The following is a 57,671-nucleotide window of genomic DNA, read 5'->3' as shown; positions in this document are numbered from 1 at the left end:
GGCCACAGGTCAAAAGAGACCTCGCTGAAGCCTTTACCCGGCGCGTAGAGATGAGTCAGGTTATTAACCGAAAGCAGCGGTTGCGTCATTGGCTGAGTGCCTCGCTCTGTTGGCGGCAGTAGTCGGTGTCGGAGCAGACAAACATGCGTTTGCCGGTATCATCGAGTACCACTTCATCAAGATAACTGTGCGTTGAACCGCAGATGGCGCAGGGCTCATCCCAGGTCTGTACGGTGAACGGATGATCGTCGAAATCGAGACTTTCCACGCGGGTATACGGCGGTACGGCATAGATGCGTTTTTCGCGTCCCGCGCCAAATAACTGAAGGGCGGGCATCATGTCCATCTTCGGGTTGTCGAATTTCGGGATCGGCGACGGGTCCATCACATAGCGTCCGTTGACTTTCACCGGGTAGGCGTAAGTGGTGGCGATATGGCCAAAGCGGGCGATATCTTCATACAGCTTCACCTGCATGATCCCGTACTCCTCCAGCGCATGCATAGTGCGGGTTTCCGTTTCGCGAGGTTCGATAAAACGCAGCGGTTCAGGGATCGGCACCTGGAAGATCAGGATCTGATCTTCCGTCAGCGGCGTTTCCGGGATCCGGTGACGGGTCTGGATTAACGTGGCGTCTTCCGTGCGCTCGGTGGTATTGACTCCGGTGACGCGTTTGAAGAAGTTGCGGATCGATACCGCGTTGGTGGTGTCATCTGCGCCCTGATCGATAACCTTCAGCACGTCCGGTTCACCAATCACGCTGGCGGTAATCTGGATCCCACCGGTTCCCCAGCCGTAAGGCATCGGCATTTCGCGGCCACCGAATGGCACCTGATAGCCGGGGATCGCCACCGCTTTGAGGATCGCGCGACGGATCATGCGTTTGGTTTGCTCATCCAGATAAGCAAAGTTGTAGCCGAAGAGGTTAGTGGTCACGGGCGGCCTCCTGTTGCAGGCGTTTGAGCAGTTCCAGCTCGGCCTGGAAATCGACGTAGTGGGGGAGCTTGAGGTGCGAAACAAAACCCGCCGCCTCGACGTTATCCGCGTGCGCCAGCACGAACTCTTCGTCCTGCGCCGGTCCTGTGACCGTTTCATCGTAGTCGGGTGCCTGTAGGGCTCTGTCCACCAGCGCCATTGCCATCGCTTTGCGTTCGCTCATCCCGAACACCAGTCCGTAGCCGCGGGTAAAGTGAGGCGCATCGTTGTCCGGGGCGACAAAGCCGTTGACCATTTCACATTCGGTCATCAGCAGTTCGCCGACGTTGACCGCAAATCCCAGCTCTTCCGGTACCGTTTCCAGCGCAACGTAGCCACTACGGATTTCGGCTGCGAAGGGGTGATTGCGCCCGTAGCCGCGTTGGGTGGAGTAGGCCAGCGCCAGCAGATAGCCCTCATCGCCGCGCATCAGCTGTTGCAAGCGTGACGCACGGGAGCAGGGGTAAACCGGCGGCGTGCGGGTGATGTCATCCGGCGTGGCGCCGTTATCTTCTTCGGGCTTCGCCAGCCCTTGATTCGCCAGCAGCGAAAAGACGTGCGGGGCGGCGTCCTGCGTACTTTCTGCAGTCCGCAGCGGCGGCGTTTCGCCATTCGCCAGCAGCGTAAAATCGAGCAGACGATGGGTGTAGTCGTAGGTTGGTCCTAACAGCTGTCCGCCCGGAATATCCTTGTAGACTGCCGAGATACGGCGTTCCAGGCGCATTTCCCCACTGTTCAGCGGTTCGCTTACCGCCAGCTTTGCCAGCGTGGTGCGGTAAGCGCGCAGCAGAAAGATGGCTTCGACGTTATCGCCGCTGGCCTGCTTGAGCGCCAGCGCCGCCAGTTCGCGATCGGCAATACCGCCTTCGGTCATGACGCGATCAACAGCCAGATTCATCTGCTGTTCGATCTGCGCCACGCTCAGTTCGGCAACGGTATCGTCGCCCCGGCGTCGCTGCTCCTGTAACGCATGGGCGTTGGCTATCGCCTTCTCGCCCCCTTTGACGGCTACGTACATCAGCACACCTCCACATGGGTGGTTCTCGGGATAGCCAGCAGCCGTTCGCCGCAGGTAAGGATGAGGTCAACGCCCAGCGGGAACGGATGCGGGCGTTCGGTGAGTTCGTGGATCAGGCAGTCTGGTAACTGCGGTGCGATCATTCGCTCTTCGGCGATACCAGCCCCGGTCAGGCGTAACATCCGCCCACCGCTCAGGCTGGAAACCTGCACGATGAGCGTGGCGCTGTTTTCTGGCGCGACCGCAGAACCGGCAGAAAGCGCATTAAGCTGTTCGCTGCTGATGCGCTCGTCGGCTACGGCATAGGCCGCCAGTTGGGGGTGTTCGACCATCGGCGCGTTGGTGTGAAAACGCAGGTTCTGGCTGGCGATGTCGTTATTCATCGCAGGCGACAGCCACACCGGCGTATCGCCGTCGACTAACGTCAGCAGGACGCTGGTGGTCGCCAGATTCAACGGCTGCCAGCCGTGTTTCAATTGATGTAAGGCAACAATCACCCCCGGTTCGCTCATCGCTTTCAGCAGACGGCGAAAGCTTTGTTGGGCGTCCTGGACGGGCAAGGTAAAGGCGGTCTGTAGGGTCATTCGTTATCTCCGCGCACCAGCGTAAAGAAGTCGACCCGGCTGGCGTTGACCTCGGCGCGACGGGCGGTGATTTCCGCATCGCGTTCTGCTTCCAGCGGGCGAATTAAGGTTTCCATCAGGTTCTGGAAATGTGTCTGTTCCTGCAGTAAAGCGTCGATAACGGCGCACTGCTCGGCGTGGCGTTTGTTGCGTCCCAGCAGGTAGCTGTAACCCAGCGTGCCGCTTTTCAGGCGAACCACCGCGCGGGTCAGCGTGGTGTCTCCGGCAAAGAAACGGTTGCCGGTGCCGCCCATGCGCGCCTGAATTTGCATCAGTCCGCATTCCGGGGGGCGAATCAGTTCATATTCCGGTGCCAGCGTTAACGCCTGGAGTCGCGCATTCAGGGCATCGGCCTTGCTGTAAGCCAGCGCGCGCATCCAGCGCTGGCGGGTGGCGGTATCGAAATGCATTCAGTGCTCCATAGTGAATTCGATCATGTCGGCGCGGGTCAGGCTGACGGAATACTCCATCGCACGTTCCTCGCCTTCACGGTGGTTCAGGGTGCGCACGCAGAGCAGCGGCGCCATGTTGGGGATTTCCAGCACCTTGCTCTCTTTCGCCTGCGCACGCCGGGCGCTGATGCGCGTCTGGGTGCGCTTGAGCGTCAGGCCGGACTGTTCGCGCAAATAGTCGTGCAGCGAGCCGTGGTTAAAACCTTGCAGCAGCGGCCAGAGGGCCTGGTCGGAAAAGTAATGGTCAATCAGACACAGGGCGATGCCGTTCACCCGCCGCAGGGTGCGCAAGTGGATGACGTTATCGCCTTCCTGCACGCTGAGCGCATCGGCAACGTGACGGGAGGCCGGGCGCAGTACCGCCAGCCGTTTTTCGCTGGTGGGATGACTTCCCTGATCCAACAGGTTCTGACTGAAGCGTGCCTGGGCGTTAAGCGGATAATCGAACGGGCGCATCAGCACCAGTACGCCGACGCCCTGACGACGCTGGACCCAGCCGCGTTCCACCAACTGGTCGATGGCGCGGCGCAGGGTGTGGCGATTAACCTCATAACGCGCGGCAAGCTGATGCTCGGCGGGCAGATAGTCGCCGCAGCGGTAATGTTGACGTAGCTCCTGCTCAAGTCTCGCGGCAATCTCCTGATAACGCGTTGGATAACTGGTCGGATGTGTAGACAAGTGCATAGCAATCAATGCCTCGCTAATCAGATAAAGTGCTTACGTAAACGCTGGGAGAGAAAATCCAGCAGGCTGACGGTCACAATGATTAACACCATCAGGGCGCAGGTTTGCTGGAACTGGAAACCGCGAATTGCCTCCCACAACGTGACGCCAATGCCGCCTGCGCCCACCATCCCGACGACGGTTGCTGAGCGGACGTTGGATTCAAAGCGGTACAGCGAATAGGAGATCAGCAGCGGCATCACCTGGGGCAGTACACCGTAAAGAATTTCTTCAATTTTGTTAGCGCCAGTGGCGCGAATGCCTTCAACCGGACCGGGTTCAATGGCTTCCACCGCTTCGGACAGCAGCTTGGAGAGCACGCCGGTGGTATGGATAAACAGCGCCATGACGCCCGCAAACGGACCGAGGCCGACAGCGACCACAAATAGCATCGCAAACACCATTTCGTTAATGGCGCGGCAGGCATCCATCAGACGGCGCATCGGCTGGTAGATCCACCAGGGCACGAGGTTGTCGGCGCACATCAGGCCGAAAGGAATGGAGAGGATCACGGCCAGCGCGGTTCCCCAGACGGCGATTTGCAGGGTCACCGCCATTTCGCCGAGGTAGTCCTGCCACTGGCTAAAGTCCGGCGGAAAGAAGTCGGCGGCAAACGTCGCCATGTTGCCAGAATCCTGAATCAGCGTGAGCGGGGCCATTTCGGCGCCTTTCCACGACACGACCAGCACGGCGAGCAGAATGGCCCAACTGACGAGCGAGAACCAACTGCGCTTTGGCGGGGCAACGGTGATGGTTTGCATGTTTAGCTCCGTGCGTACGTTATTGGCGGAAGGCGGCTCCGCCTTATCCGGCCTACGTTTGTAGGCCCGGTAAGCGAAGCGCCAGCGGGCGTCAGGTTTACTGCACCGCTTTGGTGACGCTGGTCATGGCGCTCAGCGCCGCAGTCAGACGGTCAAGATCGTCCAGTTGCGCTTTAATCGCAGAAGATTTGCTGGTCTTCTCTTCAGCGTTCAGTCCTTTGTTGTCCTTCACGCCCTGCATCTCTTTAAACAGGGCGAGCTGGCGAATCGGCACCAGTTGCAGGTCGCTGGAGGCGCGGAACGGCGCCCAACCCAGGCGTTCCAGTACGGTTTTTTCTTCCGGCGTTTTGCCGTAGTTCATGAAGAAGTCGTACACCTTGTCCTTGGTGGCTTCAGAGAGGTTCTTACGCCAGACAATCGGATCGCCTGGGATCAGCGGCGACTTCCAGATAACCTTCAGCGCTTTCAGCTTGTCCGGCGCGGACGTTTTCAGCTTATCGAGGTTCTCGGTGTTGTTGGTGGCGACATCCACCTGCTTGTTGGCGACCGCAAGGGCGTTAGTTTCATGACCGGCGTTGACGGTGCGTTTGAAGTCGCTGGCGGCGATATTGTTTTTCGCGAAGACGTAATAGCCAGGGACGAGATAGCCGGAGGTAGAGTTAGGATCGCCATTACCAAAGGTGAGATCTTTGCGTTTGGCGATCAGATCGTCGAGGTTGTTGATCGGGCTGTCCTTGTTGACGATCAGCACGCTCCAGTAACCCGGCGATCCATCGGCGGCGACGGTCTGGGCAAAGACCTGGCCGTTGGCGCGATCCACGGCTTCCATTGCTGACAGGTTACCGTACCAGGCGATGTCGACTTTATTAAAGCGCATACCCTGGATGATCCCGGCGTAGTCCGGCGCGAAGAAAGCGTTCACTTTCACGCCCAGTTTCTTCTCCATATCCTTCAGGAACGGATCCCATTGAGGTTTCAGGTTTTGCTGTGATTCGGTCGAAATAATGCCAAAGTTCAGCGCTTTTTCCTGCTCTTCGGCAAAGGCGGGACTGAGCAGAGTACTGACGCTGAACATGCTGGTAAACGCCAGCGCGGCAACGGCCTTGTAATTCATGTTTTATCCTCACGTTGTTCCAGGCTATTTCACTTGCCAGCCTGAGTTCGGGCAGTGCTCAACATCCTCACGTACTATGTGTACGCTCCGTTTTTCCGCGCTGGCCGCCTCCAGTCTGTCTGCGCCAATAACGCCTGGTCTTTTTGAATTAAGCAGCCTGCGCGTTCTGTTCGACGCGGTTCATGCTGCGGTAGAGATGGTCAAATCTTTCGTTATCAAAGAGCTGGCTGCTGCCGTCGTAGAAAACGTGTCCCTGACGCAACGCGACAATCCGTTCGCAGTAGCGCAGGGCGTAATCCACCTGATGCAGCGTGACGACGACGGTAATACCGTCGGTCTGGTTGATGTCGCGCAGGGTGTCCATCACGATGCGCGCGGATTCCGGGTCCAGTGAGGCAATCGGCTCGTCGGCGAGGATCACTTTGGCCTGCTGCATCAGCGCCCGGGCAATGGCCACGCGCTGCTGCTGACCACCGGAGAGCGTAGAGACGCGCTGGTACGCAAAGTGCGCCATCCCGACGCGGGTCAGTGCCTGGAGCGCGCGCTGTTTCTGCGCTGCGCTAAACCAGCTAAAACAGGTGCGCCAGAACGGCGTGCTGCCGAGCGCGCCAATCAGCACGTTCTCCAGCACCGTCAGGCGATTCACCAGATTGAATTGTTGGAAGATGTAACCGGTATGCGCGCGGCTTTTGCGGATATCGCGCGCCAGTCGACCTTCGTGTTGAACGGTGCGGCCGAGGAGTTCGACGCGGCTACCTGCTGATTTATCGCCGGTAATCAAACCGCTCAGATGACGTAAAAGGGTGGATTTGCCGGAACCCGACGGCCCCAGCAGAGCGACCATTTCACCGGCACAGATGTTCAGATCAACCGCATGCAGCGCCTGATGCTGATTGAACGTTTTGGAGAGTTTTTCGACGCGAATGATCGTTTCCATGATGCGGCCTCTCTAAAAAAAGTGGCCCTATCGTGGCGGATCAATATGACGTTTGGGTTAAGGGGACGTTACCTGCCGATGAAGAGTTAAGGTGAGTTTGATGACAGAACGGGAGGCATGCCTCCCGTGAGGTTACTCGGTTGGCTGGGGTTGTTTGACGACGTTGATCATCCACGGTACGCCGTAGCGATCGCTGACTTTGCCAAAGCCATGCGCCCAGAAGGTTTCCTGCCAGTCCATTTCGATTTGACCCTCTGCGGCGAGATTGTCAAACCATTGCTTCCCTTCGTTGACATTTTGCGTGTCGAGGACCAGCGTGAAACCTGAATAGTGAGCGTTTCCTGTGGGAATGCTATCGCTCATCATGATGTCGCTATTGGCAATGCGCACGTTGGCATGAGCGATAGCGGTATCGGGGAATGTCATTCCGGACGGGCAACCGTCTTCGCTGTCCTGCGCCGGTTTGGGCATTTCACCGAAGCTGATTTTATAAAGGAGTTCTGCACCCAGCGTCTTTTGATAGTACGCGATGGCGTCGGCACAGTTTCCGGCAAAAGAGATGTAGGGACTTAACGACATAATCTTTACCTCAGGTAAGAGAAGCCAGTTAAGTGTAGTTATCGCAGGCCCGGTAAGCGAAGCGCCACCGGGCAATTTACATCAGTTCTTTTTCACGAATTCTGATTTCAGCTTCATCGGACCAAAGCCATCAATTTTGCAATCGATGTTGTGGTCGCCTTCCACCAGACGAATGTTTTTTACTTTCGTGCCGATTTTCAGCATTGAAGAGCTGCCTTTGACTTTCAGATCTTTCACGACGGTGACGCTGTCGCCGTCAGCCAGCAGATTGCCGTTGGCATCTTTAACGATCAGTTCGTCGCTGTCATGCGCTGGTTCTGCATCGTTCCATTCATGGGCGCATTCCGGGCAGATGTACATGCCGTTATCTTCGTAAGTGTATTCGGAGTTGCATTGTGGGCAGTGGGGTAATGACATGTCGATTTCCTCAAAAGTCAGCAAGGGCAAAAGCGCCCAAAAAATGGCAGATTGCCGAAAAAGGACGCAATTATACACAAAATCCTTAACGTTGTCGGGACTACTCTGTTTTTAAGGTAAATACCGTACTGTGACCTAACCTGTCTGCCAGACAGAAAAAAAGCGCTATTATTTTTAAGGGAAATTGCTACCGTTTGTTATTTGAGATAAGGTGACGAGAAATATTCTAACTAATTGGCTGAGCGAGTTTTACTTAGGGTTCGTTTACCTCACCTTGCCCCTTAATTCTGGTAGGTGAAATTAACCAAAATTGGCCTGGGTTTTTATAAATCTGAACTACGATTTTTTACTTTCTTATGCCACTGAGTGTTATTCAAAAAATAGCAATTAAAATAATAAATTCATTGATATCAATAGATTAGTTAATAAATTCTTTTTTCCATACGTAATTATTAAAGCCGAGAATTCACTAATAAACGAAACGGCTAAATAAAAGCAATAAAAATTTGCGTTAAGGAAACATTTTTTATGTACACACAGACAATATATGAATTGAGCCAGGAAGCGGAACGCTTGCTGATGCTCTCTTTAGAGCATCTTAAGACCGTAAAAAAAATGCCAACGGCCACTCTGGAGAGCACTTCATCATTAAAAAGTGAGGACGATCTCAACGTTCAGCCCATGCATTTCAGTACCCGGGGTGTCGAGGCACAGCAGGCCACGCTGAACAATGAGTTGCGAAAAATCTCGCGACTGGAAATGGTGCTGGCGATCGTCGGCACCATGAAAGCGGGAAAATCGACGACGATCAATGCCATTGTCGGCACGGAGGTGCTGCCCAATCGCAACCGTCCAATGACCGCGCTGCCGACACTCATTCGCCATACGCCTGGTCAGAAAGAACCGGTGCTGCATTTTTCCCACGTTGCGCCCATCGATGCGCTGATGAAGACCCTGCAAGAGAGCATGCGCGCCTGCGATCGGCAGAATCTGACGCAGGTGCTGGAAATTGATAAAGACATGAACGGCCTCATGCAGCGCATCGAAAGAGGGGAAGCGTTTGAGCGCCATTATCTTGGTGCACAGCCGATCTTTCACTGCCTGAAAAGCCTTAACGATTTGGTGCGCCTGTCGAAAGCGCTGGAGGTCGATTTTCCCTTTTCTGCCTATGCGGCGATTGAACATATTCCGGTGATTGAGGTGGAATTTGTGCACCTGGCGGGGCTGGAGAACTATCCGGGTCAACTGACGTTACTGGACACACCCGGGCCAAATGAAGCCGGGCAGCCGCATCTGCAAAAAATGCTCAATGAGCAACTGGCTCGCGCCTCCGCCGTTCTGGCGGTGATGGACTATACGCAGTTGAAATCGATTTCCGATGAAGAGGTGCGTCAGGCCATTGCCGCAGTGGGAAAATCGGTGCCGTTGTATGCGTTGGTGAATAAATTCGACCAGAAAGATCGCAACAGCGATGATGAAGAACAGGTGAGGGCGTTGATTTCCGGTACCCTGATGAAGGGTTGTATTAACCCGGCGCAGATTTATCCGGTCTCCTCGATGTGGGGATATCTGGCCAATCGGGCACGCCATGAGCTGGCAAACCACGGTCATCTGCCGGATCACGAAGAGCAGCGCTGGGTACAGGACTTTGCTGAAGCCGCGCTCGGTCGGCGCTGGCGAAGCGCCGATCTGGATGATATCGAACACCTGCGTCATGCGGCGGATTTGCTGTGGGAAGATTCGTTGTTTGAACAGCCGATCCAGACCTTAATTCATGCCGCCTATGCCAATGCGTCGCTGTATGCGCTGCGTTCCGCCTCGCATAAATTGCTGAATTACGCCCACAGCGCCCGCGAATATCTGGATTTCCGCTATCACTGTCTGACGGTGGCCTTTGACACGCTGCAGCAAAATATCATGCGTCTGGAAGCGGACATGCAGCAACTGAAAGTGAGCCAGGACAGCGTCAGCGACGAGATCCGCCATGAGGTCGGGCTGGCGCTGACGTCGGCCAACGACTTTCTCAACCAGCAGCAGGCCACGATCTTGCGCAACATCGGGACCTTTTTCAGCCGTGAACAGATCCTGAAATTGTCGTGTGGCGATAGCTGGTCGCCGCTGCCGCAGGCGGAGCTTGACGGAGAGGTGTTGGTGCTGCATGACGAAGCGCAGGCGCAGGTGATCCTCAGTAAACTACGTTCCACCTGTGAGGGCGTCCTGCTGGCGGCGCAGGAAAACATCAGCCGCGACCTGGCGATGCGTTTTGAACAACTGGAAGCCACGCTCAGCCGGTCACTGAATGAGGCGATGCGCCCTATCGAAATGCGGGTGAAAGAGGAGTTGAGTCATGCGGGATTTCGCCCCCGAATCAGCTTTCCGGCCTTTCACGCCTCCATGTTTAACTTCACGACGCGCCAGTTATTCAGCGAGGCGATTGCCCAGCAGGACCGCGTCGAAAGTGACGAACCTCGCGTGAGCGGGGTGCGTGAAACCTTCTCTCGTTGGCTGAATCAGCCGAACTGGGGCTGGAATGATTATGTCGAAGCGAAGACACGCTATCTGATTGATATTAATGCGCTGCATCAGAGTCTGGCGGAGTACGTCAGCCACTTCTGCCAACAAATTCGTAAAGCTTTAGCCGCGCAGGTCGATGTTTCAGTTACGGCAGGTATGGCAACGTTTTTTGCCGATTTCTCATTGTGCCTGGCGGGATTACAGGAGAGCCTGCGCGAGAGTTTGCTGGTTCGTCAGCAGAATGAATCAGCTGTTCAGAGTCTGAGTCAGCAGTTGCAGCACAGTATTGCCACCACCGCCTGGATTTATGAAGACTCTCGCCTGCTCCGTGACGACATTCAAACCCTTTTTGTGGCCGAACACACATGACAAACGCGTTACTGGAAGGCCCCGGACGGACGCTGGAGTGTATCCACCCGAAGTTTATGGTCGATCTGGTTCAGGGAGAAGAACCGAAACGGGCTGACGGCACATTGCAACAGCAGCAGTTTCGCGAGCGCCTGACGCAGGAGATTCTGTCCCAGACGCAGTTGCGGGCGTGGGCGATGGCCGGGATGTTCAGCGAGCATCTGATGATGCGCCTGAAGCTGGTGGAAAAGCTGGCGGGTATGCTCGATCCGGGGCATCTGGCGCTGACGCGGATCGCTGCGCGACTGCAGGTCCTTCAACAGACGGATCTCTCTCGTGGGTCGTCCGTCCCAGGACTGGTTCAGCAACTTACCACTCTCAGCGAGTGGTTTAGCCAGCGCAGTGCCTGGAAGGAGAAGGCGCTGAGCCAGCGTGGTCTCACGGTTCAGGCCGGGGAACACAGTGAACAGGTATTTACCCGATGGCTGGCGGGGGCGTATGAAGGATGGTCGCTGCCGGGGCGGTGTTTTATTGCGCTCGAAGAGTTGCGTTGGGGACCGTTTGGCGATGCCTGTCGTCTGGCGAATCCTGACGTGGCGGCGATGCTGAAAGATAATCTCCGGGCGATGGCGACAAACTATCTGGCCCACAGTATCAATGCCGCACCGACGACGCGTCACTATTATCATCAGTGGTTGAGTACCACCGCGACCGCCGGTTCAGTTGAGTACAGCGACATGCTGAGCTGGTTGGGAGACTGGTGTGAGGCGGATAAACATCCGGTGTGCTGGTCTGTGACGCAGCGCTGGCAGCCGGTTGCGTTGGGTATGCCGCGACTCTGTTCGGCAAAGCGACTGGTGGATGCGATGGTTGAAGAGGTATTTCCACCCTCTCCCCTCAGGTTTTGAGAGGAGAGGGCTGATGATTAGTGGTGTGCGGATTCCGCTGTCGTTTCTTCCACACCAGCAGGAGCCGGTAGCCTGGCGAAGCGTTTGGCGTAGAGCGCGGTAATAATCGGCACCAGAATCGCCGTGACCACTACGCTGGCAGCGACCAGCGCCGTCGCGGAGGCGGCAACCGGTTCAAACGCCGGGTTGATTTGCGCGATGATCACCGGGTTGGCAACGGCGGCACCTGCCGCAGAGGACGCCGCGACACCTGCAGTACCATTACCACCACCGATCACACGGTCCGCAATAATCAGTGGAATACCGGTGATGACAATGACCGCCACACCCAGCAGGATGCCCAACAGACCGGTATCAACAATCACACCCAGGTTAATGGTGTTACCCAGCGCAAAACCGAAGAACGGAATCAGTACCGGCGTTGCTTTGCTGAAGAACGCACGCAGATCGTGGTCAAGGTTGCCCAGCGTGAAGCCAATCAGGAACGGCAGTACTGCGCCGATAAAGTGATGCGGTTCAAAGGAGCCCAGACCCGCAGCGCCCAGAATCACCATTGTCATCAGCGGACCGGATTCCAGCGACATCAGAACGAATGCGCCGGACTCTTCTTTCGTACCGTACTGGTTCATCAGGCTGGCATACAGACCGCCGTTGGTCATATCCATCGCGGAAACAATCGCCAGTACGGAAAGACCGGCAAAGAAACCGGTCTGAATACCGGTATCCGGAATAAACGAGGCGGCAATCATTGCCACTACCCACGCCACGGCAATTTTGGTAATGACCAGCGTGCCGGATTTACGCAGAACCGTACCGGTTGCGCGTAAATCAATTGATGCACCAATACAGAAAAACCACACAGCAAGAATTGGTACCGTGCCGGTAATCATGCCTTTTGTAAAGGAACCAAAATAAGCACCGGTATTCGGTGCCAGGGTATTTACAACCGCACCCAGCAGCAATGGAATCAACATCATCCCACCAGGGATGCGTTCAATGGTGGCTTTAATTCTCATAAATGTCCTCACTTCTTGCCCGTGGAACATACGGGTAAGGTGGTAAAAAATATTAAAATTCAGAAGGTTGTATCTGGAAAGTATGCAGGGAAACCTACATTCTCTTTATGTTCTACGTAGCGATTGCACCGTGTATCGGCGTTTTTCGCTTCCCGGTGGTATTGCAACGACTATTATCTTGCATTCATTGGAATGTTGATTCAATCAAAACGAAACGCTGTTTTAGTTATCTTTGTCACATAATCAATGTAAACATTCCCGCGCGATCTGAATATTTAAAATTACCGTAAAGAAGTTGTGAAAAATGAGAGGGAATTGCCTGGCAGAATAATAATAACTGCAGTGACTTTTTATGAAGCAAGCACAACAAAATAGAGATCGAAAACGTAAAAAAGAACAACTCTGTGCTTTAAAAAAAGAGACTCAGGATCACCTTATTTACCTCCGTTGACGAAACCTAAACATATATGTGAAGTTGATCACAATTTTAAACACTGGTAGGGTAGATAGCTCATTAACCGCCCAAATCAGGCGTCAACAGGTTCGGTTGTACAGACCTTAACCAGTCCGTGTAAGTAAACCTGCTACGCTTGTTACAGGAGTTGCGTCTGAGCAACCCCGCGCTCGACGGTGACGTTGCGCCCAGTGCGCCAGTGCAGTCGATATGCCGCGAGACAGGGCTTAGTCTACGAGGACAGCTATGCTGAAAAGGAAAAAAGTAAAACCGATTACGCTTCGTGATGTCACGATTATCGATGACGGTAAATTGCGAAAGGCGATTACCGCTGCTTCGTTGGGTAATGCGATGGAGTGGTTTGATTTTGGGGTTTATGGTTTTGTTGCTTACGCATTAGGTAAAGTGTTCTTCCCGGGGGCTGACCCCAGCGTGCAGATGATTGCCGCCCTTGCTACTTTCTCTGTTCCCTTTCTGATTCGTCCGCTCGGTGGTTTGTTCTTCGGTATGCTCGGCGATAAATATGGTCGCCAGAAGATTCTTGCCATCACCATCGTGATTATGTCGATCAGTACCTTCTGTATCGGTCTGATACCGTCCTACGCCTCGATAGGCATTTGGGCACCCATCCTGCTGCTGCTGTGTAAGATGGCGCAGGGCTTCTCCGTCGGCGGTGAGTACACCGGCGCGTCTATTTTTGTGGCCGAATATTCCCCGGACCGTAAACGCGGCTTTATGGGAAGCTGGCTGGACTTCGGCTCCATTGCCGGGTTCGTGCTGGGGGCGGGTGTGGTCGTCCTGATCTCGACGGTGGTCGGAGAAGAGAACTTCCTGGAATGGGGCTGGCGTATTCCGTTCTTTATCGCCCTGCCGTTAGGGATTATCGGACTCTATCTGCGTCATGCGCTGGAAGAGACCCCGGCGTTCCAGCAGCACGTCGATAAGCTGGAACAGGGCGACCGGGAAGGCTTGCAGGACGGACCAAAAGTGTCCTTTAAAGAGATCGCCACTAAGCACTGGCGCAGCCTGTTGGCCTGTATTGGCCTGGTGATTGCTACCAACGTCACCTACTACATGCTGTTGACCTATATGCCGAGCTATCTGTCGCATAACCTGCATTACTCTGAAGATCACGGCGTGCTGATTATCATCGCCATTATGATCGGGATGCTGTTTGTCCAGCCGGTGATGGGACTACTGAGTGACCGTTTTGGTCGTCGTCCATTCGTGATCATGGGTAGCATCGCGCTGTTTGCCCTGGCAATCCCGGCCTTTATTCTGATTAACAGTAATATTATCGGCCTGATTTTTGCCGGTCTGCTGATGCTGGCGGTGATCCTCAACTGCTTCACCGGGGTCATGGCGTCTTCATTGCCAGCCATGTTCCCGACACATATTCGTTACAGTGCGCTGGCGGCGGCATTTAATATTTCGGTACTGATTGCCGGTCTGACGCCAACGCTGGCGGCCTGGCTGGTGGAAAGCTCGCAGAATCTGATGATGCCTGCTTACTACCTGATGGTGATTGCGGTGATTGGTTTCATTACCGGTATCACCATGAAAGAGACCGCGAATCAGCCGCTGAAAGGGGCAACGCCCGCCGCCTCGGATATTCAGGAAGCGAAAGAAATTCTCGGTGAACACTACGATAATATCGAGCAGAAAATTGAGGATATCGATCAGGAGATTGCGGACCTGCAGGCGAAGCGTACGCGCCTGGTGCAGCAGCATCCGCGAATTGACGAGTAAATTAAGGTTTGCTTAATCTCTGACTGGCACACTCTCTTCCATACCCTGGAGGAGAGTGTGATGAAACAGCGTATTTATGAAAGTGTCACGACCGTATTCAGCGTACTGATTGTCAGTAGCTTCCTGTACATTTGGGTCTCAACCTACTAAACCTTCTTCAACAGCACCGAGGCGCGGGTTCCGGTGGTTCCACTGCGATTTTGCAGGAAAAACTGCCCGTGGTGCAGCTGCGTAATGCGGCTGACGATGCTTAACCCCAGGCCGATTCCACCGTAACGGCTGTCCATGCGGACGAAGGCTTTGCTGAGTTCGCCGCACTTGCTTTCATCGATCCCCGGTCCTTCATCTTCTACCGCCATTGTCATTGTTGCTTCGTCATCAACGTTCAGCGTAATGGCGATGGTGGTGCCTTCCGGACTGTAGCGATGGGCATTTTCCACCAGATTACGCAGCAGCATCCGCAGCAGCGTCGCGTCGCCCTGAACAGCCGCATCGTCCTGACTGTCAGGCAGCAGGAGTGTCTGTTCGCGCTGTTCCAGCATCGTGCTCAGCTCATCGTAAGACGGCAGGATCACATCTTCCAGCAATCTGACATGCTGATAATTTCCCGATGAAAAAGACTGACCCACGCGGGCGAGTTGTAAAAGCTGCGAGACGCTGTCCATCATTTGATCAAGACGACCCAGCAGCGGCGCGACATCCACGTGATGCGCTTTTGACAGCAGTTCCAGATGCAAACGGACGCCCGATAGCGGTGTTCGCAGTTCGTGCGCCACGTCGGCGGTAAACAGACGCTCGTTTTCGATGGTCGTGGTCAGTCGATTGACCAACTGGTTGAGCGCCGAAACGACCGCTTCAATTTCGACCGTTGAGCTGTGAATGTCGATAGGGGAGAGATTATCCGCCGTGCGGGTTTCTAATTCGTGTTGCAGGTTGGCGAGCGGACGGGTAATGCGGCGAACGGCCTGATAGCAGATGAACAGCGTTAACCCCACCATAAACAGGCTGGGGACGATCAGACTGGCGACCGCCTCGCGGATTTCATGCATGATGTGGCGATCGTTATTGCGGTTATCCCGCAGCGCCTGTTCAAACAGCTGGATCTGCTCAGTGCTTTCATGCCAGAGCCAGAAGGTGCTGATGAGCTGGAAAACCAGCAAAATCATGCCGATGGTGATCATCAGCCGCCGACGCAGGGTCATGGGCTGGCGTAGAAAACGCTTCAGATTCAATTAGCTTTCCTCAGTCGCGGTCGCCACCAGCATGTAGCCAAAGCCGCGCACGGTACGAATACGGGATTTGCCCACTTTATCGCGCAGGTTATGGATATGCACTTCCAGGGTATTGGTGGACGGTTCGTTATCCCAGTTATAGATGTCGTTATAGAGAATTTCCCGGTGCACCGGGCTTCCCGATTTCAGCATCAGACGCGACAGCAACGCGTACTCTTTAGGGGTGAGAATTAACTCCTCTCCCTCTTTCCACACCTGTCGACGGCCCATGTTCAGCGTCAGGTTGCCGACGACCAGTTCACTCTCGCCCTGGTTATTGTGACGACGCAGCAGCGCGCGGATCCGGGCGTGCAGCTCTTCCAGCGCAAAAGGTTTCACCAGATAATCGTCGGCCCCGACGTCCAGCCCGGAAATCTTATCGCCGAGCGTGTCCCGCGCAGTAAGGATCAGCACCGGCAGGGTATATTTTTTCTGCCGGATGCGAGCAAGGAAATGCAGGCCATCTTCGTCAGGCAGGCCGAGGTCCAGCACCACCAGACTGTAATGACCGGTTTCCAGACATTGCTCAGCCGCACGGGCGGTCGACACGCCATCGCAGGCGTACCCTTCGGTTTGTGCCGCCAGAATCAGGCCCTGCAAAAGCAGCGTATCGTCTTCAACAATCAGTATTTTCATTGCGTGGTTCTCCTGCAGGGCTGCAGAATATCATCTGCGGCCTGATATTGCGTGGTCTGTACGCCGGTCAGTCCCAGCATGGTCGAGAAAAGATTGTCCTGCGAGTAATCCTGAGTACGCGCCTGTTTTTGCAGGCAACTGGCATCAACCTGATAGCGCTGCTGATAATCCTCTGACAGCCACAGCAGCATCGGCACATGCTTCTGGGAGTCTGGCGCAATGGCATACGGCAGGCCGTGCAGATAAACGCCGTTTTCACCCAGCGACTCGCCGTGGTCGGAAAGATACACCAGGCTGGTGGTAAATTTATCCTGATGCGCTTTCAGAAGATTAATTGTTTTATCAACAATATAGTCGACATACAGCACGGTATTATCGTACGTGTTCACTAATTGTTCCTGTGAACAGGTCTGGATTTCATTGGTATCGCAGGTTGGGGTAAATTTCCTGAACTGCGGCGGGTAGCGGTTGTAGTAGGTCGGGCCGTGGCTGCCGATGGTATGCAGTACAATCACCCCGTCACCTTGCAGGTTGTTGATGTACTCTTCCAGACCGTGGAACAGAACTTCGTCATAGCATTCGCCGTCGATGCATTCCCCTTTCAGGTTTAACGCCGTCATATTCTGATGTGGCACGCGGTCGCAGGCGCCTTTACAGCCGCCATCGTTGTCATTCCACAGTACGTTAACGCCCGCGCGCTGGATAATATCGAGCATCCCTTCCTGATGCTGCGCCAGCTCTTCGTCGTAATGCTTACGCGGCATGTTAGAGAACATGCATGGTACAGAGACCGCCGTGGCGGTACCACACGACGTGGTGCGCGGGAAGTAAACCACATTATCTTTTGCCAATAGCGGATTGGTTTCGCGGGAGTAGCCGCCGAGCGAGTAGTTTTCGCCACGTGAGGTTTCACCGACGATCAGGATAGTCAGATTTTTGCGCTTCTCTTGCTGCATCACCGGATTACGATGGGCGTCTTCCCCGATGCGTACCAGCGGCAGGTGTGCGAGGCGCTGATGGGAGTACCATGACCAGCTGGCGACAATGCCGTTAGACGGGCTGAGGGCTTTGACCAGTTCTTTATTGTTGCGAAACAGTGAGGCGTAATCTTTATAGAAAAAGGCCGCCACCAGCACGATCAATAACACGGATACCAGCACGTTGGCAGCGCGATTCAGCACGCTGCGCAGGACAGGCGTGGTCGGTTTGATTTTGATCCAGCAGGCAACGATGGCCGCCACAATGCCGCTAAGACCGAGCGTGAGCACCATTCGCGGCGTCATCAGGGCGAACGTTTCGGCAGGCGTCGTATCCACCATATTGGCAATCATTGAGCGGTCAATGATGATGCCGTAAGTCATGATGAAATACTGCGCTGACGCGGACATCAGAATAAACAGGCAGGCCAGCAGGCGGTTCAGCCACAGGAAAGAGGCCAGCGTCAGGACAATATTCATGACGCTGAACGCCACCACTGGCATCGACAAGAAGACCAGGATGTTACGCAGGGAATTCAGCGGCAGATCCTGCACAACCTGTTTGTAGAACGCGATGTTCAGACAAACAGACAAATAGAATGAAACCAGTAGTAACCAGGCCAGCAGGCTGAGAAGAGGTCTTTTGACAATGCGCTTTAACATGGTGGAGCTTCCGTAGACTAATTAGCGCAGATCCTCGCAAAGTAAAGTTAAGCCAACCTTAAGAACTTAAGGTTGGCTTCATCGTGTAAAAGAGGGGATTAACTGCGGTTAACCGGCGCATCCAGTGGGAAGGGGTTTTTGTGGATCCGGTTGTAGTTCAGGGCGTACAGCGCGGTGATGATCATCAGGGTCACGAATGACCACATCACCTCTTTCGCGCCGGACCCCACCACTGCCCAGATGCAGTAAATAAAGGCCACAAAGGTTACCAGCAGATAGAGCGGACGCGCTTTGCCGAAGTGTCCGTGACCGAGCAGCAGCAGCGCGGCACAGGTGTACAAATACGGCACCAGCGTAAAGATGACGGACACTGAAGAGACGAGACCAAACTCTTTCGCGGCGTTCGGCGACATACTGCTGAACTGGAAGATAGTCATCAGAATCCCGACAATAATCAGCCCGGCAACCGGTGTGCCCGCCTTATTTACACGGGCAAAAATCGGTGGGAACAGACCGTCATCGGCGGCGGCTTTTGCAGTCTGTCCGGCCAGCAGCGTCCAGCCGCCCAGCGAACCTAAACAGCCTGCTGCCGCGCAGAAGGAGACAATCGCGCCGGCGGTGTTACCCAGCGCCATACGTGCCGCATCACCGAACGGTGAAGCGGAGACGCGCAGCGCGGCGTTAGGGATCATCCCCATGATGGCGGTGGTGGAGAGCACGTAGCACACAGCCGCGATCAGCACCCCGCCAATGGTGGCAATCGGCACATTGCGTTTCGGGTTTTTGACCACCCCTGCCGCTACCGAGGCACTTTCGACCCCGATGAATGACCACAGGGTGACGTTAAGGGTGCTCTGAATCGCGCCGAAGGTGTTCATGCCGCTCACGTTCCAGGCCGCCATGTAGGTTTCGCCACGGAACCAGAACCAGCCAAACACCGCGATACCGACGATGGGGACCAGCGCCAGCACGGTGGCGACGGCCTGAACGCGGGTGATCATTTTCGGACCGACAATATTGAGCAGAACGAAGATCCACAGCACCACGACGCAGGTCAGGGTCAGCACCAGCGGATCTTTCAGAATGGGGAAGAAGTAGCTCAGGTAACCGACGCCGATAACCACCATCGCGATGTTACCGATCCAGCAGGCCAGCCAGTACAGCACGTTGGTCTGGTAACCGAGGAACGGCCCAAAGCAACGACGAGCATACGCGTAAGAACCGCCGGGACTGGGATCTAAGGACGACATTTTTGCGTAGACCATCGACAGCGCCAGCGCGCCGATAATCGTGACTAACCATCCGTAGATTGCAATCCCGCCGGTGGCGGCCAGGTTCGCAGGGAGCAGGAAAACCCCTGAACCCATGATATTCCCCGACACCATTAAGGTGACGGGGATTAAGCCCACTTTGTGAGCATCAGCATCCGAGGACATAATTAATCTCCTGAAGGGAACAATAAATGATGTCTCATAATACGCCTTCAGGTGTCGGTTGAATTATGTGCGACGTGGGTTATCGCTAATGCTGATATTATCGTAGCTCATTACAAAATGCTCAAAAATCACGCTGCCGTACGGTCTTTAAACTGGCTGACATAATGTAGCGGGGTCATGCCATAATACTCTTTGAACACAGAGATAAAGTAAGATGTACTGTTATAACCACACAGTTCGGAGACCTGGGATATATTCTTGCCATCCATCAGAAGTTGATTAACGGCGTAGCGCATGCGGCAAGTGGTGATGATTTGACTGTAGCTGGTATTTTCGCTTTTGAGTTTCTTCTTTAGCAAACTCGGACTCAGACAGAGACAACGGGCGACCTGATTAAGATTCCACGCTTTATGAATGTCACTCTCGATAATATGGTAAACGCTGTCGCTGACTCGGTTTCGCAACATAAACATCAGCAGGGACAAAAACTTCTTACTGTCGAGAAAGCGGGATAACACGGCGAACAACAGGCAGCGTGTACGTTCTTCTTCGCCAGGGCTGTCGGTATGCGCAATGCTGTGTTGTGCTGCCACCCGGAAGACATCGGGGGTCACACATTCAGCGGTTAATACCGGTGAGGAACTCCGTTGCCAGAGTGGAATATTTGAAAGATCTTTATTTAAAAAGCGAAGATAATCTTTAATTATATCTCGGCTAATATGTGCGACCAGTGCGTTATTAATCGATGAGATGTCGATGATATTGTTTTCACAGGCGATGAGTGCCATATGATTCGCTTTTAAATTGATAGCCTCTTTACCGTTTACTCGTAGCCAAACGTCTTTTTCGGTTAACACGACAATGCAAGGATTATTGCTGAAAATTCTCATACCCTAACTCCCGAATATGAACATAAAATATCCTTTCTCGCCAAAGGGGAGAGATAAAGCAGATATTTAGATTTGTATGACGAATGAAGTCCGCATTAAAATAATGGTTTTGTCTGGAAATACAATAGGCGACAGATAATTGCTATGTACAGAAACTTTTACGCGGTGGAAACCATGCATAAGGGATAAAAAAGCGCGGGGAGCACCCGCGCAAAAAGGTATGACAATGGTAGTTTTTCTCAGCAATACTCAGGAAACGCTCGTCATAACCCTACGGCCTAAACCAGGCTGCGTCAGGGTGGCCATGTCATGACGCAGTCGTCGGAATTGATTTACGCTTTCACGCACATTACGTGATAGACGCCATCAATGATTTCAGTGCCTTCGGTTTCATGTTCGAAACCAGGGAAGTGGTGATCCCAGGATTGCAGGGCGCGGAGATAGCCCACCTGCGGACTGTTTTCATCACCGAAGTTCTCGCCGGAAAGCAGCATCGGAATTCCCGGCGGATAAGGGATCACCGAGTTTGCTGCAATGCGACCCGGCAGTTTATCAATGGCCACCATTTCGATGTTGTCGTTAACGATAGCGTTATAGGCTTCACGCGGCGTCATTGCGGCAACCGGCAGGCCGGAATAGGCGGCGTTGAGTTTCGCGCCTGGGTTGTTTTCCCGCAGCCAGGCGAACATCCGATCGCCCAGGTCGTGAATGCCCATATTGGCGTAGGTTTCAGGGTGTTCGTCGACCAGTTCCGGCATGACCTGCGCCAGTGGGGTGTTGGCATCGTAGTGATGTTTAAATGAGCACAGGGTGTTGATCAGGGTTCCCCATTTCCCACGGGTGATGCCCATTGAGAACAGGAACATGATCTGGAAATCGGTGGTGCGGGTTGGCACGATTCCGTGACGTCCAAGCCAGGCGGTGACCAGCGCGGCAGGCACCCCCGTCTCTTCCAGTTCGCCGTCGTCACCCATCCCCGGTGCGAGAATGCTGACCTTGATCGGGTCAAGCATGCTCCAGTTATCGGGTAAGTCTTTAAAGCCGTGCCAGGATTCGCCCGGACGCATCACCCAGCAGTTCTGGTCTGTTGCCAGCAGTTTCGCCGGTGCGTCAGCAAAATCGAATGTTTTCCCGGTCTGCGGATCGGTGACCACTTCTTTGTTCCACGGCTTGAAGAACCAGTCGCCGTCGGCGCTGAACTCTTTATACAGACGCGCCATGGCCTGGCGGAAGTCGATGGCTTCGTCGATCACTTCCTGAGTCAGCGACAGGCCGCTGTTGCCGTCCATCATGGACACCGCCACATCGTTGGATGCGCAGATGGCATACAACGGCGAGGTGGTGGCATGCATCATGTACGCCTGATTGAAGCGGGAAAAATTCACCGCGCCGCGACCTTCACGCACATGGATGTAAGACGCCTGAGAGAGGGCGTTCAGCAGTTTGTGCGTAGAGTGGGTGGCAAAAACGGTAGGACCACTGTGATCGCCCGGTTCACCGCGCATCGCATAGTGGTCGGCGTAAATCGGGTTAAAGCGGGCGTAGCCGTACCAGGCTTCGTCGAAGTGAATGCGGTCGGTAGTTTGCGCCAGTAACGCCTGTGCGGATTTCGCGTTATAGCAGACACCATCGTAGGTACAGTTGGTCACCACGCTATAAGACGGTTTTTGTCCTGTCTTCTCTTTGGTCAGCGGGCTTTCGCTGATTTTTTTCTGTAAGGTTTCCGGCTGCATTTCCTGTGGGTAGATAGGGCCAATGATGCCGTAGCGGTTACGGCTGGGCACCATATACACCGGTTTCGCCCCGGTCAGGATCAACCCCTGTTCAATCGATTTATGGCAGTTACGGTCCAGCACCACCACATCGTTATCGGTCATACAGGCCTGCATAATGGTACGGTTGGAGCCGGATGTCCCGACCACGACGGACCAGGAACGGTCTGCGCCAAAGACCCGTGCAGCATATTTTTCGCTTTCGCCAAAGGCCCCGGTGTGATCGAGCAGAGAACCCAGCGAAGCACGTTCAATCCCCATGTCGCTGCGGAACAGGTTTTCGCCGTAATAATCATGATAGAAGCGGCCGGCAGGCGTTTTGGTAAAACCAACGCCGCCCTGGTGGCCCGGTGCAGCCCAGGAGTATTCGTGGATATCGCTATATTTCATCAGCGCACTAAACAGCGGTGGCAGCAGTTGCTGACGATAACGGGTCATGGCGGCGACCGCGCGCCCCGCGATAAAGTCAGCGGTGTCTTCGAGGATCCAGGCGAACTCATCGACAAGCTCCAGCATATCGCGGTCCAGCGAGGCGGTGGCTTTCTCTCTGTCACCTAACAGAAAGACCGGCACATTTTGCTGGCGCTCATGAAGCTTACCGATCAGTTCTCTGACATTTTGATGTTCATCAGGCTGTTCCATTTGATAGCTGAACATCAGGCAATCAATGGCTTCGTTTGCCGACAGGATGGCGTAGCCGTCGTCGAAAGACGTGGACTTAATGACGGTAACATTTTGCCGACTTAAGGCGTCTGCCAGACGTTCCACGGCCTTGCCAACCCAGGTGTCCTGATGCAGAAATTCACTTTCAACAATTAATACTTTCATCATCTCTTACCCGGTTGTGGAGGAATCTGTGATGCGGGCAAGTATTATCCTGACTAAAAAAGGTGTAAAGAGGGCGCGAAACGACGGGGATTCATCAATAATTGTTTATAAACAATGGATTAAAGTGATTTGCCAGCCGTTTTTGGCGATGGTTTATCGACAGCTGAATTATTTTTTGAGCTGATAGTGATATCGCCGGAGCCTGTGTATGCCTCCGGCAGATAAATACGTTATGCGTCGGGGGGCGTTAATCCATAGCGCTGCAACTGACGGCTATGCACTCCCGCCAGCAACGTTACCGTAGTCAATGAACCCAGCAACGCGCAGAACATGTCTGACTGGGTATCCCACGGGTCGCCCTGCGTGCCAAGGAAATCGTCCGCGCCCTGTCCCATCGCCAGCGCGGCCCACCATTCAATTAACTCATAGGTGGCACTGATCGCCAGCGCCACGCAGCAAACCAGAAATGCCAGCATCTTCCCGCTGCGAACACTCTTTGTGCGTAGCAGAATTTCGCGCGCCACCAGTGCCGGAACCAGGCCCTGGAAGAAATGGCCGAGCTTATCATACGGATTTCGGCTTAAGCCCAGCCACTCCTGCACTTCAAAGCCCACAGGGACTTTGGCATAGGTGTACATACCGCCCACCATCAGGATGATGGCGTGGAAAAAAATCAGGGTATAAAGCAGAGGAGTGAGCGGGTAGCGCTTTGCGGTTGTCAGCAGCAGCGGTATCACAATAATGACCGGCGTAACTTCCATCAGCCAGGTGGTTTTCTCACCTGCCGAGAAGCCAGTGTAGATCAGGATAAGCGTCAGGATCAGTGCGCCGATATTCAGCAGGGTGGGGTTTAATGTGCGGATCATGGTGATTTCGCAAGTGATGGAAAAGGCTACTATTCACCGAAGTGGTCGAAAATTCAATGCCAGCCATGACGGGAAAAGGTGGCCCGGGGGGATCACCGGACTGCCTTCAAACGTTGAGAGCAGTCCGGTGCCGGGCCGAAGAGGTTATTTCGTGCAGTTAGCGCACTGCTTGTTCACTATCTGCTGGAAGAAATCGTTGCCTTTGTCATCGACCAGGATGAACGCCGGGAAATCTTCCACTTCAATTTTCCAGATCGCTTCCATACCCAGTTCCGGATACTCAACGCATTCCAGATGCTTGATACTCTGCTGCGCCAGAACCGCTGCCGGGCCGCCAATGCTGCCCAGATAGAAGCCGCCGTGTTTATGGCAGGCATCGGTCACCTGTTGGCTGCGATTGCCTTTTGCCAGCATGATCATGCTGCCGCCGTGCGATTGCAGGAGATCAACATAGGAGTCCATGCGGCCTGCGGTGGTCGGTCCTAATGAGCCTGAAGGATAGCCCGCCGGTGTTTTTGCCGGACCGGCGTAGTAGATCGGGTGATCTTTAATGTACTGCGGCAACCCTTCGCCAGAGTCGATACGTTCTTTCAGCTTCGCATGCGCAATATCACGACCGACGATAATGGTTCCGGTCAGCGACAGACGGGTGGAAACCGGGTACTGTGAAAGCTGTGCCAGGATCTCTTTCATCGGGCGGTTGAGGTCAACTTTCACCACTTCGCCTTCACCGGCCTGACGCAACGCTTCCGGGATGTACTGACCTGGGTTGTGCTCCAGTTTTTCGATCCAAATCCCTTCGCGGTTGATTTTGGCTTTGATGTTACGATCCGCCGAGCAGGAAACGCCCATGCCGACCGGACAGGAGGCACCGTGACGCGGCAGGCGGATCACGCGGATATCGTGGGCGAAATATTTACCGCCAAACTGCGCGCCAAGACCGAGTTTTTGTGCCTCTTCCAGCAGTTCCTGTTCCAGTTGTGTATCACGGAACGCCTGACCGTGCTCGTTGCCTTCGGTCGGCAGCGCATCGTAGTAATGCGTGCTGGCGAGCTTCACGGTTTTTAGCGTGCTTTCTGCAGAAGTGCCGCCAATCACAAAGGCGATATGGTACGGCGGGCAGGCTGCTGTTCCCAGAGTCCGCATTTTCTCAACGAGGAAGTTTTTCAGCTTGCCCGGGGTGAGCAGCGCTTTGGTTTCCTGGTACAGGTAAGTTTTGTTGGCGGAACCGCCGCCTTTCGCTACGCACAGGAATTTATACTCATCACCATCGACGGTGTAGAGGTCGATCTGTGCCGGCAGGTTGGTACCGGTATTCACCTCTTTGTACATATCCAGCGCGGCGTTTTGCGAATAGCGCAGATTGTCTTCGATATAGGTGTTGTACACCCCTTTTGACAGCGCCGCTTCATCACCGCCACCAGTCCAGACACGCTGGCCTTTTTTCCCCATGATAATGGCCGTGCCGGTATCCTGACAGGTCGGCAGAATGCCTTTGGCGGCGATTTCAGAGTTTCTCAGGAATTGCAGGGCAACGTATTTATCGTTTTCGCTGGCTTCGGGGTCATGAAGAATGGAGGCGACTTGTTGCTGATGTTCGGGGCGGAGCATGAAGGAGGCATCGTGAAAGGCTTGTTGCGCCAGCAGCGTCAGGGCTTGCGGCTCAACCTTCAGTATGGACTCACCTTCAAACTCACTCACGCTGACATAATCGGAAGTGAGCAGGTAGTACTCTGTTTCGTCTTTCCCCATCGGGAAAGGTGCCTGATAGAAGAACGCTTTATTTGACATGTGCTTCCAGCCTATTGATTTCTTTTAATATCATAAGTGACGTGCCGCCCGGTGACGGACGGCACGCGGGAGACCTTTACAGGAATCCGTACATGGCAGCAAAGATCCAGCCAAAGACGCAGGAGACGCTCACGCCAATCAAACCCGGGAGAATAAAGCTGTGGTTGATGACGAAGCGACCAATGCGGGTGGTACCTGAACGGTCGAACTGAATGGCGGCCAGATCGCTTGGATAGGTCGGCAGAATGTAGTAGCCGTAGCACGCCGGGGCAGACGCCACGATGTAGGCCGGGTCAACGCCAATCGCCAGCGCGACCGGAACGATAGCCGCCAGCGCCGCTGCCTGAGAGTTAACGAATTTAGACACCAGCAGCAGAACAATCGCATAGGCCCACGGATACTCTTTCACCATGTTACCCAGCACACCTTCGATTTCTGTCATGTGCGCGCCGAACATGGTTTCCGCCATCCAGGCGATACCGTACACCGCCACAATCGCGATCATACCTGAACGGAAGACTTCGTTTTTAGAGATTGAAGCGGGATTGGTTTTGGTCAGAATAATAATCAACGCGCCGGTCAGCAGCATGAACATCTGGATAACCAGCACCATCGACAGCGCTTTGCCACCGAATGAAGGGCGAAGTTCAGAGAAGGCACCCAGGATAGCGACGACAGCAATGGCGGCAAGGAAGATCCACATCGCCAGCCAGTTGCTTTTCGGCAGTTTTTTGTCCAGCAGCGTAGCGGTATCGCCATACACGTAGTGATGGTTTTCCGGTACGGAGATGAATTTCTGGAAGTCTTCATCTTTATCCAGATCTTTACCACGGAACCAGCTGAAAATACCGATAGCCAGAATACCAATCAGCGTGGACGGGATAGTGATCGCCAGCAGGTCGAGGAATTCGAGGTGTTTGCCTTCAAACGTCACATTACCCAGCATGGCAACCAGAGAAACCACCGCCACCGATACCGGACTTGCAATGATCCCCATTTGTGCGCCGATGGAGCTGGCGGCCATCGGACGTTCCGGGCGGATGTTATTTTTAATCGCCACGTCGTAAATGATGGGCAAAATCGTGTAGACCACGTGGCCGGTCCCGCACAGGATAGTCAGGGTACAGGTCACAAACGGGGCAACGATAGAGACATATTTCGGGTTGCGGCGCAGCAGTTTCTCTGCGATCTGCAACATCACATCCAGACCGCCTGAGGCCTGTAGCGTTGCTGAGGCCGCGACCACGGCGATGATCACCAGCATGACGTCAACCGGTGGTTTACCCGGCTGGAGGTGGAAAACGAACACCAGAATGACCAGGCCGATACCGCCTAACAAACCCAGCGCGATACCGCCCTTTCTGGCACCATAAAACAAACATATTAATATTATGAGAAGTTGTATACTAAATAGCATTTATTTACCCTCGCGATAAAACCAGTCAATTTTGATAAATGGATCACAGCCATGTTCTGTTTTTTGTGTAATGGGCGCAGAGCCTGGCTAATATTCGTTTCGTCTGAAAGTGCGATTAGTTTTTAAACATCGAATAATGTTATTCCTAAGGACAGGAAAACTCTTATCGTTTTTTTCAGGCTGTTTTCAGAGAGCACGACTCTCTGGCGATGGGCAGTGTTGAAAAAGAAGAGCAGAGGCAGGTTCGGGCTACTTTTTGTATCTTTATGAAAAACATGAACATATCATCTGCTCACAGAGTGTGCTTATCCTTAAGATGTAGCATGAGCTCCGTTGCTACCGTTTATCGTTTTTGTTAATCCGTCCGGTTATTTCCAGACTACTCCTTTGTGATTAAAAATACACACTCTGCGCAGGGGATAATACTTTATTAACTTTTGTTAGCGTTTTTGAAATTAAAAACAATGGCGTGTCGGATAATAATAACGCATTGAAAAATGTGGAGTGATGCAATTATATTTGATCTGGCACAATTTCTGAATTTGCAGGAAGTAACCTTAACCTTTTTATTTTTTCATTATTGTAATAATTGTTACCAATATATAACGAAATAATGCAAGGTTAAGATTTATCTTCTACTGACAATATTGCTTAAGTAAAGAATAATGTTCTGCCTGAATACGGTAACGGTAAACCGGCCTGCCCGTAACGCCATAATGGATGCTGGTAACCAGAATATGACAGTTGACCAGCCAGATAAGATATTTGCGGCAGGAGACGCGAGAGATATTCACCGCATTTGCCAGTTCATCGGTTGAAAACTCATAATCTTGATGTGCATCGATCCACTGACACAGCGTGCGCAGCGTCTGCGGCGTCAACCCTTTCGGCAGGCGGCGGGTGTCCTGCTCACTGGACGCATTGCCGTGAATCAGTTGGTCCAGCTCTGACTGCTCATAATACTGGTGCTTATCCATGTCCCTTTTCTTTTGCAGCCAGCTGGTGAGGGCTTCCTCAAAGCGTGAGGCCTGAAACGGCTTGATTAAGTAATCTACAACGCCGTAGTGCAACGAATCCTTGATCGTCATGGCATCGGCGGCAGAAGAGATGACAATGACATCGCTTTTGCAGCCAGCGGCATGCAGAAGCGGTAACAGGTCCAGCCCGTTCTCTTTCTGCATGTAAATATCCAGCAGAATCAGGTCAATCTGAACATCGCTATTAAAAATAACCTCTTTGGCTTTTTCCAGCGTTGAGGCGGTTCCGCAGCACTGAAAACCGGGGATCTGTGCGACATAGCGGCGGTTTAACTCCGCGACCATGGCGTCGTCATCGATAATAAAGACATTGATCATGTGCTGGCCCTCTCCCCATCCCAGGGTATTTGTACAAAAAATTGTGTGAAAACGCCAGGTTCGGATTCCACAAAAATATTGCCACCAAGACTTTCAACTTGTTGTTTAACAAGCGCTAAACCAACGCCGCGTTCAGTTCCTTTAGACGAGACGCCTTTATCAAAAATAGCGTCAAGGCGGTGCGGTTCAATGCCGGGACCATCGTCACTGACTTCACAATGTAGCCAACCATTGCGATAGTATAAGGAGACGCTGATCTCACCTCCTGACTGCTGTGCTAACGCGTCGATCGCGTTTTCAATCAGATTTCCGAGCGCGGTAATCAATACCGCAATTTGATCTTCATTGCCGCTGTCCGGTACCTGGCTGTCATGGCTAATCACCAGTTTGTGCCCTGAATCGGATGTGCGATTAATCTTACTAAGTAAAAAGCCAGCAATGACCGGCGATCTAATTTTGCCTAACAGTGAGCCGATCTCTTCCTGATAGTTGTTTGCCGTCTTAATAATATAGTCTTCAAGCTGCTTATAACTCTTCAGATGTAACAATCCCAGAATCACATGTAATTTATTCATGAATTCGTGGGATCGTTCACGGAGTGAGTCGGCATAGTTCACCATGCCATCCAGTCGCTGCATCAACTGGCGAACTTCCGTTTTGTCCCTGAAGGTGGAGATCGCGCCAATAATCTTGCCGTCGCTGCGAACCGGGACGGTATTAATGAGCAGCAACCGATCTTTGATGTTGATCTCTTCGTCGCGGTGCGACGTACCGTCGCGCAGCACTTCGCTGAGATCCACCACCTGCGACCATGCATGGCTGAGCGTGGAAAACTGGGGGTCATCCTGTGACTTACGGTAATCCAGCAACTCCTGGGCGGCCTCGTTGATTAACGTCACTTCGCCTTTGTCGTCAACGGCGATGACCCCCTCTTTGATTGATTGCAGCATCGCCTGGCGCTGTTCAAACAGGGTAGAAATTTCATACGGTTCCAGGCCAAACAGGATGCGTTTGAGCACTTTCACCAGCACCCATGTTCCCAGCAGGCCAACCAGCACGCCAAAAAGTACGGACCAGAGGATGCTGCCGCGACTGTCGTTAATCTGTTCGGTCACCCGACTCAGTTCCAGGCCGATTGCCACCACCCCAATCTGGTGGTGATTGTCGTCATAAATGGGGGTGAAAACGCGCAGCGCCTGGGCAAGAAAGCCCCGGTTGATGGCGATATTCTCTTTGCCATCCAGCGCCAGCAAAATATCGTCGCCCTTAAATGGTTGCCCGATGCGTTGGGCTTCCGGATGAGAATAACGCAGGCTTTTCATGTCGGTGACAACAATGAACAGCATATCGTTTCGCTTGCGCACCGCTTCGGCAATCGCCTGAATCCCGCTATCCTCGGGTTTTTTCATCAACCCCGCACGGATCTCCGGCGAGTCTGCCAGCGTCCGGGCAACGGCCAGCGCTTTGTCTGCCAGCGCATCACGCGTCATGTGGCTGATTTGTGAGAAGTAGAACAGATGGACGACAAGCAAGACAGAAAACAACACGGCGCTGACCATCAGTATCACCGTCGTACCGAGTTTCATCGGCCGTTCACGTAGCTTGCGACAAGGCAGGGAGTGTCTCATGGTGGTCCCGGGTTCACAGTTCGTGTGGATATTATCCCTATTGGGACGCGTAATTCAAAGGTGGCAGGGAAATTCACTGGGGCAGGTGCCCCATTATCGGATCATTATTACGCAGGTCGGGTCAGCAACCTGCGGCAATATAATCGCCGTTGGCGCTAATCGGGATCACCGTTAAGAACAGAATTGTGGCAAACAGGATCAGCACCACACCGCCGACTATTTTCGCTGCAGGCGCAAGCCATTTCAGAGCGGGATGTCCTGTACCGAACCATGAGAGTGTCTGATTTCGGGCATAACGTACCGCCAGAGACAGTCCCATGATCGACAGCGCAGTGCCAAAGGACATGGTCATCACCGCTGCAATGCCCCAGGTGACGATACCGAGAGCATTGGAAAACAGCAGGATCATGATTGCCCCGCTGCATGGTCGGGCACCGATGGCGAGAATCACCCCCAGCCGGGTTTTCCAGTTACCGTCCACCAGCGTCTGCCCGACGCCGTGATGTCCGCAGCCGCACTTCTCGTCATGGCTATGCAAGGGAGTCAATCGGGTGAAGGTTATCGGGCGTATGGATTTAAGTGCCTGATAAATGAGAAACGCGCCGAATCCGGCGATCAGCGCAGCGCTGATTTTTTCAACGTACCATCGGCTGGTGCTCAAATCGCCGGCTGCCAGGTTAAAGCCAATCGCGAGGATAAACACAAACAGGATCGCACTGACTCCTTGCATCAGACTGCCAATAAAAGGCACGACCCGCGCAGCCAGCAGGCTTTCCTTATTGGTACTCAGATAGGTCGTCACGATGAACTTTCCGTGTCCCGGTCCGATGGCATGCAGTACGCCGTACAGAAACGCCCCCGTCAGTAACCAGAAACCGCCGCTGTACTGATGATTATTCAACTGCAGCAGATTCATCACCAGATAGCGATGCAGGGTGATTTGCGTCGCCAGACACCACTGAATAAATGCTCCCCAGTGCAGATGCAGGGTATAGCCGATCCCAAACAGTGTCAGCGTCAGGAGTCCTGCCAGCGACAGGCGCAGAGAGGGATGGCGTCCGGATACGATCATGATTCAGTCTGGCTATGGGGATGATGAAACAGTATAGCCCGTTTACGGTAAGAACTCAGTTCACGCAGAAGGCTTTCTTCTTTTTGTATAACAAAAAATCATATTATTGCTAAATTAGCATAAAAAGTAATATGTTCCTGAACGCCAGGAATATTCATTTTGACCAGGAATACTCTTTTTGGCATACGTTCCAAAAATAAGAATTTTATTGCGCTTGCCTGACGGAATATATAAGCGCAATATAATTAACTATACAATGGTTATGCTGTTGTTCTGTTTTTATCTCTTATATGTTTACAAAAATGTCATCTTCAGTTAAATCACTGCTTTTTATCAGATGAAAAATGATATGAGTGTCATGGTTTTACCACTTTATTTTTCCATAAAAGCGCGTTTGATCATAATCAACCATCAGCCGTGTTTAGCCCTATATGATTACTTATTAATAATAACTATGGATGCAATGTGAGAAAAAAAGATGGAAATAAAAAAGTGGCTAAACACAACGCTGTCCCGACGGGATGCGGTGACAGGCACCGCAAAAATAGGTGCCGCTGTTGCACTCAGTAACGCGATTACGTTGCCTTTCTCTACCACCGCGCAGGCTGAAACGACCGACGCTCCTGCGCAAGGCGGCAATGGCGAAACCGTTCGCCACAGTGCCTGCCTGGTCAACTGTGGCAGCCGTTGCCCGCTGAAAGTGATCGTTAAAGATGACCGCATCGTGCGTATTGAACCGGAGGATGCAAAAGACGACGCGGTATTTGGCGAACATCAGATTCGTCCGTGTTTGCGCGGTCGTTCCAGTCGCTGGCGGGTATATAGTCCGGACCGGATTAAATATCCGATGAAACGCGTAGGTAAACGTGGCGAAGGGAAATTCAAACGTATTTCCTGGGATGAAGCGACAGCATTTATCGCTGCAGAATTAAAACGCGTGACGGAAAAATATGGCCGTGAGGCAATTTATTATAATTATCAGTCGGGCGCTTATTATCATACCCAGGGCACGCCTGCCTGGAAACGTCTGCTAAATCTTACCGGCGGCTATTTAAATTATCATAACACCTATTCCACGGCGCAAATTGCCACCGCAACGCCCTATACTCACGGCGTGTATGTCGGAAGTCACTTTACGCAAATTGCGCATTCCGATCTGGTGGTGCTGTTTGGTCTGAATTTGTCTGAAACGCGCATGTCTGGCGGCGGACAGGTGGAAGAGTTACGTCGTGCGCTGGAAGCCTCGAAAGCGCGGGTGATTATTATCGATCCGCGTTATACCGACTCGGTAGTTACCGAGCATGCCGAGTGGCTGCCGATTCGCCCGACGACCGATGCCGCGTTGGTGGCTGGTATCGCCCATACGTTGATTACCGAACAGTTGATCAATGAAGCCGAGGTGAATAAGTACTGCGTGGGCTATGACAGCAGCACGCTGCCTGAAGGCGCTGCGCCGAATGCCAGCTATAAAGACTACGTGATTGGTAAAGGTGATGACGGTATCGCTAAAACGCCGGAATGGGCGGCGGAGATCACGGGGCTTCCGGCGACGCGCATTCGCCAACTGGCGCGCGAAATCGCTTCGGCTCGTGCCTGTTACATTTGTCAGGGCTGGGGGCCGCAGCGTCACGCTAACGGCGAGCAAACCGTGCGCGCCATTCAGACGTTACCCGCACTGACGGGCCACTTTGGCCTGCCGGGCACCAATAACGGTAACTGGCCTTATGGCACCCCGTATGGCGTACCGCTGTTACCGATTTTGACCAACCCGATCAAGACCTCCATTCCGTGCTATCTGTGGACGGATGCGATTCAACGCCCGGAAATGATGACGGCCACCACGATGGGGGTGAAGGGGGCGGATAAACTGAAAACCGGCATCAAGCTGTTCTTCAACCAGGCCGGTAACACGCTGCTGAATCAGCACGGTGAAACCAACCGCACGCGCAAAATTCTCGCGGATGAAAGTTTGTGCGAAACCATTATCGTCATTGAAAACCACATGACGCCGAGCGCGAAGTACGCCGATCTCCTGCTGCCGGAAACCAGCTATCTCGAAGCGGAAGATCTGGTGGACAGCTCCTATGCCACGGGGTCTCACAACTACATGATCGCCTTGCAGAAAACGGTCACGCCGATGTGGGAAGTACGTAGCACCTACGATATTTGTGCTGATATCGCCGGGCATCTGGGGCTGCGTGAGCAGTACACCGAAGGGCGGACACAGGCGCAGTGGGCAGAAATGCACTATCAGCAGATCCGCGAGAAACGTCCGTACCTGCCGGAATGGTCGGTGGCGAAAGAGATGGGGGTCGTTGACCAGCGCATCGCAACCGACAAACAGAGCCTGGCGTTTGCTGATTTCCGTGCCGATGCCGTGGCCAATCCGCTGACCACGCCATCCGGCAAGATTGAGATCTACTCGCAGGCGCTGGCCGATCTCGCGAAAGCGTGGACGCTGCCGGAAGGCGATCGCATCCCGGCGGTACCGGAGTTCTGCGCGGTGACAGAGTCGCATCTGAACAAAGCGCTGACCGCGAAGTATCCGCTGCAGTTAAGCGGTTTTCACACCAAAGGCCATACCCACTCAACCTATACCAACGTGTTGATGCTGCATGAAGCGGTACCGGATGAAGTGTGGATCAACCCAATAGATGCCAGCGCACGCCAGTTGAATTCTGGCGATCTGGTGCATGTGTTCAACGATCGCGGCGTGGTGGCGATTCCCTGCAAGGTGACCCAGCGGATTCTGCCGGGTGTGGTGGCGATGCCACAGGGGGCGTGGACCCGTCTGGATAGCAACGGTGTGGACGTTGGCGGGTGCATCAATACCCTGACCAGTCATCTGCCGTCGCCGTTGGCGAAAGGGAACCCGCAGCATACCAACCTGGTTGAAATCAAACGCGCTTAAGGAGTGATCCGCAATGAAACAGTATGGCTTTTATGTTGACTCCTCGCGCTGCTCAGGCTGTAAAACCTGCCAGGTCAGCTGTAAGGATAATAAAGATCTGGACGTCGGCCCGAAATTCCGCCGGGTCTATGAATACGGCGGCGGAAGCTGGGTGAAAGAAGGAGAAAGCTGGCACAATGACACCTTTACCTACTACCTCTCTATCGCCTGTAACCACTGTGATGAGCCAGTCTGCGTATCAGGCTGCCCGACTGGCGCGATGCACAAGCGTGAAGAAGACGGTCTGGTGCTGGTCGATGACAGTATCTGCGTGGGCTGCCGCTATTGCGAGATGCGCTGCCCGTATGGCGCGCCGCAGTTTGATGCTAAGGCCAAAGTCATGCGCAAATGCGACGGCTGTCTCGACCGACTGGAGCAGAATCTGCGCCCCATCTGTGTGGATTCTTGCCCACAGCGAGCGCTGGATTTCGGCCCAATCGATGAACTGCGCGCGAAATACGGTAGCGAGAACGAAATTGCGCCACTACCCGCCGCGTCGTTTACCCATCCTAACCTCATCATTAAGCCGCATCCGAAGGCCAAACCTACGGGCGATAAGGAAGGGGCCATTATGAACATGGGGGAGGTGCGCCATGCATGAGTTACCGCTGGTCTTTTTTACCGTCTTTACCCAAAGCGCAGTGGGGGCATTTATTCTGCTGCTGATTGGCGGCACCCTGGGGCAGATCGAGGCGCGACGGATGGCTATCGGCCTGTTCTGTGTCATGTGTCTGTTTGGGGTTGGGGTGCTGCTGGGGGTAATCCACGTCGGACAACCGCTGCGTGCGCTGAATATGCTGCTGCGCGTGGGTCATTCGCCGATGAGCAACGAAATTGTACTGTCGGCAGTGTTTGCCACGCTTGGCGGGCTGGGTTCTCTCGGTCTGCTGCTTAACCGTGGCGCGACTGCGCTGTGTAAAGCGCTGGTATGGCTGGCAGCGGTGGTGGGCGTGGTCTTTATTCTGGCGATCCCGCAAATCTACCAGTTGCCGACGGTGGTTACCTGGCGCACCTCCTATACGACGGTGATGATGGTGCTGACGCCGCTGATTGGCGGCGGCATTCTGGCCGGGCTGTTCGGGCTGCGTCTGGGCCTGTTGATGAGCGTACTGGCGATACTCGTAAGTTTCTGCCTGCGACCGGGGTATGTGTCGACGCTGATGAGTGCGGACGACGCGTTAACGGCGGCGCAAACCAGTTGGTTTACCGCACAAGCGGCGCTGCTGGCGCTAGGCATTGTTGGGGTGGTGACCTGGGCGCGGTTGAAGTCCAGTGTCACGGTTCTGGCGATGACCGCCGTGGTCGTCATCGTGGCTGAGCTAGTGGGCAGGATTGCGTTCTACAATCTGTGGACGTTACCGATGTAACCTGTGAGCGGCTTCGGCCGCTCTGTTTTCAGGAGGAGCCAGAGATGACCCCCGATGCTGTATTACCGAGGATCCTCGGTGCACTGTTTTATTACTCTCCCGGACGACCGGAGGTGAAAGCGCTGTTCGACAGTCTGCCCATGATGCCCGATCTGTATCCGTGGCGCGATCCGGTGCAGATTGCCAGGCTGTGTGCTGACTGGCCGCTGCCGGATGATGAAGAACTGGCGTGGCAATTTTCCGTGCTGTTCGAAGGGCAAGGGGATATGCCCGCGCCGCCATGGGGTTCCGTCTGGCTGGAGCTCGATAATCTGCTGATGGGCGATACCACCGCGGAATACCGCGCGTTTTTACAGTCGCAGGGAATGGCATTTGACTCGCGCCAGAGCGAACCCGAAGATCAGTTTGGCCTGATGCTGTTAGCCAGTAGTGCGCTGCTGGAGGCCGGTAAAGACGCGGCGGTAAATCAATTATTCGCAGTGCATCTGCTGCCGTGGGGATATCGCTATCTGGAACGCGTGCAGGACAGCGCGGTGAGCCCGTTCTATGCGCGTCTTGCCGCCGTAACGGCGTGTTATCTGCAGGAGATGGAGCAGCAACGCGCGCTACAACCTGCGGTGAAACGGCTGTACTTCGGATGAACAAGTCAGAGAAATATTATCAGGCGCTGATGACGCATCGGCACGTCAGTCGGCGTGGGCTGTTTCGCGCGTTTGTCAGTGCGGCAAAGCACACTGCGCCGGAGGGGGTATCGGTGCCTCAACTTGCGCATTCGTTGCCACCGGGAGCCGTGCCTGATGCGCAGTTCATCGCGCAATGTACCCGATGCAACCAGTGTATCGATGCATGCCCGATGGGGATTCTGACCCGTCACGAAGACGGCTACCCGCAACTGGCTATTGATTATGCCAGTTGCGATGGCTGTGGGGCGTGCATTGCCGCATGCCCGAGTGACGCGCTGTGCGTACAGGCGCGTTTTGATACAGGCCTGCGGCCAACGTTCAGCGCTGCCTGCGTTAATCCAGTGCGCTCGTGTAACCAGTGTGTTGAGGCATGCCCCGAACTGGCCTGTACCCTCGGCGCGACGGGGATCCCTGTGCTGGACAGCGAGCGTTGTACCGGCTGCGGTGAATGCCGGGTACAGTGTCATGTTGATGCCGTCAGTCTGAAATAATCCTTCCGCCCGAATTTGCGAGACGGCTTCCCGTTTTGATCTTTTCCTCCTTTATAGGCTTTGAATCCTTTGTCATTGCGAGTTTCTGAGTGTAACGTTCAGCTCCGTGAGTTCTTTGCTAACAATGCAACTACATTGCAATGCGTTTGCATTGTTTTTCTGGCGAGCCTACAATGCGTTTAAAATTTGTACACAGTAACGCAAAGGGATAAATATGTTCGCCTATGTTCGATCTGAAGACATTGCCATTGAAGCGGATTCTAAATTGACGGAACGACATCAAACGACTATCCCTGCGTCGATCAGGGACGCTTTACATCTTCGCAGTGGTGATCGTATTCATTACACATTGCTTTCCACGGGTGAAGTACTGCTTTCAAAATACAGTGAAGCAACGGAGGACGGTGTGATGCGATCATTCCTGGACTTCTTATCACAGGATGTGGCGAATAACCCACAAACGCTGAAGAAGCTGGATTTATCCCGTGGCTATGAACTGGTTGATGGTATCGACGTCAATCTTGATGATGAAATCAGCGACGAAGACTGAAAAATGGATTTTCCCACATGGCTGAACGGGTGGACGATCTACGCTCATCCCTGTTTTATCGATCAATACAACGCGCTGGTCGCACGTGTTGAAGACCTTAAGCACAGGTTTCCAGATCCCATTGTTTTCCAGAAGAAGAAAGAGACCAAGGTGCTGGCGCATTTATTGAAATCCATTGCCAACATTACCCACGAACCCCGAGCTTCTGTTTACCGGCCTGGCGACAGTATAGGGAAAGCTTATACAGACTGGTCGAGAGCGGAGTTTGGTGGAGGACGGTATCGCTTATTTTTCCGTTATAGTCTCGAGAGTAAGATCATTGTCATCGCATGGGTGAATGATGAAGGGCCATTGCGCACCTACGGCAGCAAGACCGATGCCTATAAGATTTTCGGGAAAATGCTCGATGAGGGGAATCCACCCGACGACTGGCTAAGTTTGCTTCAGGTTTGTCAAAACGACGGGAAGGAACATCTTTGAGCTCTACTGTTGATATTTTCACCTTAACTATTCCAATAATTTACTGAATCATTATTTTATTTCCGGTATTATCGGGAATAATCTTAATCTCCTCATTGTTTTTCAAATTTTTCTTTCTAAAAACCCGTCATGTATTTCGGATTTATCACACCACTTCGCGAGATATAAATCCACCTTTCCTTTCCCTGCGAGTTAACAATGCGTATCTATCCCACAGCAAATGTAGTGCTTTGTGTGGAAATTTTGATTTGGTAGCATTTTCATCAGTTCAAAGGAGTGGTGGTAATTAATATTATTGCATTTTTAATTATTACCAGGACATTTCCAGAACAAAACCAAGAGTTGATTACAGCAGCACGAAATAACGAATGCGACGTGATGACTCTTTATTTCTCAGGATATTGGTACAAACAGGAAATTGTTATGAAAATGAATAAAGTTGCTATGGCTGTTGCGTTCAGCGCCGCTCTGGGTTCTATGTCTGTTTTAGCTGACACAACGAACGGTGTGATTGAATTCCAGGGTGAACTGGTAAATACCGCCTGTGGTCTGGCACCAGGTTCAAGCCCGGTGACCGTTGATTTTGGTCAGATTCCTGTTTCTGCACTGGCTAACGGTGCTCGCGCCGGAAACGTACACCAGAACATCGAACTGCAGCACTGCGACATCACGGTAGCGCAAACTGCAGAAGTGACTTACACCCCGACCAGCACCAACCCAACTGACGCCACTCTGGCGGCCTTTACTTCAGGCACCGCGTCTGGTGCGGGTATCGGCCTGCGTGACAGCGCCAGCCAGGATGTGGTGTGGGGCACTGCAACAACACCTGTCCAGCTGGTTAATGGCACCAACACCATTCCGTTTGTGGCCTATGTGAAAGCAGAAAGCGCAAGCGCAACCGTGGCTGCTGGTTCCTTCCAGTCCACCGTGAACTTCGAGATTGCGTACCAGTAATTGACCTGAAGTGATGAGTGCGGGGCGTGTTCCCGCACTTTCTCCACCGTAGACCAGGGAGGGACAAAGTGAAAATAAACAATACGCTCCTCATTGCCGTCTATTTTTGCGCTCTGGTCGGGTCGGCTTCGGTTTCAGCATCCACCGTCACGCCGGGTAAATTAGCCATGAGCGGTGAACTGATTGAGGCGGCATGCAGCCTTGACCCGAACAGTCGGGATATAGAGGTTGAGTTTGGTAATGTTTCTGCCAGCCTGATTAATCGTAATGATGAAGGCAATATTACGCGGCCAGTGTTGATACGCCTGACAGGATGTTCCGTGGTGAAACGAGGCAACGATGGTTCACTTTATCCTTATGCTTCGGTCACTTTTATGGGCAATGCGGCGGCATCCGATCCCACCACATTATTAGTCAGTGGTGACGCCGATGGCTTTGGTATTCGTCTACGTGACAGTCAGGGTGAAATATTAACGCTGGGTCAACCCTCTCCGGAATATGAACTGAGCGAGACCGATAACGTTTTAAAATTTTCCGCATCGCTGGTACCGGTTCAAAAATATATAAAAGCGGGCGAGTTTACTGCCGTTGCGCAGTTTTTTATGGATTACCACTAACAGCATAACAATAACCTGGCAGGAAGCAGGACGTTTTTAACGGATTTATTCGGGATGAAAATCATGTCGGTAAAAATAAAAACCCCTATAACGATGATTGCTCTTCTGGTAATGAATAGCTGCTATGCAGCGACAACCAGTGCCGAGGAGAGCGTTGAGTTTAATACCGATGTCCTGGATGCAGCGGAGCGCACGCAGATTGATCTGTCGCGTTTTGCAACCGACAACTATGTCACCCCAGGTGATTATTTGTTGGATATCCGTATTAACGGTCAGCCGGTCGGTCAGGAGAAAATTCGTTATATCGAGGCTCCTGAAGGCAAGCGCACGCTGCCGTGCATCAGCGGCGACCTGCTGGACAAACTGGCGCTGAAAGATGAGGCCCGCGCGCAGGTCACCCAGCTCTATGAGAACTGCTATTCCCTGCAAAGTCTGCCAGGGGCGAAATTAAGCAACTATGCCGGCGTGCTTGAAATTACCGTGCCGCAGGCGTGGATGAAGTATAACGATCCGAACTGGACGCCGCCTGAGCGCTGGGATGAAGGGATCGCGGGTCTTCTGTTTGACTACAGCCTCAACGGGCAACTCACCCGCCAGTTCAACGGCCAGGAAAACTACAGCGCGGTTTCAGGCTATGGCCAGGCAGGCGCGAACATCGGCGGCTGGCGTGTGCGCGGTGAATATCAGACCAGCTATTACAGCCAGAACCATCAATTCGATTTCGACTGGAATCAGATCTACGCCTACCGTCCTTTGCCGATGATGGCGGCGAAACTGACGCTGGGTGAGATCTACCTGAATTCGCAGGTTTTCGATACCGTGCGTTTTACCGGGGTCAACCTTGCCAGCGATGAGCGGATGCTGCCACCGGCGTTACAGGGCTATGCCCCTGAAATTCATGGTATCGCCCGTACCAACGCCAAAGTGACCGTCAGCCAGAGTGGGCGCGTCATCTATGAAACGACCGTACCCGCCGGGCCGTTCAACATTCAGGATTTGCGCAGTTCAGTGCGCGGTACGCTCGATGTACGCGTCGAAGAACAGGACGGCTCGGTCTCCACTTTCCAGGTGAACACCGCCAATATTCCGTATCTCACGCGTCCGGGCTACGTTCGTTACAACATCTCAGGCGGTACGCCGTCCCGTTACAACCATAAAATGCAGGGCCCAACGTTCCTTTCCGGCGATTTCTCCTGGGGGGTCAGTAACGCGTGGTCGCTGTATGGCGGCTTACAGTCTTCAGGTGAAGAGTACACCGCGGCGTCGTTGGGTATCGGGCGCGATCTCTATGCGTTTGGCGCTATTTCCATTGACGCCACCGAGTCGTGGAGCCGTGAGCCAGACGGCAACCGGCTGAAAGGAACCTCTTACAAGCTGAGCTACGCAAAAACCTTCGACGAATACAACAGCTCCATTACCTTTGCGGGCTACCGCTTCTCGCAGGAAGACTTCCGCACAATGGCGCAGTATCTCGATGAACGCTATCAGGGATACGACCACATCGGGCGCGAAAAAGAGCTCTATACCATCACCGGGAATAAAACCTTCTGGGCTGGCGAAGCAGGGAAGGCGACGACCGTCTTCCTGACCTGGACGCACCAGAACTACTGGGATAAGCGTAGCCAGGATCGTTACGGCATGTCGGTGGGTCGCGCCTTCCGCATTGGCGACATCAACGGTATCACCGCCAACCTTTCCGCTTACCGTACCGATTACAAAGGGCGCAAAGACGATTCGATCTCCTTCTCGCTGTCGGTGCCGATTGGCGACAACAAATGGGCGGGTCTGGATATCCAGACCAACAACGGCAAAACCAGTCCGATGGCGTCCTACACCGACAACAGTGATTACAACAACTTGTGGCGTATTCGTGCCGGTGCCAGCCAGAGCGGTAACGCCAGCGTTGACGGTTATTACCAGCATCGTTCGCAACTGGCGGAAATCAATACCAATGCCAGCTATCAGCAGAGCCAGTATATGGCGCTGAGCACGACACTGCGCGGTGGCTTCACGGCAACCCGCCACGGTGCCGCGATGCATAACAGCGGCGCAACGATCAACACGGCGCGCGTTATGGTGGATACCAATGGCATTGGCGGCGTGCCGCTTAACGGCAAGAAGTCGCGGACTAACGGCTACGGCATTGCCGTGGTGCCGGATGTGGTGAGCTACAACAGTTTTGACACCCGCGTGGACGTGGATGCGATGGACAGCGACATCGAACCGTCAAAAGCCATCAGCACGACAACCCTGACGGAAGGCGCGATTGGCTATCAGGCCTTCGGTATGGCGAAGGGGATGAAGATGATGGGGACGCTACGCCTCACGGATGGCAGCGTCCCGCCATTCGGCGCGGAAATTTACAACACCGATGGCGTAAGCGTCGCGATGGTGCTGGAAGACGGGCAAGCCTGGCTTGCGGGAGTCAATGCGAACGAAACGCTGAACGTGATGTGGGGCGGTAAACAGCAATGTCAGGTGACGATCCCGCCAGGCGCAAACAACGGATCGGCGAACACGCTTCTGCCGTGTCGTTAATCCCGACAGAACGAGTTATCTCACTGTAATAAAAGGCCAAAAATGAGCAAGAAAAGACATAGCGGATATCTGATGGCGGCGTGGGCGCTGAGCATGATTGGCGGCTACGCGCAGGCGGGGGTCTCTCTGGATCGGACCCGCGTCATTATTACGGAGAAAGAGGCCTCATCGAGCGCCAATCTGTCCAATACCAGCCCGGATATTCCCTTCCTCGCCCAGTCGTGGGTCGAGGATGAAAAGGGCAACAAGATTACCTCGCCGCTGATTGTGTTACCGCCGCTACAGCGAATCAACGGAGGGCAGAAAGGGATCGCGCGCGTCACCAAAACCGCCGGGATCGAAAAGCTGCCGCAGGACAGAGAAAGCCTGTTCTACCTCAATGTCCGGGAGATCCCGCCGAAGCCGGATAAACCGAATACGCTGCAACTGGCCATGCAGTCGCGCATCAAGCTGTTTTACCGCCCGGCGGCGGTGATCCCGAAGACCCGGAGTGAAATCTGGCAGGACCAGGTGGTGTTCCAGAAAAACGGCAACCAGATGACGGTACAGAATCCAACGCCTTACTACGTCACGATCCTTGGGTTGTCCAAAGGGGCCGGACAGAAGATCACCCAATTCCCCGGGATCATGATCGCGCCCAAATCGAGCCAGCAGTTTGCGGTAACGGACGGAAATGTCAGCCAGTTTTCCATGATGTACGTGAACGACTATGGCGGACACCCGGAGCTGAAGTTTCGTTGCGATGGCAACACCTGCAAAGCGCTTCCACCGGCGCAGCAGGGCTAACCAGGAGGAACCTGACAATGCAAAATCCTTTATTCACGGTGGCCCTCCTTGCGATGGGCGTGGCGTTTCAGTGCGGGGCGGATGTGCCCGCGCAGCCACAGCATAGCGCTCAGGAACATGTCAGCGAAGATAGCGGCATTGTCCGGTTTCACGGCACCGTGTTTGCCTCTCCCTGTGTGCTGATGACACAAGGGCGTGTTCAGGATGTCGAGATGGGCGAGATCAGCGCGCAGAATTTTCGCCAGGCGGGCGATCGCAGTGAGCCGGTACGCTTCAAATTGTATCTGAAGGACTGCCTGAAAGGGGCGTCGCAGTCGCGAGGGAGTCTGGCGTCCAGAACCACCGGGAATGACTGGCGTGCCTACAGCACCGGGGAGCAGGCAGTGCAACTGACGTTCGTTGGTGAATCCGATCTTAATAACGGCCAGCTATTACGCACCAGCGGTACGACCCAGGGAGCCGGCGTGCGCCTGCTCGATAAAAACGGGAATGCGCTGGATGTCGGGCAGACCCATGCGCCCTGGCTGGTGAACTCTGGTGATAGTGAACTGAATTTTATGGCGGCGCTGGAATCCACGGGGTTGCATGTGAGCGCGGGTGACTTTAGCAGCCTGGTCCGCCTGAAGATGGAGTACTTGTAATGAAACTGTCAGGCCTGTTCCGCCGCAAATGGCCGGTCTTACTGGCACTCAGCACGCTCGGCTTACCGGGCGCGGCGTGGTCCGCACTGGACGGTGAAATTGAACCGGTGAATGGGACCTATGACTATCTGATTAATATCAGCAATCATGATATTACCTCCAACCAGGCAGGGGCGACCATTACTGACGAGTTTAATCTGGCAGGGATGTTCCAGGGGCGTGCGTACTGTACACAGTCAATGGTGGATCAGCCGGTGTATTACATGTCTCAGGCGACGTTGACGCAGTCCGGAATGACGCCGGGTTACCTCAAACTTAATGACTATATGGACGTTAAAATTGAGATCTACATCGGCGGGAATCTGCAAGATTATAAAACAGTACCGTTTGATAACATCTCAAACGACGCCAATCAGAACTACTGTAACCCGCCCAGCACGATCCTTGACAACCAGTTTACCTCCGGTGCAAAGGGGAAAGTGACCTTTATGATCACCAAACCGATTATCAACGGGGTGAACCTGCAAGGATCTGAGATTGCAAAACTCTTTGGTCGCCTGGGGCCGGGCGCAATGGGGCAAACGCCGCTTTCCCGCATCACCATCGCTTCCGGTGTCATCACCGTGCCGGATAAATGTATCGTCAATCAGGGGACGCCGATCGTCGTTGACTTCGGCAACATACCGGGGATCGGTAGCCGACTGAATGGCATCAATTACAGCAAAAACGTACCGATTCATGTGAAGTGCGAGGGCGGCAGTTTTGCCCAGGGGGCACTGAATATCAAATTGGGGATCCAGCAGGCTAATCCTGCGTTTGACGATGGTAAATACCTGAGTACGCAGGGGACAACGGATCGTTCCGAGCTGGGCATTGCGCTGCGCGATCGTCAGGGCAACCCGGTGGCACCCAATACCTTCTATAACGTGCCGGGGTTTGCCAATAACGAAGGCGACTGGAACCTGACTGCCGCGCCGGTGGCGAAATATACCACCTCCGTCATTCCGGAAGGTGAGTTCCATGCATCTGCAACGGTTGTGGCTGAATTCCAGTAAGGAGGGAATATGCATCGCATAACAATGGTCTTTGCCGGTTTATTGACGGCGCTCGCTCCGGCCCCGGTGTGGGCGCTGGGGGAGTTGCTGGGTGGCGATCTCAGTTTCACCGGCGTGGTGATGGCCTACCCGTGCAGCATTGCGCCTGATTCAGAGCGGGTGCCAGTCGATTTCGGGAAAGTATCGACCAAGTCACTGTATATCAACGGAAAAACAGTGCCGGTTCCGTTCACGATCAAATTAGAGGATTGCACGCCGAGCGTCTTTGATTCTGTGACGGTGACGTTCAGCGGTACTGCCAATGGCAATCTGGCGGACCGACTGGCGATCAGCGCTACATCACCGGGCAACGCGGGTGGCGTGGGGATCGGTCTTCTGGAGGAAGACGATACGCCTGTGCGCCTGAATGTGGCGACCCGTCCGGCCGCGATCAGCGACACCACTTTACGGCTTAACTTCCAGGCATTTGTTGAGGCTGAACCGGATGCCTTAGCAAACGGCACCCTGACCACCGGACCTTTTACCGCCACAGCGAATTACACATTGAACTATCAGTAGCGTCATCAAAAGGATATTGAGGCATGGTGTATCAGTGTTTTCTTTACAACAAAGATCTCTTTTTTTCGCAAGGAATCAAAACAGTGATTGCCAGTTTGCTTGCGGAGAAAACGGATGTTTTATATTCCTTAACGGATGATTACACGCAATTGATTAAGCAGTTACAGACTCGCGTGAATGATGACTGCTGCCTGTGGATCCTCTGCGATTTGGACAGCCTGCCGCGTGAGCGGATTCGCGCGCTGCAGCTCATGAATAATTTCTATCAGCGTGAAAACAAGAATCTGATCATTTTATTAAGCGAGCACAACATGCCGCTGTTTTTCACGTTGTATGCGCTGTTGCCAAACGCGCACTGGTTATTGAAAAGCGAGAATCTCGCCAATATAACCCCTTTTTTTCAGGAATTATTGGACCAACGACGCCAGGGATGCTGCTTTAGCTATTCATTAGTGAATTACACCCGCAGAAGACTGCACCACCGGGAAATGAATTATACGATTTCCGGCAATGAATGGTGGCTGATGGAAGAGATATTCAAAGGGAAATCGCTGTCGCAAATTTCCGGTGAAGTGAATATTGATGTCCGGCGCCTGAGCTATATCAAGCGGCACTTAATGAAACGACTGAATATTAGAAACAACATTGCGTTATTCACGGTGTTCAAGGGAATTATGCCGTGTGACCCGTGAACTGTCTTTTCGGCAGTGGTATTTGCCGAGCGATCGGTGCAAGTGATTGCACCCCATTAAACCCTAAGTAAGGAAATCAGAGATGAAAAAATTAACTGCGATCGAAGTGGCTAACGTGGTGGGCGGAACCTGTAAAACCTGCGAAACCACGTATCAGAACGTCACTATTGGTGGTGTGACCTCCTGTAAGGAACTGACAACCTGCACGGATAAGCACGGTACGACCACGTCAATGAAAGATGCGAACGCCAGCAAGTGTGGTGGGGTTCCGAACCGCTAATCATTGGCTATGACCTGGAGGTACCCGCGCCTCCAGGTTTATCTTTTCCGCTGCGAGAATACTATGGCGACCCAATTTAAACGCATCACTATTATCAGCTATTCGCTGTGTTTGATCGTCATCTCTTCGTTGATGACGGTGCTTTGTTATCACATTTTTGTCTTTAATACCTTTGCCACGGATAACTCACAAACACAGGCTTTTCGTGAAGTCAGCGCAGAACAAATTGCACAGAGTCCGATTAAAGACGCGCGCAGTATTATCGAGGTGATGTCTTACGGTTGCCATTATTGTGCGGCTAACGAAGAAAATCTGGCGGAATTTTCCCGGACCCTGCCGCCGGGCAGTGTATTTACCGCGATTCATATTACCAGTGAGGACAGCGGTCTTGCTGCTTACGCGCCGATTTTCGCCACGCTGGAAGAGATGGGGATTGAAAAGAACGTTCGCGACAGCGCCTATAACGCCGTTATTACCCGTAATGTCGACCTCACCGATGAGAAGGCATTGAATGCCTGGCTGGTAAAAAACAATATTGATGTGGATAAATTTAATACTCTGCGTCAGAGCGATGCGGTTAAAAACCGTCTCAGCACGATGGCGGCCATTACCGCGCATTATGATATTAACGCGACGCCGATGTTTATTATCAATAAACGCTATGTGGTCGCCCAGGACAGTGAATTTCCTCAATTTGCGCAGCGCATGCTGCAATTGCTGAAAGAGGATAAATAACCGCGGTGGTCAGATTTTTTATTATCTGGAGCGTATTTAGTTTTAAAAACAGTGCGGGTTGGCTGTATGACGCGAAGCGTAATTTTTCTCAGGGAACACTGATTCTGCTGCGAAAAATGGTGCGTTATCTACCGCTGCCCGCATTACTGACCGTGGCGAAAGGACTCTGCGCGCTGCGGTTGCTGGGGCGCTCTTATCGCTTACGCAATGCGGTGGCAAACGAAAACACCCGCTGCCTGATCGGGCAAACCGGCCGGGTGAACGCGGCCTGGATCGCGGTGCGTCGCCGCCTGCTGGAAGAGGCCGCAACATGGGGACAAAACCCGGCGCTACTCCAGCAGATCCGTGCCTGTGCGGCAGAACTTGATGCCGTAGTCGCACCGCTGCATCAGCAGAACATTCCTTACATTCTGGCGCCGTTACATACGGTGTCGGACGTGCTGGCGGCGATGGTCGGTGCCTGCGTCACGCCGGGTAAAGCCTGCGTGGTGGTCTCTTCCAGCGCCGAACTCTACAACGCGCAGACCCGTGCCCTGGGCGGTATCGACCTCTCCTATTGCTCCATCCATCAGCAGAACAAAACGCTGGCCGGCAGCCTGATGGAGCTCATCACCGATGTCGCTACCGGACGGCAGAACATGATTATTTTTCCCGATATCTCGCCGGACTACACCCTACAGGCCGAAGGGGCGCTGGCGGCGAAACTGCCGTGTCGTTTATTCGGCCGCAGCGCGAAGTTACACAATGGCGTGGTGCGCCTTTCCGGAGTGATTGCGGCGCAGGTGGTGTTTTATCACCTCAGCTACCACAACGGTCTGCACATTCATATTCGTCCGCCGGTGAGCAGTCAGAATGTCGCCCGCGAACTGCCTGACATTATTGAATCCACGCTGCGCGAATATCCGCAGGAGTGGCTTCTTTGGCACAGCCATTCTCTCTTCTTTATTAATCACTGATGATAAAAATGACGACCACGATCCCGAATCTGATCTTTCAGGAAGAGACCAACGAGTGCGGCCTGGCGTGCGTGGCGATGCTGGCACAGACGCAGGGGCAGCCTGTTTCGCTGGCAACATTGCGCGAGTGGTTTCCGGCCTCTGACCACGGAACCTCACTGGATACGCTGATGAGCATTCTGGCGCGGCTGGGTATTGCGACGACGCCGGTCCTGTTTGAGCACGATGAGCTGAGCGACCTGCCGCTGCCGGCCATTTTGCATTATGGTGCAAGTCACTATGTCCTGCTGGCCTGGCGCAAAGGCAACCACGTGTGCGTGATGAACCCGGCGATTGGTGAGCAGTGGTTACCGTTTGCCGCGCTTAAGCAGGAGATCAGCGGCTATGCCCTGATTGTCGAACCTGAGCAGGCCGTTGCCGCAGACCCTGATTTGCCGTTGTCGACAACCGCACAGAGCGCGCCGCGGGCGATGAGCATGCAGGAAACTGCGGCGGTGCCGGGGATCTATCGGCTGATGCTGCTGACCTTCCTCGTCTCGCTGACGCTATTTCTGATGCCGACGATGGTGAGCAACGCCATCAACCAGGCCTTCTCCAGCGTGGAGAGCAGCGACTTTCCCTACGGCTGGTTTATCCTGGCGTTTGTCGCCTCCTCACTGATGGCGCTGGGCGTGCGGGTGATTAGCGAACGCTTTATCAAACGCTTTGTGCTGATTCACAGCGGTGTGGGGTTTTCCCGCCTGCTCCACAACCCACTGCGTTTTTTCGAAAAACGGGCGCCGGGGGAGATCTTCAGCCGCTTCACGGCCTGGCAGATTGGCCTGTTGCAAAAGATTGAGCTGGATAACGGCCTGCGCTCCGACTGGGTGATCTGCACGATCGCGCTGGCGATCATGTTCTGGATTGCGCCCGTGCTGGCGGCGATCTCCGCCGTCGGCGTCACGGTAATGGGGGTCATCAGCGTCTGGGCGGTGATCCGAGACCGCTGGTTCACCCAGCAATTGCAGCTGAAAAGCGCCACCCTGAATGATTTTTTCATGGAGACTATTCAGGGCATTTTGACCGTCAAAACCGCCGGACTGGAAGGACAGCGCCAGGGACAATTTGCCAACTTCAGTCGCGATCTGTTTTCGTGTCTGCAACGCCAGAAGGTCTATCAGCAGGTGAAAGAGGGGCTGTATCAGCTCACCGGAAGCCTGGAGATGGTGGTGTTTATGCTGGTGGTTCTGCCGATGGTGCACAGCAAACTGATCTCACTGGGCGATTTTTTTGCCTATAGCTTCCTGCGGCAAATATTCACCTCCTACGTCACGCGTATCTTCTACGCCATCATTCAGAAATCGCAATTGAACGTGATCGACACCCGCGCCCATGCGCTGTTTGCGCCACGAGACGAGGCGAAGCCCGCTTCGTTTGCGATGCAACTTCCCACCGATACCGCGCCGGATCTGACGTTTGCGTCGTTGTGCTATGGCTACGATCCCGCCAGGCCGGTGCTGTCGTCGGTGTCGCTGTCGCTACGCGCGGGCGATCAGATTGCAATTGTCGGTGAATCTGGTGCGGGTAAGAGCACTTTACTCCGTCTGATTGCCGGCCTGTTTTCTCCGCAGGCGGGGGGCTGTTATGCCGCAGATTCGGCACTCCCTTCGCAACAACTGGCGCAGTTTGTCTGCCTGCAAAGTCAGGAGGATATTCTGTTTAACGCCTCGGTTCGCGAAAACATTACGTTGTTCGACGCGCACTACCGCGAACGCGACCGTGGGCAGATTGAGGCATTGCTGGAATCCCTCGCGCTGGGTGAGGTGGTACGCGGATTACCGGGCGGTATCGACGCCCTGATCCGCGAAAGCCATGCGGCGCTGTCGCTCGGCCAGCGTCAGCGGTTATTGCTGGCGCGTGCGCTGTACAGTTCGCGTCCGGTGTTGTTGCTTGACGAACCGACCGCCAATCTTGACGACGACACTGCGGCCATTGTCATGGAGACGATTCACGCTCATTGCCAGAAAGCCGGTAAGTCACTGATTGTGGTCACCCACAGCGACGCGATTCTGTCGCGGTTCCAGCGGGTTTATCAACTGAACGACGGCACGCTCAGCCCGCTGGAGGTCAACGTATGACGCCGAAATCGCGTTGGCTGCTGATCGGCGGTGCAGTAGCGCTGGCCGTTGCGATCGGTGTCACCTGGGCGTCGCTGGCTTCGACCTCGCCGCAGGAGAGTTTACCGCTGGAGACCATTGGCACGGGCGATATCGAAAAGGTGGTGCTGGTGACGGGGGTTCTGAAACCGGCGGTGCAGGTTAACGTCGGGGCGCAGGTCAACGGACAATTGCGCAAGCTGTATGTGCGCCAGGGCGAGAAGGTGCAAAAAGGACAACTGCTGGCGGAAATTGACCCCACGTTGCAGGAGTCGGATCTCAACAACACGCGCGCGCAACTGGCCAGCGCTAAAGCGCAAAAACTGTCGGCGCAGGCGACGCTGTTACGTTATCGCCAGGAACTGAACCGCCAGCGCATGATGCTGCGTGACGGCTCTGCCGTGCGCAGTGAATACGAGCAGGCGAAGGCGCAATACGATGCGCAGGTGCAGCAAATTGACGTGAGCGATGCGCAGATTGTGCAGGCGGAGATGGCGGTGAAAACGGCGCAGGCCAATCTCAGCTATACCCGCATTGTGGCGCCCATCGACGGCGAAGTGCTGGGTATCGTCACCCGGGAAGGGCAGACCATCGTCTCCTCGCAAACGGCGCCGACCATTCTGGTGTTGGCGAACCTCGACACCATGCAGGTACAAACGCGTATCTCCGAAGCCGACGTGCAAAAAATCCGTCCCGGTCAGCCGCTGCGCTTTTACGTCATCGCCAATCCGGATAAACGCTACGTCAGTACGATGGGCTTCGTGCAGCCTGCGCCGCAGGAAGCGCTGGAAGCGCCCGGCGAGAGCGGCATGGGAGGTAATCAACAGGCGATGGCGGTGTACTACACCGGTACCTTTGAAGTGCCTAACGCTGAGCGCGAGCTCAAAACGTCAATGACGGCGCAGGTCTTTATTCAGATTGCCGAAGCAAAAAACGTATTGCGCGTGCCGGTCGCGGCGCTCGGGCAGGCGCTGGATACCGAGCGTTACACCATCACGACCGTTGAAAACGGGAAAACGCGCACCCGCACCATCCGCATTGGGATAAATGACCGGCAATACGCCGAAGTGCTGGAGGGATTGCAGGTCGGCGATCGCGTGGTGCTGGCGCAGGACACGGTGCGAGGATAGCGGATGGAACCGATTATCGTCTTACGCCAGGTTTGCCGGACATTCCGCGCGGGAAGCGAGACGCTTGCGGTGCTGAGCGACATTTCACTGACCCTCCACAGCGGTGAGATGGTGGCGATTGTGGGCGCTTCGGGTTCGGGGAAGTCCACGCTGATGAACATCATCGGTTGCCTGGACAAACCTTCTTCCGGCGAGGTGTTGATCAACGGAACGCCGGTACATGATGCCGACAGCCTGCACCTGGCCGATCTGCGCAGTCGTTATCTGGGGTTTATATTTCAGCGCTATCACCTGATGCCGTATCTGACGGCGGAAGAGAACATCGCCATTCCCGCGCTGTACACCGCAATGTCAGCGCAAGAGCGCAATGCACGCACCCAGCGTCTTGCACGTCAGCTTGGTCTGGAAAACCGACTCCAGCACCGCCCCGCCCAGCTTTCGGGGGGGCAACAGCAGCGCGTGAGCATCTGCCGGGCGCTGATCAACGGTGCGCATATCATCCTCGCGGATGAGCCCACCGGCGCACTCGATAGCGTCAGCGGCAAGGCGCTAATGGACGTGCTGCATCAGCTGCATGCGGCTGGGCACACGGTCATCATCGTCACCCACGACCGCGACGTTGCCCGGCAGGCGCAGCGAATGATTGAGATCAGCGACGGGCGAATTATTCGCGACGTTCAGCACGCCGCCGTTCGTCGGCCGATTACGCTGCCGGAGCAGGATAACGGACGCGCCTCGCTGGGCCGCCGTCTTCATGAAGCGGTCCGCATGGCCTGGCGTTCGCTGCTCGGACACCGGATGCGCGCGTTTCTCTCCATGTTGGGGATCATCATCGGCATTGCGTCGGTGGTGTCGTCGATGGCGGTAGGCGAAGGCGCACGGCAGGCGATCATGAGCGAGATTGGCAAACTGGGAAGTACCACGCTGGAGATCCATCCCGGCACAGGGTGGGGCAGCAAGCGCCCGGATATGGAGCGCGCACTGTCAATGGATGACGTTCGCAGTTTGCAGGCGCTGCCGTGGATCATGGGCGTCTCGCCGGTGGTCAGCAGTACAACGCTCGCGGTTCGCAAAGGGCTCGACTCCTCCATGATGCTCTCCGGCGTGTCACAGGACTTTTTTGCCCTGCAAGGGCTGCGCTTTGTGCAGGGAAATGGCTTCACCGCGCGCGATGTCGCGGAAGGCGAACCGCTGTTGATTCTCGATGAGACCGGGCGCGATACGCTGTTTCCCGGTGGCGAAAATCCGCTTGACGAGATAGTCCAGATTGGCGGTGCGCCGTGGCGGGTGATCGGCGTGGCGATACGACCCGGCCCGAAAGTGGTGGGCGGGTTTATGACCGCCTGGGTTCCGCATACGTCATTACAGCAGCGACTCACCGGCGAAAAGCCGCTGGAATCGTTGATTCTGCGTTTTCAACCGCGGCTGGAACCGCATGAGGCGGCGCTGCGGGCGGAACGTCATCTGCTGCGGGAACATGGCCGGAAGGACTTCTTTATCCAGACCGACGATCAGCTGGCGAATGCGTTGCAAAAGACCTCTGACTCGATGTCGTTGTTGATTACCGCCATTGCGGCGATCTCCCTGCTGGTGGGCGGCGTCGGAGTGATGAACATCATGCTGGTGTCGGTGACAGAGCGGACGCATGAAATCGGCATCCGCTTGTCGGTGGGGGCGCGTCCCTCGGACATCATGAACCAGTTTCTGATTGAGGCTGTGATGATCTGCGCCCTCGGCGGCCTGTTGGGCGTGTTCGGTTCGTGGGTGGCGGGGCATCTTTTCGCCCTTGCGACCGATGCGTTCTCAATGGTGTTCACTGCGTTTCCGGTGCTGATGGCCTGTGGGTTTTCTGCCCTGATCGGCCTGACGTTTGGCTATTTTCCGGCGCGCAGGGCGGCTCGCCTCAACCCAACCGAGGCGCTGGCTCGCGAATGAAAAGACTGCTTGTGTTGCTCGCACTTTTATTGCTCGCGGGTTGTGGCTCACTGACCCGCAGCGACTACCAGCGTCCGCTGTTGTCTTTGCCCACCCAATGGGGGCCTGCTACCGACACGGTGTCGGAATACGGCTGGCAACGTTTTGGCGATCCCCGACTGTCGCGGGTGATTGAACAGGTGCTGGAAAGCAATAACGATCTCGCGGCGGCGGCCATCACCGTGCAACAGGCGCGTGTGGCGGCAGGGTTAACTGACACCAATATGACCCCCGATGTGGCGGTCAGCGGTTCTGCCAGTAACAGCAAAAACTCACGCCGGGGAACATCCGCGCAGGAAAACTACAGCAGCGGCATCACCATCGGCTGGGAACTGGATCTGTGGGGAAAACTGGCGCGGGCCCGTGAGCAAAGCGAGTGGGAAGCGGTGGCGAGCGAGCAGGATTATCATGCGACGGTACTCACCACGATGGGCACCACCGCCCAGTTGTACTGGCGTATCGCACTGTATAACCAGCAGATTCGCAATCAGCGTGACGGTCTGGCGATTTCGCAACAGACCGTGCAGCAGGTGACGTCATGGTTTAACGCCGGGAAGGTCGGCCAGCTCGATGTGTTGCAGGCGCAGCAGGCCCTGCTGGAACGAGAGAATCAGTGGCGAACGCTGGTTCAGCAACGTCAGAATACGCGCAATGCGCTGGCGCTGTTGCTCAACAGACCGGCAGAACAGCATGCCGATGAATCACCCGCGCTGGATGCAAACCAGCAGGTGCCGATTGCGCAAAAAACACCGCTACGGGTGATTGCGCAGCGGCCGGACATTCAGGCCGCGGAGTCGCGTCTGCGCGCGGCCCTTGCGGGTTACGACGCCTCAAGGCTGCAGTTTTATCCCGCACTTTCGCTTGATGCCTCACTGAATGCCGGCAGTCAAATCTTCAGCCAATGGTTCCGCGATCCGATCCGCACGATTGGCGGCACGCTGGCGCTGCCGTTTATCCAGTGGAACACCCAACAGCTCACCGTGAAGCAAGCGGATCTCGCGGTAAAACAGGCGGCAATCGCCTTTCGCTCGACGGCCTACGCCGCGCTCGCCGAAGTGGATGAAGCGATGGAAAACCGCCTGAGTGCTGATGAACAGCGCGCACGACTTCACCAGTCGCTGATCCTCAGTCAGCGGCGTTTAACCCTGACGGAAAGCCGCTATCGCGCGGGCGCCGTGGATTTTCAGACGTTGTTGAACGCGCAGGACGATCTGTTGACGTTAGAGAACGCCCTCGCACAAACCCAATACGACTACCTCTACGCCACGTTGCAGCTCTGGCTGGCGCAAGGGGGTGGCGAAACGCAATACAGGATGATGCAACATGAAGCCGAATAATGAATTTAAGCGGGTCGTCGTTACCGGGTATGGCGCCGTGACCCCACTTGGCGCGACGGCTGATGAGAGCTGGCAGGCGATGATGGATAACCGTCTGGGCTATCGCTACGTCGATAAAACGGCGCAGAATATCAACACCCATTTTCTCGGGCTGGTGGATAACGAGCCGAGCCTGGCAGGTGTTCCTGCAGTGATTCGTCGTCGGCTGCCACGCTTTGCCCGGCTGACCGTTGGCGCGGCACGTCAGGCTATGACGATGGCCTTTGGCGTCAGGCCGCCGCAGGAATACTACTGCACGCTCGACTGCGGCGTGATCATGGGAACCGGCTGGGGAGGACTGGACGAAAGCTACGACGCGCAAAGTGAGTTTGCGGCCGCGGGCGTCGCTTCACCGTTTAACTGTTTTTATTCGATGCCCAGCGTCACCACTGCAGCATGCAGCCAGTTCTGGGGACTCAATGGTTACCAGAATACGGTGGTTGCCGCCTGCGCGACGGGGACGATCGCTATTGGCGACGCTTACGAGGTGATCCGCAGCGGCAGGGCAAAGATGATGCTGGCCGGCGCCGGAGAATCTCTCACCAGCCACTGCGCGGTGTGGAACATTGACGTGCTGGGCGCACTGAGTAAGGAGGCGTCGGATCCGCAGCGCGCCAGCTGTCCGTTCAGCGCCCATCGTAGCGGTTTTGTGTTATCGGAAGGGGCGGCGGTGCTGTGTCTGGAAGAGCGCGAAGGGGCACTGGCACGCGGCGCGACGATCCTCGGCGAGATTACCGGCTACGCCAACTTCTCCGACGCCTGGGATTTCACCTCGCCGGCGGAAGACTGTCTTGCCCGCGTGCAAACCATCACCCATGCGCTGCAACAGGCGGAGCTGGAACCGGAGCAACTCGACTACATCAACGCGCACGGTACCTCGACGCCGCTGAACGATATCAATGAAACGCAGTCGCTAAAAATGGCGCTGGGGGACGCGGTGTGGTCCATTCCGGTTTCTAGTACGAAATCGTACTCCGGGCACTTAATTTCCGCGGCGGGCACCTTCGAGAGCATTGTCTGTCTGCAAGCTATCGCCAACGGCATCATTCCCGCGACGGCCAATTTCCAGCAAGCGGATGAATGCTGCGATCTGGATTATGTGGTTGAGGGCCATCGTGCGGGCAATGTCCGTCGCACGCTAAACCTGAGCTTCGGCTTTGGTGGCGCGAATGCGGCGTTGATTCTGGAGAAGCACGTATGATGCCGCTTCATTATGGTCAACAGGATGCCCGGCGCTGGGCCGCGTTTTCGGGCGATTACAACCCGGTACACTTTGACGAGGCGTGGGTGAAAGCGCGGGGCGGAAGCGGACTCAGCGTACATGGCATGCGCGCCTTGCTGGACGTAAAGCGGTTTATCAGTCCGCCGGTCGACGACGCCCCGTTTCTGAAATGTACCGTGCGTCTGCGTCGACCGCTGTGGCGGGATACCGCCTATCGACTGACGCGCGATGCGACTAAGCGGGTTGCGGCGTCGGTGCGGGAGTTTTCTGCCGAAGAGACCTGCCTTTCTTGCCAGATCACGCCGGAGAACCACCTGCCACTCGTCGATGGCGAAAGCCAACGGGTTCTGGATTCGTCGGCGCTGGCCGCGCTGCATCGGACGTTTCTGCCGCTGTTGCCCGACGCTCAGCAATGGCATTTTCTCGACGCCCTGTTGTTTCGTCATCTTCTCCAGGATACCGCGCTGTTATGCCAGCAGGCGATTGCCGACATACTGCCGACGTGTCGGACGCTGGATGCGCTGTTTTCTCACTTTCCTGTTGTACAGACCCATCAGGAAGTCATTTTTGACAGTCATCTGCTGGCCCCCTGGCGAGCAGAGTCGCTACCGGAACATCTAGAGATCGACACCTTGCCGGCCCTGGTGGTTGGCGACCTTGCGAATGGCGCGGTGGTGGTGCGAATCGCCGCGCGAACCTGTTATCAACATCACTACATTAGCAATGCCGTAACGCTTAAAGTCGGCGCGCTGACAAAAGGAAAATCAAATGAGCCAGCATGAAATGATCTACGACAAAATCAGTGAAATGATCTGTGACGCCAAAGACCTGGCGCCGGAGGCGCTGACACCAGAGACGACGCTGCCTGAACTGGAGCTGGACAGCCTCGACTACGTTGAACTGATGGTACTGGCGAAGCGTGAATTTAACGTCACGCTCAACCCTGAAATGTTTATGAAAAATCCAACCATGACGCTTCGCGAACTCAGCCAGCGTATTGCGCAGGAAATGGCAGGTTGATATGGCAAAGAAATGGATGCTCATCACCGGCGGCAGTCGGGGAATCGGCCAGGCGCTGGTGAGTCACCTGTTGCCTGAATGGAACATTGTCTTTACCGGTCGCAACGAGGCCGGGATCGCCCGCACGCTGGACATCGCGCAAAGCCAGAGTACGTCGACCTGGGTGAAGGGCATTCGCTGCGACGGCAGCGATGAAGCCAGCGTCGAGCAGTTAGCCATGTCTCTGCTCGAGGCGCATGGCGCGCCTGCCGCTATCATCCATAACGCCGGTATGACCAATGACGCGCTGCACATCCACCAGAACGCGCGAGACTGGCAGGAGGTGCTGGGAAACAATCTGGTCGCGGTGGTGAACTGGAATCGCATTCTGCTGCCCGCCATGATGACCCAGGGCAGTGGCTCGATTGTGTTTATGTCATCCGTGACGGCCATAAAAGGCAACAGCGGACAGACGGCCTATGCCGCCAGCAAGGCGGCGATGATTGGCCTGACGCATTCGCTGGCGCGAGAAGTGGGGCGTTTTGGCATTAGGGTGAATTGTCTGGCTCCGGGGTTGATTGACGGTGAGATGGTTCAGGCCATTCCGGAAGCCCGATTGAAAACCATGCGGCAGAATATTCCTCTGCGTCGCCTCGGACGCACGCAGGACGTCGCCCGCGCGGTTGCGTTTCTGACCGGGGAAGGGAGTAGCTATCTTACCGGTCAGACGCTGGTGCTGGACGGTGGTTTGTCCGCCTGATAAGCAAGAACCGCGAGAATGGCATCTCGCGGTTCAGGTCAGGCCTAGCTGGTTAATTCTCTGGACCAGGGCGCGTCGCTCTTTGACCGACTCCTGAAAAATTTGCAGTAAAACCTCGCTATTTTGCCGCACAATGTCCGCCAGTTCAGGGGCGATTTCTGCAGTTTCCCCGACGCGTACTTTAAATTCCGATGACAGCGTGACGCCCTGCAGCAACGACGCCAGCCAGATGCTGGCCTTCAGAATCCTCACTTCAAGAGGATGGGTGGCTTGTGCAACCCCTGTCTTTTGAATTTGACACCAGCGGGCAATATCCCGAATGGCTTCAATCGGATAGAGTTCACCCCAGATAGCATTATCTTCCCCGGTATGTGCCGGAGCGGCGCACAGCGCCAGAGACGTCAGGTTATGCAACAAGCCACCTATTTCGATTTTCAGGCACTGGACCGGGGAAATTCCCATTTCTCGAGCCAGGTAACCGGAGATACGGCCGACAACCAGGGAGTGCTGGACGCCGTTCTGGCTGAACCCATCAATAATAAACGCCAGCATGT

General features: G+C 54.5%; 55 protein-coding genes (2 of these 55 cut by a window edge). 30 read left to right on the top strand and 25 right to left on the bottom strand.

Translation table 11 applies throughout. From position 1 onward, the window contains the following. From phnK to HVZ37_RS20270, 11 genes are all read right to left on the bottom strand, one after another. On the bottom strand, positions 1-89 hold the beginning of the coding sequence (gene phnK, locus HVZ37_RS20320) for a phosphonate C-P lyase system protein PhnK (RefSeq protein WP_099433564.1). Its footprint begins 670 nt before the window's first position; only the first 89 of its 759 coding nucleotides appear in the window; its start codon is at positions 87-89; the stop codon falls past the left edge of the window. Continuing rightward, entirely contained in the window at positions 86-877 is a 792-nt protein-coding gene (phnJ, locus tag HVZ37_RS20315; RefSeq protein ID WP_230324168.1) for an alpha-D-ribose 1-methylphosphonate 5-phosphate C-P-lyase PhnJ, read from the bottom strand. The genes phnK and phnJ overlap by 4 nt, the downstream gene beginning before the upstream one ends. A 46-nt stretch (positions 878-923) precedes the next feature. Next, positions 924-1,991, bottom strand: a complete 1,068-nt coding sequence (locus HVZ37_RS20310; RefSeq protein ID WP_054176711.1) for a carbon-phosphorus lyase complex subunit PhnI — start codon at positions 1,989-1,991, stop codon at positions 924-926. Then, the gene (phnH, locus tag HVZ37_RS20305) at positions 1,991-2,575 is read right to left on the bottom strand and encodes a phosphonate C-P lyase system protein PhnH (RefSeq protein ID WP_181627926.1); all 585 of its coding nucleotides are present in this window, start codon (positions 2,573-2,575) and stop codon (positions 1,991-1,993) included. Before phnH ends, HVZ37_RS20310 begins: the two co-directional genes overlap by 1 nt. Then, positions 2,572-3,024 carry a phosphonate C-P lyase system protein PhnG gene (phnG, locus tag HVZ37_RS20300; RefSeq protein ID WP_099433561.1) on the bottom strand — a complete coding sequence of 151 codons (453 nt, stop codon included), beginning with the start codon at positions 3,022-3,024 and terminating at the stop codon, positions 2,572-2,574. The genes phnH and phnG overlap by 4 nt, the downstream gene beginning before the upstream one ends. Then, positions 3,025-3,750, bottom strand: a complete 726-nt coding sequence (gene phnF / locus HVZ37_RS20295) for a phosphonate metabolism transcriptional regulator PhnF (protein WP_156595837.1) — start codon at positions 3,748-3,750, stop codon at positions 3,025-3,027. It abuts the gene before it with no gap. A 20-nt stretch (positions 3,751-3,770) separates the two neighbouring features. Beyond that, positions 3,771-4,550, bottom strand: a complete 780-nt coding sequence (phnE, locus tag HVZ37_RS20290) for a phosphonate ABC transporter, permease protein PhnE (RefSeq protein ID WP_044328535.1) — start codon at positions 4,548-4,550, stop codon at positions 3,771-3,773. Positions 4,551-4,647: 97 nt separating this feature from the next. Next, the gene (gene phnD, locus HVZ37_RS20285; protein ID WP_042999084.1) at positions 4,648-5,664 is read right to left on the bottom strand and encodes a phosphonate ABC transporter substrate-binding protein; all 1,017 of its coding nucleotides are present in this window, start codon (positions 5,662-5,664) and stop codon (positions 4,648-4,650) included. Positions 5,665-5,812: 148 nt separating this feature from the next. After that, positions 5,813-6,601, bottom strand: a complete 789-nt coding sequence (gene phnC / locus HVZ37_RS20280; RefSeq protein ID WP_044264080.1) for a phosphonate ABC transporter ATP-binding protein — start codon at positions 6,599-6,601, stop codon at positions 5,813-5,815. 132 nt (positions 6,602-6,733) lie between these two features. Beyond that, entirely contained in the window at positions 6,734-7,180 is a 447-nt protein-coding gene (gene yjdN, locus HVZ37_RS20275; protein WP_044257322.1) for a VOC family metalloprotein YjdN, read from the bottom strand. Positions 7,181-7,261: 81 nt separating this feature from the next. Beyond that, positions 7,262-7,597, bottom strand: a complete 336-nt coding sequence (locus HVZ37_RS20270; protein WP_042999087.1) for a zinc ribbon domain-containing protein YjdM — start codon at positions 7,595-7,597, stop codon at positions 7,262-7,264. A gap of 528 nt (positions 7,598-8,125) precedes the next feature. On the opposite strand from HVZ37_RS20270, the gene crfC reads away from it, so the two are divergent. Together crfC and HVZ37_RS20260 are read left to right on the top strand one after the other, a co-directional pair. After that, positions 8,126-10,480, top strand: coding sequence for a clamp-binding protein CrfC (crfC, locus tag HVZ37_RS20265; protein WP_042999088.1), 2,355 nt, complete (start codon positions 8,126-8,128; stop codon positions 10,478-10,480). Next, positions 10,477-11,367: a diguanylate cyclase regulator RdcB family protein gene (locus HVZ37_RS20260; protein WP_181627925.1), complete on the top strand. Its 891-nt coding sequence runs from the start codon at positions 10,477-10,479 to the stop codon at positions 11,365-11,367. Before crfC ends, HVZ37_RS20260 begins: the two co-directional genes overlap by 4 nt. A 17-nt stretch (positions 11,368-11,384) precedes the next feature. Here HVZ37_RS20260 and kdgT read toward each other — a convergent pair whose 3' ends face one another. Next, positions 11,385-12,383, bottom strand: a complete 999-nt coding sequence (gene kdgT / locus HVZ37_RS20255) for a 2-keto-3-deoxygluconate transporter (RefSeq protein WP_042999090.1) — start codon at positions 12,381-12,383, stop codon at positions 11,385-11,387. Positions 12,384-13,083: 700 nt separating this feature from the next. Between kdgT and proP the strand changes: the two genes are divergently transcribed. Both proP and pmrR read left to right on the top strand, forming a co-directional pair. Continuing rightward, the gene (gene proP, locus HVZ37_RS20250) at positions 13,084-14,586 is read left to right on the top strand and encodes a glycine betaine/L-proline transporter ProP (RefSeq protein ID WP_042321219.1); all 1,503 of its coding nucleotides are present in this window, start codon (positions 13,084-13,086) and stop codon (positions 14,584-14,586) included. A 60-nt stretch (positions 14,587-14,646) separates the two neighbouring features. Next, the gene (pmrR, locus tag HVZ37_RS20245) at positions 14,647-14,736 is read left to right on the top strand and encodes an LpxT activity modulator PmrR (RefSeq protein ID WP_042999091.1); all 90 of its coding nucleotides are present in this window, start codon (positions 14,647-14,649) and stop codon (positions 14,734-14,736) included. Here pmrR and pmrB read toward each other — a convergent pair. The 12 genes from pmrB to HVZ37_RS20185 form a co-directional block, all read right to left on the bottom strand. Then, positions 14,733-15,818 (bottom strand): two-component system sensor histidine kinase PmrB, encoded by a 1,086-nt coding sequence (gene pmrB / locus HVZ37_RS20240; protein WP_042999092.1) that lies wholly within the window; start codon positions 15,816-15,818, stop codon positions 14,733-14,735. The two genes, pmrR and pmrB, sit on opposite strands and share 4 nt — an antisense overlap. After that, entirely contained in the window at positions 15,819-16,493 is a 675-nt protein-coding gene (gene basR / locus HVZ37_RS20235) for a two-component system response regulator BasR (protein WP_042999093.1), read from the bottom strand. After that, a complete protein-coding gene (gene eptA, locus HVZ37_RS20230) occupies positions 16,490-18,133 on the bottom strand; it encodes a phosphoethanolamine transferase EptA (protein ID WP_181627924.1) in 1,644 nt (547 codons plus the stop codon). The genes basR and eptA overlap by 4 nt, the downstream gene beginning before the upstream one ends. Positions 18,134-18,231: 98 nt before the next feature. After that, positions 18,232-19,569: an arginine/agmatine antiporter gene (gene adiC, locus HVZ37_RS20225; RefSeq protein WP_042999095.1), complete on the bottom strand. Its 1,338-nt coding sequence runs from the start codon at positions 19,567-19,569 to the stop codon at positions 18,232-18,234. 128 nt (positions 19,570-19,697) lie between these two features. Then, entirely contained in the window at positions 19,698-20,459 is a 762-nt protein-coding gene (locus tag HVZ37_RS20220; protein ID WP_042999096.1) for an AraC family transcriptional regulator, read from the bottom strand. Between the two features lie 332 nt (positions 20,460-20,791). Further along, complete coding sequence (gene adiA / locus HVZ37_RS20215) at positions 20,792-23,059, bottom strand: arginine decarboxylase (protein WP_104446885.1); 2,268 nt, start codon at positions 23,057-23,059, stop codon at positions 20,792-20,794. A gap of 230 nt (positions 23,060-23,289) precedes the next feature. Beyond that, positions 23,290-23,925: a DUF2238 domain-containing protein gene (locus tag HVZ37_RS20210; protein WP_042999098.1), complete on the bottom strand. Its 636-nt coding sequence runs from the start codon at positions 23,923-23,925 to the stop codon at positions 23,290-23,292. Between the two features lie 144 nt (positions 23,926-24,069). After that, positions 24,070-25,716, bottom strand: coding sequence for a class I fumarate hydratase (gene fumB / locus HVZ37_RS20205; RefSeq protein WP_042999099.1), 1,647 nt, complete (start codon positions 25,714-25,716; stop codon positions 24,070-24,072). A 76-nt stretch (positions 25,717-25,792) separates the two neighbouring features. Continuing rightward, positions 25,793-27,133 carry an anaerobic C4-dicarboxylate transporter DcuB gene (dcuB, locus tag HVZ37_RS20200; RefSeq protein WP_042999100.1) on the bottom strand — a complete coding sequence of 447 codons (1,341 nt, stop codon included), beginning with the start codon at positions 27,131-27,133 and terminating at the stop codon, positions 25,793-25,795. Positions 27,134-27,768: 635 nt separating this feature from the next. Next, positions 27,769-28,488, bottom strand: coding sequence for a two-component system response regulator DcuR (gene dcuR, locus HVZ37_RS20195; protein ID WP_042999101.1), 720 nt, complete (start codon positions 28,486-28,488; stop codon positions 27,769-27,771). Then, complete coding sequence (locus HVZ37_RS20190) at positions 28,485-30,116, bottom strand: sensor histidine kinase (protein ID WP_044264069.1); 1,632 nt, start codon at positions 30,114-30,116, stop codon at positions 28,485-28,487. The genes dcuR and HVZ37_RS20190 overlap by 4 nt, the downstream gene beginning before the upstream one ends. A gap of 121 nt (positions 30,117-30,237) precedes the next feature. Continuing rightward, positions 30,238-31,188 (bottom strand): nickel/cobalt transporter, encoded by a 951-nt coding sequence (locus tag HVZ37_RS20185; protein WP_181627923.1) that lies wholly within the window; start codon positions 31,186-31,188, stop codon positions 30,238-30,240. Positions 31,189-31,666: 478 nt separating this feature from the next. Here HVZ37_RS20185 and HVZ37_RS20180 point away from each other — a divergent pair, with 478 nt between their 5' ends. The 26 genes from HVZ37_RS20180 (at position 31,667) to HVZ37_RS20055 (ending at position 57,117) form a co-directional block, all read left to right on the top strand. Then, a complete protein-coding gene (locus HVZ37_RS20180) occupies positions 31,667-34,099 on the top strand; it encodes a DMSO/selenate family reductase complex A subunit (RefSeq protein WP_181627922.1) in 2,433 nt (810 codons plus the stop codon). A gap of 13 nt (positions 34,100-34,112) precedes the next feature. Further along, positions 34,113-34,739 (top strand): DMSO/selenate family reductase complex B subunit, encoded by a 627-nt coding sequence (locus HVZ37_RS20175; protein ID WP_042999104.1) that lies wholly within the window; start codon positions 34,113-34,115, stop codon positions 34,737-34,739. After that, positions 34,732-35,505, top strand: a complete 774-nt coding sequence (locus HVZ37_RS20170; RefSeq protein ID WP_054176703.1) for a DmsC/YnfH family molybdoenzyme membrane anchor subunit — start codon at positions 34,732-34,734, stop codon at positions 35,503-35,505. The genes HVZ37_RS20175 and HVZ37_RS20170 overlap by 8 nt, the downstream gene beginning before the upstream one ends. A 44-nt stretch (positions 35,506-35,549) precedes the next feature. Further along, positions 35,550-36,146, top strand: a complete 597-nt coding sequence (locus HVZ37_RS20165) for a molecular chaperone (protein ID WP_181627921.1) — start codon at positions 35,550-35,552, stop codon at positions 36,144-36,146. Continuing rightward, positions 36,143-36,679, top strand: a complete 537-nt coding sequence (gene napF, locus HVZ37_RS20160; protein WP_042999107.1) for a ferredoxin-type protein NapF — start codon at positions 36,143-36,145, stop codon at positions 36,677-36,679. Before HVZ37_RS20165 ends, napF begins: the two co-directional genes overlap by 4 nt. A 214-nt stretch (positions 36,680-36,893) precedes the next feature. Continuing rightward, positions 36,894-37,229, top strand: a complete 336-nt coding sequence (locus HVZ37_RS20155; RefSeq protein ID WP_042999108.1) for a type II toxin-antitoxin system PrlF family antitoxin — start codon at positions 36,894-36,896, stop codon at positions 37,227-37,229. 3 nt (positions 37,230-37,232) lie between these two features. After that, positions 37,233-37,709 (top strand): type II toxin-antitoxin system YhaV family toxin, encoded by a 477-nt coding sequence (locus tag HVZ37_RS20150; RefSeq protein WP_181627920.1) that lies wholly within the window; start codon positions 37,233-37,235, stop codon positions 37,707-37,709. Between the two features lie 423 nt (positions 37,710-38,132). Then, on the top strand, positions 38,133-38,663 hold the full coding sequence (locus HVZ37_RS20145) for a fimbrial protein (protein WP_042999110.1): 531 nt from the start codon (positions 38,133-38,135) through the stop codon (positions 38,661-38,663). A gap of 68 nt (positions 38,664-38,731) precedes the next feature. Beyond that, entirely contained in the window at positions 38,732-39,280 is a 549-nt protein-coding gene (locus HVZ37_RS20140; RefSeq protein ID WP_042999111.1) for a fimbrial protein, read from the top strand. Between the two features lie 93 nt (positions 39,281-39,373). Next, a complete protein-coding gene (locus HVZ37_RS20135) occupies positions 39,374-41,818 on the top strand; it encodes a fimbria/pilus outer membrane usher protein (RefSeq protein ID WP_224267598.1) in 2,445 nt (814 codons plus the stop codon). A gap of 42 nt (positions 41,819-41,860) precedes the next feature. Next, positions 41,861-42,604, top strand: a complete 744-nt coding sequence (locus tag HVZ37_RS20130; RefSeq protein WP_044264050.1) for a molecular chaperone — start codon at positions 41,861-41,863, stop codon at positions 42,602-42,604. Between the two features lie 17 nt (positions 42,605-42,621). Next, positions 42,622-43,245, top strand: a complete 624-nt coding sequence (locus HVZ37_RS20125) for a fimbrial protein (RefSeq protein ID WP_142765432.1) — start codon at positions 42,622-42,624, stop codon at positions 43,243-43,245. After that, entirely contained in the window at positions 43,245-44,300 is a 1,056-nt protein-coding gene (locus HVZ37_RS20120) for a fimbrial protein (RefSeq protein ID WP_044257299.1), read from the top strand. Before HVZ37_RS20125 ends, HVZ37_RS20120 begins: the two co-directional genes overlap by 1 nt. 9 nt (positions 44,301-44,309) lie before the next feature. Next, the gene (locus HVZ37_RS20115; protein WP_044257297.1) at positions 44,310-44,858 is read left to right on the top strand and encodes a fimbrial protein; all 549 of its coding nucleotides are present in this window, start codon (positions 44,310-44,312) and stop codon (positions 44,856-44,858) included. An 83-nt stretch (positions 44,859-44,941) separates the two neighbouring features. Continuing rightward, a complete protein-coding gene (locus tag HVZ37_RS20110; protein ID WP_225851817.1) occupies positions 44,942-45,550 on the top strand; it encodes a DNA-binding response regulator in 609 nt (202 codons plus the stop codon). 82 nt (positions 45,551-45,632) lie between these two features. Next, the gene (locus HVZ37_RS20105) at positions 45,633-45,830 is read left to right on the top strand and encodes a DUF4762 family protein (RefSeq protein ID WP_044257294.1); all 198 of its coding nucleotides are present in this window, start codon (positions 45,633-45,635) and stop codon (positions 45,828-45,830) included. A 63-nt stretch (positions 45,831-45,893) separates the two neighbouring features. After that, on the top strand, positions 45,894-46,565 hold the full coding sequence (locus HVZ37_RS20100; protein WP_104445958.1) for a DsbA family protein: 672 nt from the start codon (positions 45,894-45,896) through the stop codon (positions 46,563-46,565). 5 nt (positions 46,566-46,570) lie between these two features. Then, positions 46,571-47,521 (top strand): ABC transporter, encoded by a 951-nt coding sequence (locus HVZ37_RS20095; RefSeq protein ID WP_109739559.1) that lies wholly within the window; start codon positions 46,571-46,573, stop codon positions 47,519-47,521. A gap of 8 nt (positions 47,522-47,529) precedes the next feature. Beyond that, on the top strand, positions 47,530-49,638 hold the full coding sequence (locus HVZ37_RS20090; protein WP_181627919.1) for a cysteine peptidase family C39 domain-containing protein: 2,109 nt from the start codon (positions 47,530-47,532) through the stop codon (positions 49,636-49,638). Continuing rightward, positions 49,635-50,786 (top strand): efflux RND transporter periplasmic adaptor subunit, encoded by a 1,152-nt coding sequence (locus HVZ37_RS20085; RefSeq protein ID WP_052517424.1) that lies wholly within the window; start codon positions 49,635-49,637, stop codon positions 50,784-50,786. Before HVZ37_RS20090 ends, HVZ37_RS20085 begins: the two co-directional genes overlap by 4 nt. A gap of 3 nt (positions 50,787-50,789) precedes the next feature. After that, positions 50,790-52,721 (top strand): ATP-binding cassette domain-containing protein, encoded by a 1,932-nt coding sequence (locus HVZ37_RS20080; protein ID WP_090050317.1) that lies wholly within the window; start codon positions 50,790-50,792, stop codon positions 52,719-52,721. Further along, positions 52,718-54,097, top strand: coding sequence for a TolC family protein (locus HVZ37_RS20075; protein ID WP_181627918.1), 1,380 nt, complete (start codon positions 52,718-52,720; stop codon positions 54,095-54,097). Before HVZ37_RS20080 ends, HVZ37_RS20075 begins: the two co-directional genes overlap by 4 nt. Continuing rightward, positions 54,084-55,337: a beta-ketoacyl-[acyl-carrier-protein] synthase family protein gene (locus HVZ37_RS20070; protein WP_044257281.1), complete on the top strand. Its 1,254-nt coding sequence runs from the start codon at positions 54,084-54,086 to the stop codon at positions 55,335-55,337. Before HVZ37_RS20075 ends, HVZ37_RS20070 begins: the two co-directional genes overlap by 14 nt. Next, positions 55,334-56,140, top strand: coding sequence for a MaoC/PaaZ C-terminal domain-containing protein (locus HVZ37_RS20065; protein WP_061069546.1), 807 nt, complete (start codon positions 55,334-55,336; stop codon positions 56,138-56,140). Before HVZ37_RS20070 ends, HVZ37_RS20065 begins: the two co-directional genes overlap by 4 nt. Further along, positions 56,127-56,378, top strand: a complete 252-nt coding sequence (locus tag HVZ37_RS20060; protein WP_044268444.1) for an acyl carrier protein — start codon at positions 56,127-56,129, stop codon at positions 56,376-56,378. Before HVZ37_RS20065 ends, HVZ37_RS20060 begins: the two co-directional genes overlap by 14 nt. 1 nt (position 56,379) lies before the next feature. Then, complete coding sequence (locus HVZ37_RS20055) at positions 56,380-57,117, top strand: SDR family oxidoreductase (RefSeq protein ID WP_044268441.1); 738 nt, start codon at positions 56,380-56,382, stop codon at positions 57,115-57,117. Positions 57,118-57,150: 33 nt separating this feature from the next. On the opposite strand, the gene HVZ37_RS20050 is transcribed toward HVZ37_RS20055, so the two are convergent. Next, positions 57,151-57,671 carry the 3' end of an HD domain-containing protein gene (locus HVZ37_RS20050; protein ID WP_224788351.1) on the bottom strand. The gene runs 664 nt beyond the window's last position, so 521 of the gene's 1,185 nt are visible here — the last part of the coding sequence; its start codon lies off the right edge, out of view — the gene reads right to left on this strand; it ends in the stop codon at positions 57,151-57,153.

The organism is Citrobacter sp. RHB35-C17 (genome assembly GCF_013816795.1).
Lineage (GTDB): Bacteria > Pseudomonadota > Gammaproteobacteria > Enterobacterales > Enterobacteriaceae > Citrobacter_A > Citrobacter_A amalonaticus.
Note: the sequence above shows the minus strand (reverse complement) of the source record. Positions and strands in the feature narration are given on the sequence as shown.

Excerpts from the sequence above, each read along its gene's own strand:
- phnJ (WP_230324168.1), bottom strand. The coding sequence starts at position 877 with ATGATCCGTCGCGCGATCCTCAAAGCGGTGGCGATCCCCGGCTATCAG.
- HVZ37_RS20310 (WP_054176711.1), bottom strand. The coding sequence starts at position 1,991 with ATGTACGTAGCCGTCAAAGGGGGCGAGAAGGCGATAGCCAACGCCCAT.
- phnH (WP_181627926.1), bottom strand. The coding sequence starts at position 2,575 with ATGACCCTACAGACCGCCTTTACCTTGCCCGTCCAGGACGCCCAACAA.
- phnG (WP_099433561.1), bottom strand. The coding sequence starts at position 3,024 with ATGCATTTCGATACCGCCACCCGCCAGCGCTGGATGCGCGCGCTGGCT.
- phnF (WP_156595837.1), bottom strand. The coding sequence starts at position 3,750 with ATGCACTTGTCTACACATCCGACCAGTTATCCAACGCGTTATCAGGAG.
- phnE (WP_044328535.1), bottom strand. The coding sequence starts at position 4,550 with ATGCAAACCATCACCGTTGCCCCGCCAAAGCGCAGTTGGTTCTCGCTC.
- phnD (WP_042999084.1), bottom strand. The coding sequence starts at position 5,664 with ATGAATTACAAGGCCGTTGCCGCGCTGGCGTTTACCAGCATGTTCAGC.
- phnC (WP_044264080.1), bottom strand. The coding sequence starts at position 6,601 with ATGGAAACGATCATTCGCGTCGAAAAACTCTCCAAAACGTTCAATCAG.
- yjdN (WP_044257322.1), bottom strand. The coding sequence starts at position 7,180 with ATGTCGTTAAGTCCCTACATCTCTTTTGCCGGAAACTGTGCCGACGCC.
- HVZ37_RS20270 (WP_042999087.1), bottom strand. The coding sequence starts at position 7,597 with ATGTCATTACCCCACTGCCCACAATGCAACTCCGAATACACTTACGAA.
- crfC (WP_042999088.1), top strand. The coding sequence starts at position 8,126 with ATGTACACACAGACAATATATGAATTGAGCCAGGAAGCGGAACGCTTG.
- HVZ37_RS20260 (WP_181627925.1), top strand. The coding sequence starts at position 10,477 with ATGACAAACGCGTTACTGGAAGGCCCCGGACGGACGCTGGAGTGTATC.
- kdgT (WP_042999090.1), bottom strand. The coding sequence starts at position 12,383 with ATGAGAATTAAAGCCACCATTGAACGCATCCCTGGTGGGATGATGTTG.
- proP (WP_042321219.1), top strand. The coding sequence starts at position 13,084 with ATGCTGAAAAGGAAAAAAGTAAAACCGATTACGCTTCGTGATGTCACG.
- pmrR (WP_042999091.1), top strand. The coding sequence starts at position 14,647 with ATGAAACAGCGTATTTATGAAAGTGTCACGACCGTATTCAGCGTACTG.
- basR (WP_042999093.1), bottom strand. The coding sequence starts at position 16,493 with ATGAAAATACTGATTGTTGAAGACGATACGCTGCTTTTGCAGGGCCTG.
- eptA (WP_181627924.1), bottom strand. The coding sequence starts at position 18,133 with ATGTTAAAGCGCATTGTCAAAAGACCTCTTCTCAGCCTGCTGGCCTGG.
- adiC (WP_042999095.1), bottom strand. The coding sequence starts at position 19,569 with ATGTCCTCGGATGCTGATGCTCACAAAGTGGGCTTAATCCCCGTCACC.
- HVZ37_RS20220 (WP_042999096.1), bottom strand. The coding sequence starts at position 20,459 with ATGAGAATTTTCAGCAATAATCCTTGCATTGTCGTGTTAACCGAAAAA.
- adiA (WP_104446885.1), bottom strand. The coding sequence starts at position 23,059 with ATGAAAGTATTAATTGTTGAAAGTGAATTTCTGCATCAGGACACCTGG.
- HVZ37_RS20210 (WP_042999098.1), bottom strand. The coding sequence starts at position 23,925 with ATGATCCGCACATTAAACCCCACCCTGCTGAATATCGGCGCACTGATC.
- fumB (WP_042999099.1), bottom strand. The coding sequence starts at position 25,716 with ATGTCAAATAAAGCGTTCTTCTATCAGGCACCTTTCCCGATGGGGAAA.
- dcuB (WP_042999100.1), bottom strand. The coding sequence starts at position 27,133 with ATGCTATTTAGTATACAACTTCTCATAATATTAATATGTTTGTTTTAT.
- dcuR (WP_042999101.1), bottom strand. The coding sequence starts at position 28,488 with ATGATCAATGTCTTTATTATCGATGACGACGCCATGGTCGCGGAGTTA.
- HVZ37_RS20190 (WP_044264069.1), bottom strand. The coding sequence starts at position 30,116 with ATGAGACACTCCCTGCCTTGTCGCAAGCTACGTGAACGGCCGATGAAA.
- HVZ37_RS20185 (WP_181627923.1), bottom strand. The coding sequence starts at position 31,188 with ATGATCGTATCCGGACGCCATCCCTCTCTGCGCCTGTCGCTGGCAGGA.
- HVZ37_RS20180 (WP_181627922.1), top strand. The coding sequence starts at position 31,667 with ATGGAAATAAAAAAGTGGCTAAACACAACGCTGTCCCGACGGGATGCG.
- HVZ37_RS20175 (WP_042999104.1), top strand. The coding sequence starts at position 34,113 with ATGAAACAGTATGGCTTTTATGTTGACTCCTCGCGCTGCTCAGGCTGT.
- HVZ37_RS20170 (WP_054176703.1), top strand. The coding sequence starts at position 34,732 with ATGCATGAGTTACCGCTGGTCTTTTTTACCGTCTTTACCCAAAGCGCA.
- HVZ37_RS20165 (WP_181627921.1), top strand. The coding sequence starts at position 35,550 with ATGACCCCCGATGCTGTATTACCGAGGATCCTCGGTGCACTGTTTTAT.
- napF (WP_042999107.1), top strand. The coding sequence starts at position 36,143 with ATGAACAAGTCAGAGAAATATTATCAGGCGCTGATGACGCATCGGCAC.
- HVZ37_RS20155 (WP_042999108.1), top strand. The coding sequence starts at position 36,894 with ATGTTCGCCTATGTTCGATCTGAAGACATTGCCATTGAAGCGGATTCT.
- HVZ37_RS20150 (WP_181627920.1), top strand. The coding sequence starts at position 37,233 with ATGGATTTTCCCACATGGCTGAACGGGTGGACGATCTACGCTCATCCC.
- HVZ37_RS20145 (WP_042999110.1), top strand. The coding sequence starts at position 38,133 with ATGAAAATGAATAAAGTTGCTATGGCTGTTGCGTTCAGCGCCGCTCTG.
- HVZ37_RS20135 (WP_224267598.1), top strand. The coding sequence starts at position 39,374 with ATGATTGCTCTTCTGGTAATGAATAGCTGCTATGCAGCGACAACCAGT.
- HVZ37_RS20130 (WP_044264050.1), top strand. The coding sequence starts at position 41,861 with ATGAGCAAGAAAAGACATAGCGGATATCTGATGGCGGCGTGGGCGCTG.
- HVZ37_RS20125 (WP_142765432.1), top strand. The coding sequence starts at position 42,622 with ATGCAAAATCCTTTATTCACGGTGGCCCTCCTTGCGATGGGCGTGGCG.
- HVZ37_RS20120 (WP_044257299.1), top strand. The coding sequence starts at position 43,245 with ATGAAACTGTCAGGCCTGTTCCGCCGCAAATGGCCGGTCTTACTGGCA.
- HVZ37_RS20115 (WP_044257297.1), top strand. The coding sequence starts at position 44,310 with ATGCATCGCATAACAATGGTCTTTGCCGGTTTATTGACGGCGCTCGCT.
- HVZ37_RS20105 (WP_044257294.1), top strand. The coding sequence starts at position 45,633 with ATGAAAAAATTAACTGCGATCGAAGTGGCTAACGTGGTGGGCGGAACC.
- HVZ37_RS20100 (WP_104445958.1), top strand. The coding sequence starts at position 45,894 with ATGGCGACCCAATTTAAACGCATCACTATTATCAGCTATTCGCTGTGT.
- HVZ37_RS20090 (WP_181627919.1), top strand. The coding sequence starts at position 47,530 with ATGACGACCACGATCCCGAATCTGATCTTTCAGGAAGAGACCAACGAG.
- HVZ37_RS20085 (WP_052517424.1), top strand. The coding sequence starts at position 49,635 with ATGACGCCGAAATCGCGTTGGCTGCTGATCGGCGGTGCAGTAGCGCTG.
- HVZ37_RS20080 (WP_090050317.1), top strand. The coding sequence starts at position 50,790 with ATGGAACCGATTATCGTCTTACGCCAGGTTTGCCGGACATTCCGCGCG.
- HVZ37_RS20075 (WP_181627918.1), top strand. The coding sequence starts at position 52,718 with ATGAAAAGACTGCTTGTGTTGCTCGCACTTTTATTGCTCGCGGGTTGT.
- HVZ37_RS20070 (WP_044257281.1), top strand. The coding sequence starts at position 54,084 with ATGAAGCCGAATAATGAATTTAAGCGGGTCGTCGTTACCGGGTATGGC.
- HVZ37_RS20065 (WP_061069546.1), top strand. The coding sequence starts at position 55,334 with ATGATGCCGCTTCATTATGGTCAACAGGATGCCCGGCGCTGGGCCGCG.
- HVZ37_RS20060 (WP_044268444.1), top strand. The coding sequence starts at position 56,127 with ATGAGCCAGCATGAAATGATCTACGACAAAATCAGTGAAATGATCTGT.
- HVZ37_RS20055 (WP_044268441.1), top strand. The coding sequence starts at position 56,380 with ATGGCAAAGAAATGGATGCTCATCACCGGCGGCAGTCGGGGAATCGGC.